At 35.9% G+C, this 54,178-nt stretch carries 64 protein-coding genes; 20 read left to right on the top strand and 44 right to left on the bottom strand.

The genetic code is table 11. The features are described from left to right. The first annotated feature begins 77 nt into the window (after positions 1–77). From KI356_RS16300 to KI356_RS16310, 3 genes are all read left to right on the top strand, one after another. A complete protein-coding gene (locus KI356_RS16300; RefSeq protein ID WP_128281074.1) occupies positions 78–695 on the top strand; it encodes a nitroreductase family protein in 618 nt (205 codons plus the stop codon). Between the two features lie 234 nt (positions 696–929). After that, positions 930–1,148 (top strand): hypothetical protein, encoded by a 219-nt coding sequence (locus KI356_RS16305; RefSeq protein ID WP_000100490.1) that lies wholly within the window; start codon positions 930–932, stop codon positions 1,146–1,148. Positions 1,149–1,343: 195 nt separating this feature from the next. After that, positions 1,344–1,709: a DUF3915 domain-containing protein gene (locus KI356_RS16310; RefSeq protein ID WP_212935911.1), complete on the top strand. Its 366-nt coding sequence runs from the start codon at positions 1,344–1,346 to the stop codon at positions 1,707–1,709. A 96-nt stretch (positions 1,710–1,805) separates the two neighbouring features. Here the strand turns inward: KI356_RS16310 and ptsP are convergent, their stop codons facing one another. The 4 genes from ptsP to glcT all read right to left on the bottom strand — a co-directional run bounded on the left by ptsP (position 1,806) and on the right by glcT (position 7,168). Further along, positions 1,806–3,518, bottom strand: a complete 1,713-nt coding sequence (gene ptsP, locus KI356_RS16315; protein ID WP_212935912.1) for a phosphoenolpyruvate--protein phosphotransferase — start codon at positions 3,516–3,518, stop codon at positions 1,806–1,808. Then, complete coding sequence (gene ptsH, locus KI356_RS16320) at positions 3,518–3,781, bottom strand: phosphocarrier protein HPr (RefSeq protein WP_002033915.1); 264 nt, start codon at positions 3,779–3,781, stop codon at positions 3,518–3,520. The genes ptsP and ptsH overlap by 1 nt, the downstream gene beginning before the upstream one ends. A gap of 135 nt (positions 3,782–3,916) precedes the next feature. Then, positions 3,917–5,980, bottom strand: coding sequence for a PTS glucose transporter subunit IIABC (gene ptsG / locus KI356_RS16325; RefSeq protein ID WP_212935913.1), 2,064 nt, complete (start codon positions 5,978–5,980; stop codon positions 3,917–3,919). A gap of 339 nt (positions 5,981–6,319) precedes the next feature. Next, positions 6,320–7,168, bottom strand: coding sequence for a glucose PTS transporter transcription antiterminator GlcT (gene glcT, locus KI356_RS16330; RefSeq protein WP_212935914.1), 849 nt, complete (start codon positions 7,166–7,168; stop codon positions 6,320–6,322). A 165-nt stretch (positions 7,169–7,333) separates the two neighbouring features. On the opposite strand from glcT, the gene KI356_RS16335 reads away from it, so the two are divergent. Continuing rightward, complete coding sequence (locus tag KI356_RS16335) at positions 7,334–8,152, top strand: HAD family hydrolase (protein ID WP_128281069.1); 819 nt, start codon at positions 7,334–7,336, stop codon at positions 8,150–8,152. A 73-nt stretch (positions 8,153–8,225) separates the two neighbouring features. On the opposite strand, the gene phnF is transcribed toward KI356_RS16335, so the two are convergent. From phnF to KI356_RS16365, 6 genes are all read right to left on the bottom strand, one after another. Beyond that, positions 8,226–8,957: a phosphonate metabolism transcriptional regulator PhnF gene (phnF, locus tag KI356_RS16340; protein ID WP_078172874.1), complete on the bottom strand. Its 732-nt coding sequence runs from the start codon at positions 8,955–8,957 to the stop codon at positions 8,226–8,228. Next, on the bottom strand, positions 8,887–9,675 hold the full coding sequence (nagB, locus tag KI356_RS16345; RefSeq protein ID WP_128281068.1) for a glucosamine-6-phosphate deaminase: 789 nt from the start codon (positions 9,673–9,675) through the stop codon (positions 8,887–8,889). Before nagB ends, phnF begins: the two co-directional genes overlap by 71 nt. Positions 9,676–9,679: 4 nt before the next feature. Next, on the bottom strand, positions 9,680–10,822 hold the full coding sequence (nagA, locus tag KI356_RS16350; protein WP_002122181.1) for an N-acetylglucosamine-6-phosphate deacetylase: 1,143 nt from the start codon (positions 10,820–10,822) through the stop codon (positions 9,680–9,682). A 206-nt stretch (positions 10,823–11,028) separates the two neighbouring features. Continuing rightward, entirely contained in the window at positions 11,029–11,931 is a 903-nt protein-coding gene (locus KI356_RS16355) for a ComEC/Rec2 family competence protein (protein ID WP_128281067.1), read from the bottom strand. A 78-nt stretch (positions 11,932–12,009) separates the two neighbouring features. Beyond that, positions 12,010–12,582, bottom strand: coding sequence for an SMC-Scp complex subunit ScpB (scpB, locus tag KI356_RS16360; RefSeq protein WP_128281066.1), 573 nt, complete (start codon positions 12,580–12,582; stop codon positions 12,010–12,012). Between the two features lie 157 nt (positions 12,583–12,739). Further along, positions 12,740–13,483: a segregation/condensation protein A gene (locus KI356_RS16365; RefSeq protein WP_212935915.1), complete on the bottom strand. Its 744-nt coding sequence runs from the start codon at positions 13,481–13,483 to the stop codon at positions 12,740–12,742. A gap of 169 nt (positions 13,484–13,652) precedes the next feature. On the opposite strand from KI356_RS16365, the gene KI356_RS16370 reads away from it, so the two are divergent. Then, the gene (locus KI356_RS16370) at positions 13,653–13,748 is read left to right on the top strand and encodes a YjcZ family sporulation protein (protein ID WP_000510194.1); all 96 of its coding nucleotides are present in this window, start codon (positions 13,653–13,655) and stop codon (positions 13,746–13,748) included. Positions 13,749–13,847: 99 nt separating this feature from the next. Further along, entirely contained in the window at positions 13,848–14,366 is a 519-nt protein-coding gene (locus KI356_RS16375; protein ID WP_212935916.1) for a DUF309 domain-containing protein, read from the top strand. A gap of 20 nt (positions 14,367–14,386) precedes the next feature. Here KI356_RS16375 and ribT read toward each other — a convergent pair whose 3' ends face one another. Beyond that, positions 14,387–14,755 (bottom strand): GNAT family N-acetyltransferase RibT, encoded by a 369-nt coding sequence (gene ribT / locus KI356_RS16380; protein ID WP_000908403.1) that lies wholly within the window; start codon positions 14,753–14,755, stop codon positions 14,387–14,389. A 483-nt stretch (positions 14,756–15,238) separates the two neighbouring features. Then, positions 15,239–15,676 (bottom strand): peptidylprolyl isomerase, encoded by a 438-nt coding sequence (locus tag KI356_RS16385; RefSeq protein ID WP_000853785.1) that lies wholly within the window; start codon positions 15,674–15,676, stop codon positions 15,239–15,241. Between the two features lie 187 nt (positions 15,677–15,863). Here KI356_RS16385 and KI356_RS16390 point away from each other — a divergent pair, with 187 nt between their 5' ends. Further along, positions 15,864–16,730, top strand: a complete 867-nt coding sequence (locus KI356_RS16390) for a DUF1002 domain-containing protein (RefSeq protein ID WP_212935917.1) — start codon at positions 15,864–15,866, stop codon at positions 16,728–16,730. Between the two features lie 31 nt (positions 16,731–16,761). On the opposite strand, the gene KI356_RS16395 is transcribed toward KI356_RS16390, so the two are convergent. From KI356_RS16395 to dacF, 14 genes are all read right to left on the bottom strand, one after another. Continuing rightward, on the bottom strand, positions 16,762–17,565 hold the full coding sequence (locus tag KI356_RS16395) for a Cof-type HAD-IIB family hydrolase (RefSeq protein ID WP_128281062.1): 804 nt from the start codon (positions 17,563–17,565) through the stop codon (positions 16,762–16,764). Positions 17,566–17,660: 95 nt separating this feature from the next. Beyond that, complete coding sequence (spoVAF, locus tag KI356_RS16400) at positions 17,661–19,133, bottom strand: spore germination protein SpoVAF (protein ID WP_212935918.1); 1,473 nt, start codon at positions 19,131–19,133, stop codon at positions 17,661–17,663. Beyond that, on the bottom strand, positions 19,120–19,689 hold the full coding sequence (gene spoVAEA, locus KI356_RS16405) for a stage V sporulation protein SpoVABEA (protein ID WP_002122197.1): 570 nt from the start codon (positions 19,687–19,689) through the stop codon (positions 19,120–19,122). Before spoVAEA ends, spoVAF begins: the two co-directional genes overlap by 14 nt. Before the next feature lie 5 nt (positions 19,690–19,694). Then, positions 19,695–20,045: a stage V sporulation protein AE gene (gene spoVAE, locus KI356_RS16410; RefSeq protein WP_002122198.1), complete on the bottom strand. Its 351-nt coding sequence runs from the start codon at positions 20,043–20,045 to the stop codon at positions 19,695–19,697. Between the two features lie 3 nt (positions 20,046–20,048). Then, complete coding sequence (spoVAD, locus tag KI356_RS16415) at positions 20,049–21,065, bottom strand: stage V sporulation protein AD (protein ID WP_128281059.1); 1,017 nt, start codon at positions 21,063–21,065, stop codon at positions 20,049–20,051. 13 nt (positions 21,066–21,078) lie between these two features. Then, positions 21,079–21,537, bottom strand: coding sequence for a stage V sporulation protein AC (gene spoVAC, locus KI356_RS16420; RefSeq protein WP_128281058.1), 459 nt, complete (start codon positions 21,535–21,537; stop codon positions 21,079–21,081). 12 nt (positions 21,538–21,549) lie between these two features. Continuing rightward, the gene (gene spoVAB, locus KI356_RS16425) at positions 21,550–21,966 is read right to left on the bottom strand and encodes a stage V sporulation protein SpoVAB (protein WP_033711986.1); all 417 of its coding nucleotides are present in this window, start codon (positions 21,964–21,966) and stop codon (positions 21,550–21,552) included. Then, a complete protein-coding gene (locus tag KI356_RS16430) occupies positions 21,959–22,579 on the bottom strand; it encodes a stage V sporulation protein AA (protein ID WP_088059954.1) in 621 nt (206 codons plus the stop codon). The genes spoVAB and KI356_RS16430 overlap by 8 nt, the downstream gene beginning before the upstream one ends. Before the next feature lie 117 nt (positions 22,580–22,696). Next, entirely contained in the window at positions 22,697–22,795 is a 99-nt protein-coding gene (locus KI356_RS16435; RefSeq protein WP_000016829.1) for a methionine/alanine import family NSS transporter small subunit, read from the bottom strand. Next, the gene (locus tag KI356_RS16440) at positions 22,795–24,321 is read right to left on the bottom strand and encodes a sodium-dependent transporter (protein ID WP_212935919.1); all 1,527 of its coding nucleotides are present in this window, start codon (positions 24,319–24,321) and stop codon (positions 22,795–22,797) included. The genes KI356_RS16435 and KI356_RS16440 overlap by 1 nt, the downstream gene beginning before the upstream one ends. 138 nt (positions 24,322–24,459) lie before the next feature. After that, positions 24,460–25,218, bottom strand: a complete 759-nt coding sequence (sigF, locus tag KI356_RS16445; protein ID WP_002122210.1) for an RNA polymerase sporulation sigma factor SigF — start codon at positions 25,216–25,218, stop codon at positions 24,460–24,462. A gap of 12 nt (positions 25,219–25,230) precedes the next feature. After that, positions 25,231–25,671, bottom strand: coding sequence for an anti-sigma F factor (gene spoIIAB, locus KI356_RS16450; RefSeq protein ID WP_001243400.1), 441 nt, complete (start codon positions 25,669–25,671; stop codon positions 25,231–25,233). After that, a complete protein-coding gene (spoIIAA, locus tag KI356_RS16455) occupies positions 25,672–26,022 on the bottom strand; it encodes an anti-sigma F factor antagonist (RefSeq protein WP_002088460.1) in 351 nt (116 codons plus the stop codon). It abuts the gene before it with no gap. 165 nt (positions 26,023–26,187) lie between these two features. Continuing rightward, positions 26,188–27,378 (bottom strand): serine-type D-Ala-D-Ala carboxypeptidase DacF, encoded by a 1,191-nt coding sequence (gene dacF / locus KI356_RS16460; protein ID WP_078180755.1) that lies wholly within the window; start codon positions 27,376–27,378, stop codon positions 26,188–26,190. A 166-nt stretch (positions 27,379–27,544) separates the two neighbouring features. On the opposite strand from dacF, the gene KI356_RS16465 reads away from it, so the two are divergent. From KI356_RS16465 to KI356_RS16480, 4 genes are read left to right on the top strand one after another with little or no spacing between them, the layout of a single operon-like run. Beyond that, positions 27,545–27,964, top strand: a complete 420-nt coding sequence (locus KI356_RS16465) for a GntR family transcriptional regulator (protein WP_128281055.1) — start codon at positions 27,545–27,547, stop codon at positions 27,962–27,964. Then, positions 27,930–28,811 (top strand): ABC transporter ATP-binding protein, encoded by an 882-nt coding sequence (locus KI356_RS16470; protein WP_212935920.1) that lies wholly within the window; start codon positions 27,930–27,932, stop codon positions 28,809–28,811. The genes KI356_RS16465 and KI356_RS16470 overlap by 35 nt, the downstream gene beginning before the upstream one ends. Continuing rightward, positions 28,801–29,868, top strand: a complete 1,068-nt coding sequence (locus KI356_RS16475) for an ABC transporter permease (RefSeq protein ID WP_212935921.1) — start codon at positions 28,801–28,803, stop codon at positions 29,866–29,868. The genes KI356_RS16470 and KI356_RS16475 overlap by 11 nt, the downstream gene beginning before the upstream one ends. A 12-nt stretch (positions 29,869–29,880) precedes the next feature. Continuing rightward, on the top strand, positions 29,881–30,966 hold the full coding sequence (locus tag KI356_RS16480; RefSeq protein WP_212935922.1) for an ABC transporter permease: 1,086 nt from the start codon (positions 29,881–29,883) through the stop codon (positions 30,964–30,966). Between the two features lie 17 nt (positions 30,967–30,983). On the opposite strand, the gene KI356_RS16485 is transcribed toward KI356_RS16480, so the two are convergent. After that, positions 30,984–31,529, bottom strand: coding sequence for a hypothetical protein (locus KI356_RS16485; protein WP_128281051.1), 546 nt, complete (start codon positions 31,527–31,529; stop codon positions 30,984–30,986). 100 nt (positions 31,530–31,629) lie between these two features. Continuing rightward, positions 31,630–32,049, bottom strand: coding sequence for a MarR family winged helix-turn-helix transcriptional regulator (locus KI356_RS16490; RefSeq protein WP_002088468.1), 420 nt, complete (start codon positions 32,047–32,049; stop codon positions 31,630–31,632). A gap of 185 nt (positions 32,050–32,234) precedes the next feature. Between KI356_RS16490 and KI356_RS16495 the strand changes: the two genes are divergently transcribed. Next, positions 32,235–32,906: an SIMPL domain-containing protein gene (locus tag KI356_RS16495; RefSeq protein WP_212935923.1), complete on the top strand. Its 672-nt coding sequence runs from the start codon at positions 32,235–32,237 to the stop codon at positions 32,904–32,906. Between the two features lie 134 nt (positions 32,907–33,040). Continuing rightward, complete coding sequence (locus tag KI356_RS16500; protein WP_199659734.1) at positions 33,041–34,330, top strand: NCS2 family permease; 1,290 nt, start codon at positions 33,041–33,043, stop codon at positions 34,328–34,330. Between the two features lie 32 nt (positions 34,331–34,362). Here KI356_RS16500 and corA read toward each other — a convergent pair whose 3' ends face one another. The 9 genes from corA to spoIIM form a co-directional block, all read right to left on the bottom strand. Beyond that, on the bottom strand, positions 34,363–35,325 hold the full coding sequence (gene corA, locus KI356_RS16505) for a magnesium/cobalt transporter CorA (protein ID WP_212935924.1): 963 nt from the start codon (positions 35,323–35,325) through the stop codon (positions 34,363–34,365). Between the two features lie 61 nt (positions 35,326–35,386). Further along, positions 35,387–36,691, bottom strand: coding sequence for a pyrimidine-nucleoside phosphorylase (locus KI356_RS16510; protein WP_212935925.1), 1,305 nt, complete (start codon positions 36,689–36,691; stop codon positions 35,387–35,389). A gap of 7 nt (positions 36,692–36,698) precedes the next feature. Next, positions 36,699–37,520: a purine-nucleoside phosphorylase gene (locus KI356_RS16515; protein WP_128281046.1), complete on the bottom strand. Its 822-nt coding sequence runs from the start codon at positions 37,518–37,520 to the stop codon at positions 36,699–36,701. Between the two features lie 12 nt (positions 37,521–37,532). Next, positions 37,533–38,717, bottom strand: coding sequence for a phosphopentomutase (deoB, locus tag KI356_RS16520; RefSeq protein ID WP_212935926.1), 1,185 nt, complete (start codon positions 38,715–38,717; stop codon positions 37,533–37,535). 364 nt (positions 38,718–39,081) lie between these two features. Beyond that, positions 39,082–39,822: a FixH family protein gene (locus KI356_RS16525; protein WP_212935927.1), complete on the bottom strand. Its 741-nt coding sequence runs from the start codon at positions 39,820–39,822 to the stop codon at positions 39,082–39,084. Between the two features lie 143 nt (positions 39,823–39,965). After that, positions 39,966–40,856 carry a site-specific tyrosine recombinase XerD gene (gene xerD / locus KI356_RS16530; protein ID WP_002122242.1) on the bottom strand — a complete coding sequence of 297 codons (891 nt, stop codon included), beginning with the start codon at positions 40,854–40,856 and terminating at the stop codon, positions 39,966–39,968. A 6-nt stretch (positions 40,857–40,862) separates the two neighbouring features. Then, positions 40,863–41,093: a YqzK family protein gene (locus tag KI356_RS16535; RefSeq protein WP_002088473.1), complete on the bottom strand. Its 231-nt coding sequence runs from the start codon at positions 41,091–41,093 to the stop codon at positions 40,863–40,865. A 103-nt stretch (positions 41,094–41,196) separates the two neighbouring features. Continuing rightward, positions 41,197–41,652 carry a ferric iron uptake transcriptional regulator gene (gene fur, locus KI356_RS16540; RefSeq protein WP_000392654.1) on the bottom strand — a complete coding sequence of 152 codons (456 nt, stop codon included), beginning with the start codon at positions 41,650–41,652 and terminating at the stop codon, positions 41,197–41,199. 106 nt (positions 41,653–41,758) lie between these two features. Continuing rightward, the gene (gene spoIIM / locus KI356_RS16545; protein ID WP_002111637.1) at positions 41,759–42,406 is read right to left on the bottom strand and encodes a stage II sporulation protein M; all 648 of its coding nucleotides are present in this window, start codon (positions 42,404–42,406) and stop codon (positions 41,759–41,761) included. A 126-nt stretch (positions 42,407–42,532) separates the two neighbouring features. Here spoIIM and KI356_RS16550 point away from each other — a divergent pair, with 126 nt between their 5' ends. After that, a complete protein-coding gene (locus tag KI356_RS16550; RefSeq protein ID WP_002122245.1) occupies positions 42,533–43,084 on the top strand; it encodes a GNAT family N-acetyltransferase in 552 nt (183 codons plus the stop codon). Positions 43,085–43,107: 23 nt separating this feature from the next. Here KI356_RS16550 and KI356_RS16555 read toward each other — a convergent pair whose 3' ends face one another. Beyond that, on the bottom strand, positions 43,108–43,647 hold the full coding sequence (locus tag KI356_RS16555) for an NUDIX hydrolase (RefSeq protein ID WP_128281043.1): 540 nt from the start codon (positions 43,645–43,647) through the stop codon (positions 43,108–43,110). 74 nt (positions 43,648–43,721) lie between these two features. Here KI356_RS16555 and mciZ point away from each other — a divergent pair, with 74 nt between their 5' ends. Continuing rightward, positions 43,722–43,850: a Z-ring formation inhibitor MciZ gene (gene mciZ / locus KI356_RS16560; protein WP_000870295.1), complete on the top strand. Its 129-nt coding sequence runs from the start codon at positions 43,722–43,724 to the stop codon at positions 43,848–43,850. A 53-nt stretch (positions 43,851–43,903) separates the two neighbouring features. Further along, positions 43,904–44,818, top strand: a complete 915-nt coding sequence (locus tag KI356_RS16565) for an aldo/keto reductase (RefSeq protein ID WP_128281042.1) — start codon at positions 43,904–43,906, stop codon at positions 44,816–44,818. A gap of 30 nt (positions 44,819–44,848) precedes the next feature. On the opposite strand, the gene KI356_RS16570 is transcribed toward KI356_RS16565, so the two are convergent. From KI356_RS16570 to KI356_RS16580, 3 genes are all read right to left on the bottom strand, one after another. Further along, on the bottom strand, positions 44,849–45,676 hold the full coding sequence (locus KI356_RS16570; RefSeq protein WP_128281041.1) for an aldo/keto reductase: 828 nt from the start codon (positions 45,674–45,676) through the stop codon (positions 44,849–44,851). Positions 45,677–45,804: 128 nt separating this feature from the next. Continuing rightward, complete coding sequence (locus tag KI356_RS16575; RefSeq protein WP_088059958.1) at positions 45,805–46,329, bottom strand: GrpB family protein; 525 nt, start codon at positions 46,327–46,329, stop codon at positions 45,805–45,807. A 69-nt stretch (positions 46,330–46,398) separates the two neighbouring features. After that, positions 46,399–46,662 (bottom strand): YqkE family protein, encoded by a 264-nt coding sequence (locus tag KI356_RS16580; protein ID WP_128281040.1) that lies wholly within the window; start codon positions 46,660–46,662, stop codon positions 46,399–46,401. A 200-nt stretch (positions 46,663–46,862) separates the two neighbouring features. On the opposite strand from KI356_RS16580, the gene KI356_RS16585 reads away from it, so the two are divergent. Beyond that, positions 46,863–48,452 (top strand): bifunctional metallophosphatase/5'-nucleotidase, encoded by a 1,590-nt coding sequence (locus KI356_RS16585; RefSeq protein WP_128281039.1) that lies wholly within the window; start codon positions 46,863–46,865, stop codon positions 48,450–48,452. Positions 48,453–48,784: 332 nt separating this feature from the next. Here KI356_RS16585 and KI356_RS16590 read toward each other — a convergent pair whose 3' ends face one another. Further along, on the bottom strand, positions 48,785–49,261 hold the full coding sequence (locus KI356_RS16590; RefSeq protein ID WP_128281038.1) for a ribbon-helix-helix domain-containing protein: 477 nt from the start codon (positions 49,259–49,261) through the stop codon (positions 48,785–48,787). A gap of 131 nt (positions 49,262–49,392) precedes the next feature. Here KI356_RS16590 and KI356_RS16595 point away from each other — a divergent pair, with 131 nt between their 5' ends. Together KI356_RS16595 and KI356_RS16600 are read left to right on the top strand one after the other, a co-directional pair. Then, positions 49,393–50,394 (top strand): alpha/beta fold hydrolase, encoded by a 1,002-nt coding sequence (locus tag KI356_RS16595; protein WP_128281037.1) that lies wholly within the window; start codon positions 49,393–49,395, stop codon positions 50,392–50,394. 116 nt (positions 50,395–50,510) lie between these two features. After that, positions 50,511–51,830, top strand: a complete 1,320-nt coding sequence (locus KI356_RS16600; RefSeq protein ID WP_212935928.1) for a Na+/H+ antiporter family protein — start codon at positions 50,511–50,513, stop codon at positions 51,828–51,830. 25 nt (positions 51,831–51,855) lie between these two features. On the opposite strand, the gene KI356_RS16605 is transcribed toward KI356_RS16600, so the two are convergent. Further along, positions 51,856–52,782, bottom strand: a complete 927-nt coding sequence (locus KI356_RS16605) for a LacI family DNA-binding transcriptional regulator (protein WP_128281035.1) — start codon at positions 52,780–52,782, stop codon at positions 51,856–51,858. Positions 52,783–52,896: 114 nt separating this feature from the next. Further along, complete coding sequence (locus KI356_RS16610) at positions 52,897–53,373, bottom strand: GNAT family N-acetyltransferase (protein WP_128281034.1); 477 nt, start codon at positions 53,371–53,373, stop codon at positions 52,897–52,899. Between the two features lie 82 nt (positions 53,374–53,455). Between KI356_RS16610 and KI356_RS16615 the strand changes: the two genes are divergently transcribed. After that, positions 53,456–54,178, top strand: a 723-nt coding sequence (locus KI356_RS16615) for an alpha/beta hydrolase (protein ID WP_212935929.1), incomplete at its 3' end; no start/stop codon positions are given.

Consider the following 54,178-nt stretch of genomic DNA (forward strand, 5'->3'; position numbering starts at 1 on the left):
CGACAACTTACAAAATGTAAGTAGAATATATTAAATGTATTTTAAATTAAGTTGATATGTAATTTGGAGGATATATAATGACAAACAGTGACTTTTTTAACGTTTTATATGAACGCACATCTACACGTGCATTCAACCCTGAAAAAGAAATTTCATCTACAGAATTACACGGAATTTTAAAAGCAGCTGCTCAAGCACCTTCTGCTTGGAACTTGCAACACTGGAAATTCCTTGTTTTCCAAGGCGAAGACGTACAAAAACGATTACACCCAATTGCTTATAACCAACAACAAATTCTTGATGCTTCTGCCGTAGTCGCTATTTTAGGTGATTTAGAAGCATATAAAAATGTTGAACCTGTTTACGGTCCAATTGTAGAACAAGGATTTATGAAAGAAGAAGCGAAAGAACGCTTAGCTAAAAATATTGAATCTGCATATACTCGTGAGCAATACCCACGAGATGCTGCCTTTTCAAATGCTGCTTTAGCAGCAATGCAACTTATGCTTGCTGCTAAAGCAACTGGTTGGGATACTTGCGCAATTGGTGGTTTCAACCCACAAGCACTAATGGAAGAATTTAATGTTTCATCTCGTTACGTACCAATTATGCTTATTACAATTGGTGAATCAACTTTAAAAGGCCACCCTGCACCACGAATGAGCGTAGAGCAAGTGAGTGAATGGGCAAAATAATAAAAAACGAAGGTAATTTCATTACCTTCGTTTTTTATATTCTGTCACACATCCGTAATATTGCAATGTATTATTCGACATCTATACATAGAAAAATCGTAACTTTCATGCTATCCCTATAAATAAATATGGCGTTTCGTGTCGAAAATTGTTAGAGCATCGAAATATAACCGTGTATTTTTGTTACAATTGTGATACAATGATAACAAATAGATAACAAGAGAGGGATTTTCATTGAGTTCATACGGAAGCTTTATCGCACTTTTAAGTTACATAGTAACTGTACTACTGCTATATTTTATTGGCGATGCTGCAAACATATCAGTGTTACAATTCCCAAAAGAAGAAGCGTTCCAATTAGAAGCAGAAAAACATACTGCACGATCCATTGCACCACTACTCTTAGCTCTTCCTGTATATATCATCGTTTTATATAAAAGCAAAAAAGTGTAAAGGCTACCTATTTCATTCATTTTGGTGGTCTTTACATTTTTTTGTGATATTTCCCCTATTTTAAACATCATTCCATACTAAATACCCATCTAGTCATTTAAAATGAGAAAATACCCTAGAAAATTTTCATTATCTGTCCAGTCACCGACTGCCAAACTTACATAGATTATAAGTGTGAAGGGGGTGATGAGGATTATGTTTGGATCATTTGGATGCTGTGATAACTTTAGAGAATGCCATCATCGTGAAAGAGAGTGTGACCATCGCGAGAAAGAGAGAGAAAGAGAAGAAGTTAGACCACAACAACATGCTGTATGTAACGTCCTTAGAAACATTTCAGTTGGAACAGAGCTTTCTCTTTTAAGCATTAGAGGTAACGGAACATTCAACAATGTAATTTTTGAAGGTTTCGCTAACGGCGTTGCTCTTTTCTCTGCTTTAGCTAATAACAACAACAAAGATAACAATAACAATAACAATAAAGACGGTAAGAACAATCAAAATACTTTTACTGGTATTTTACGTGTATGCCCAACTGATATCGTTGCAATCGCTATCTAATTCTGCTCTTTATCCTCAATAGCCGCAAAATAAGACTTACTTTTCTCATAGAAAAAACCTGAGACCGATTTCAAATCGACTCAGGTTTTTTTATTATTATATGCTTTTAACTAGTTCAACAACTTCTTCAGCAGTTGACATTGTTAACGCTTTTTCTGCCAATGTTTCCATTTCTGCTTTTGACAACTTGCTTAGTTGTGTTCTTGCAGGAAGAATTGATGTTGCACTCATACTGAACTCATCTAAACCTAATCCTAATAATAATGGGATAGCAAGTGAATCTCCTGCCATCTCACCACACATACCAGCCCATTTGCCTTCTTTATGAGCAGCATCGATAACCATTTTTACAAGACGTAAAATAGATGGGTTATACGGTTGGTATAAGTAAGCTACTTGTTCGTTCATACGGTCTGCAGCCATTGTGTATTGGATTAAGTCATTTGTTCCGATAGAGAAGAAATCAACTTCTTTTGCGAATTGATCTGCTAATACTGCTGAAGCTGGAATTTCAACCATCATCCCCACTTCAATAGAATCAGAAACAGTTGTATCCGCTTGAACAAGTCTTTCTTTCTCTTCTAATAAGATCGCTTTCGCTTGACGGAACTCATCAAGAGTTGCAATCATCGGGAACATAATTTTTAAGTTACCGTATACGCTAGCACGAAGTAATGCACGAAGTTGTGTACGGAACACATCTTGCTCATCAAGACATAAGCGAATTGCACGGTATCCTAAGAATGGGTTCATTTCTTTTGGTAAATGTAAGTATGGAAGCTCTTTATCTCCACCGATGTCAAGTGTACGAACCACGACAGGTTGACCTTCTTTTACACCTTCAAGAACTGCTTTATACGCTTCGAACTGCTCTTCTTCTGTTGGAAGATTGTCACGGCCCATGTATAAGAATTCTGTACGGTATAAACCAACGCCTTCTCCGCCATTATCGATAATACCTTGTACATCATTTGGTGTTCCGATATTAGCAACAAGCTCAACATGATGTCCATCACTTGTTACAGTAGCTTGATCTTTTAATTTTGCCCATACAGCTTTTTGCTCTTCAAATTTCGCTTTCTTTTCCTCAAAAGCACGAAGAGTTTCTTCAGATGGGTTTACAATTACTTCTCCATCTAAACCGTCAATGATTACGATATCGCCGTTTTGGATTTTTTCCATAACAACCTTCGTACCAACGACAGCTGGAATTTCCATAGAACGAGCCATAATTGCAGAGTGAGATGTACGTCCACCGATATCAGTTGTGAAACCTTTTGCGTACTTACGGTTTAACTGAGCTGTATCAGATGGTGTTAAATCTTCAGCAATAATGATTACTTCTTCAGAAATTGTACCAGGGTTTGAGAAGTTAATTCCTAGTAAATGTGCAAGAACACGTTTTGTTACGTCGCGAATATCTGCAGCGCGTTCTTTCATATATTCGTTATCCATGTTTTCAAACATAGAAATAAACATTGATGCAACTTCATCCATTGCAAATTCAGCATTTACTTTTTCGCTATTTACTTTATCTTTTACTGGATTTACTAGTTCCGGATCATTTAATACTAATAAATGTGCTTCAAAGATAGCAGCTTTATCAGCACCTAGCTCAGCAAAAGCGTGGTCCTTAATAGCTTCTAGTTCAGATTTTGCTTTCTCAAGCGCAGCGTCTAAGCGTGCAATTTCAGCAGCTTCGTTTGTAATCGATTTCTTTTCAATGTTAAATTCAGGATTTTCAAGTCGGAAAGCCTTCGCAATAGCAATCCCACTTGATGCAGCGATCCCTTGAATGTTAAGAGTCATTATTCTCCTAATCCTTCGTTTTTCATAGTTTCTTCGATAGCTGCTAGTGCTTGAGCTGCATCATCACCATTTGCAGTGACCTTAATTTCCGCGCCTTGTTGAATTCCTAAAGACATAACACCCATGATTGATTTTAAGTTAACGTTTTTTCCGTTATACTCTAAGTTAATGTCAGAACCGAATTTGCTTGCAGTGTTTACAAGTAGAGTTGCTGGACGAGCATGAATTCCTGAGTCGCTAGTTACTTTAAAGATTTTTTCCATGATAATTTATCTCCTTTAAATTACGTATTTTTTTAGTTGTATAGACGTGAGTACTACATCATCTATTGTATATAATAGGCGATGTTCGGTCAACCACATCGCCTATTATAATTATAAACATTTTGCGTCAAATTCCTACTGAATGTCAATAATAGCGTTTTCGCCCTTCTTAACATTTCCATCTTTTTTCAATTCGACTTGTTGCCCTTGTTGTAAATTCGTAAAGACGATTGGTGTAATAATAGATGGTGCATTTTCTTTTACAAATGCAAGATCTACTTTTAATAATGGTTGCCCTTGCTTCACTTTATCACCTTGTGCTACAAGTGCTTCAAAGCCTTCACCATTTAATTTTACAGTATCAATACCGAAGTGGATTAAAATTTCTTTTCCACCTTCAGACTGAATACCAATCGCATGTTTTGTAGGGAATACATTTACAATCTCACCATTAACCGGAGAAACTACTGTTCCTTCTGTTGGCTCAATCGCAAATCCATCTCCCATCATTTTCCCTGAGAATACTTGGTCAGGTACTTCTGTAATCGGTAAGATTTTCCCTTCAATTGGTGAAATGATTGTTTCATTTTCATCAACCTGTTGAGGAGCTTCTTCTACTTTTACAGGCTCTTCTTTTTCGACATGAGGTGTACGGCCTGACATAATATCATGAATTTGTGATTTTAATGTGTCAGATTTCGGTCCGAAAATCGCTTGAATGTTATTTCCAACTTCAAGTACACCAGCTGCTCCAAGCTCTTTTAAGCGGTCTTTATTTACATTTTTTTGTTCGTTAACTTGAACACGTAAACGAGTAATACAAGCATCTAAAGAAGCAATGTTTTCTTTACCACCAAGTGCTACTAATACTTCACGAGGAAGCTCGCCTGCTTCTGTTTTTCCTGCGCCGTCATTAGCATTTGCCACTTCACGACCAGGTGTTTTTAAATCCCATTTGCGAATCGCAAAACGGAATCCGAAGTAGTAAATAACTGCTAGTACAAGACCAACAATAATTACCCACCACCATGCCGTACGGCCTGGTAGTACACCGAATAAGATAAAGTCAATTAAACCACCAGAGAATGTCATACCAATTTTAACACCTAAAATTTGCATTGTCATAAATGATAGACCAGCGAATACAGCGTGAATTCCGAATAATACTGGTGCTACGAATAAGAATGAAAATTCAAGTGGTTCTGTAATACCTGTTAAGAATGATGTTAATGCAGCAGATCCTAAAATACCAGCTGCTAATTTTTTATTTTCTGGACGTGCTTCATGGTACATCGCTAAAGCTGCTGCTGGAAGACCGAACATCATGAACGGATACTTACCAGTTGTAAATGTACCAGCTGTTAATTCTACGCCGTCTTTTAACTGTGCCATAAAGATTTTTTGGTCACCACGGATTAATTCGCCAGCTGAATTTGTATACTGACCAAATTCGAACCAGAACGGTGAATAGAAAATGTGATGTAATCCAAATGGAATTAATGAACGCTCGATTAAACCGAATATAAATGCTGCTAACGTTCTATTTGCATCAATCATTTGATGTGAGAACGTATTTAAGCCACCTTGAATGTATGGCCAAACGAAGCACATGATAATACCTACTACTAAAGAAAATGTTGCAGTTGCGATCGGTACGAAACGCTTACCTGCAAAGAAACCTAAGTATGATGGTAATTCAATATTGAAGTATTTATTATAGCAATATGCCGCTACTATCCCGACGATAATACCACCAAATACTCCGGTTTGCAGTGTTGGAATTCCTAATACGTTTGCATATGCTGGATCTGAAAATCCAATTTTCACTGGATCTGTTCCAGTGCTTGTTACTTTCACTAACTTATCTACTTCTAAGAACACACTCATCGTCTTGTTCATAATTAAGTAGCCGACGAACGCTGCTAAACCAGCTACTCCGTCTCCACCAGCTAAACCGATTGCTACCCCAACTGCGAATAATAGCGCAAGGTTAGCGAAAATAATATCACCCGATTGTTCCATAATTTTTGCAACCATTACGAACCAATCTGCTTTTAAAGCAGGAATAACATTTGTTAGTTGTGGATTTTGAAATGCATTACCAAATCCAAGTAAAATACCTGCTGCCGGTAAAATCGCTACTGGAAGCATAAGCGCTTTTCCGACTTTTTGAAGAACACCAAAGATCTTCTTAAACATGGAAACCCTTCCTCTCTTATCTATATTGATACTTTTCGACAAACGCCAAAAAGGCATGAGGAAAAAAAGATAGAACGATAGCTATACAAAGGGTAGTATGTCCCTTTCTTTAGCTTACATTCCCAACTTTTCTCCACTCATGCCTGATCGAATCAGTAACACGTGTCAAAAATAGGATTACGTATAAATTCACTATAATTAAGGCAAACGTTTTCGTTATTTACCTTACTGTGTTTGTCGAATTTTGTATAACTTTGCAATAGTTATTATACATAACTATTGTAAGCGATTCAATCATTTTTTTTAACGTTTTCATTTTAGACAAAAATATATGTCTTTTTACACATGTTCTGCTTTCACTAATCGTTGTAAATGCATCGTTAAATAAATACTCTCCGCTTCATAAACAGGCAGTTGTAATTCGTTCTGCATTACTTTGACTAACTTCCACGCCAAATTGTAACAAACTGGATATTCCAACTTTAATAAATCAGCAAAACTTTGTGCTTCTTCTACTTTTTCTCCTTTTTTCACCCGTTCAATGGCATATTGCAAATGACGAATAAGGCGTAAATAATGAATGCTTTCTTGGTCTAATGTAATTTGTAGGCTTGTCTCAATTAAAGAAACAAGTTGTGCAATAAGACGGGAATTTTGATTAACAGAAGATAAATCAGAGTTTGTAAGCGAGCTGTAAATATGGAGTGCGATAAAGCCAACTTCTCCTTCTGGCAATGTAATTTGCAAACGAGAATTTAAAAGTTGCACAACTCCTTCAGCAATTTCATATTCCTCTGGATATAGCATTTTCGTTTCAACTAAAAAAGGATTATCTATTGTAAGTCCTTGTTTCAGCCTTTTAATTGCAAAAGAAATATGATCTGTTAAAGCGATATGAATATGTTCATTTAATGGAGACTTCGCTTTTTCTTGAATGTATAACATAATATCATTCATCAATTCAATTAGCTTTTCACTCACATGTGGCACTAAAAGTTTGTATTGTTCTCGATCACGTTCATTTTTTAAAACAAACATTTTCTCAATTTGTTCTTGCTCCAACACATCTTCAGCCTTTTTTCCAAATCCAATTCCTTTACCGATCACTACTACTTCCTCGTGTTCAGGATGGCTAGCAATGATGACATTATTATTTAAAACTTTTTTAATTTCTAGATAATTACTCATATAACACCACCCTCGTACTTAAATAGCCTGCTTTTATGTTACAGAATATTCTTCTTTGTCGTCAATGTAAAACATCTACCATTTAATAAAAATTCATTTTTTAGACATGTTTATATATGATGCGTATAATGTAAGAGCAACTGTACATAGAAAGGAGATAGCAACATGATTAAAATGTTTGTAAGTGATATCGATGGTACAATGATGCAACACGGAGGTCTTATCGACGAACAGGATGTTATGGCTCTACGCAGTTTAGCTGAACAAAATGTAATTCTTTGTTTCGCTTCAGGAAGACTTGATAATGAAATTGCAGATTTGATGAAAGCAGTTAATACAAATTTCCATCGCATTAGTGTGAATGGTGTATTTGTGTATACAAACGATAATAAACAACTACTATCCGCTACATTTGACTCTAGTATTTTACCTGATTTATTAGCGATGACAAAAGAAGATCCTTACTTCCGTTATGTAAGCGATGAACATAATTACTACATTGAAGAGAAGACACCTTTTATACATGAATTAGAAAAACAAATAACAATGACTTCTATTGAAGAACCAAATTTATTACAAAAAATTGATGATACCATTTATCCAAATAAAATTTCTGTCGGTGGAACGAAAGAGGATTTACAAGTTCTTCAGGAAAAGATTGACGAAAAATTCACTGGAAAAGTTAGTACTTTCATTTCAGCAGAACAATGTTTAGATGTGATGCCACCAAATATTAGTAAAGGTTCTGCTATTTCTATTTTATTAAAAGAATTTCAAATACAACCAGATGAAGTTGCGTGCATAGGGGATTCTTACAATGATATTCCAATGTTTTCTTTAACTCCTCATAGTTTTGCTATGTCTCAAGCTGATGATGCGGTAAAAGAGCACGCTCACTATGTAGTAGATGCTGTCAAAGATGCCGTTAACCAAGTACTTGTTTATAATGAAGAAGCAAATAAAAATACGACTCGATCCTTATAAGGATGAGTCGTATTTTTATTTCTTTACATGTTGAAAACATCAAAGTTCACTGTACTTCACAAACTGAAATGTATTACTTGTTACGTGCGATGTTCGTAATAAACTTGTAACGATCACCACGATAAATACATTTCACATACTCTAACGGTAACTCACCTTCTGAATATGACCATTGACGCATTACAAGTACAGGCGCCTTTTTAGGAATATGCAGATGTTCAGCCTCATTATCCGTTGCAATTGAAGCTTCAATTGATTGAGTAGCGCGAACAAGCTTAAAGCCCAGTTTTTTCTCTAAATGTTCATATAAAGATTGTTGCAATATTTCTTCGTTAATATCTTTCACAAGAGTTGGCGACAAATATGTCGTCTCAAACGCAATCGGTTCGTCATCAGCTAAGCGAGTACGCCTCACTTCATAAACCGACTCCCCCTCTTGTATTCTCAGCCGGTCTGCTATTTTAGCAGTAGCTGGAACTAGGCGGAAACTTAATAACTGGCTGCTCGGTTTCATACCACGAGAAATCATATCTTCTGTGAATCCCGTCATTCCTTGCAACTTTTGCTCCACTTTCGGAAGTTGGACGAACGTTCCAATCCCACGTTTCCGGTATAAATAACCTTGTTCCACTAAGTTATTAATCGCCTGTCTGATTGTCATACGACTCACTTCGAACTTATCACAAAGTTCATTCTCAGATGGAATTTTATCTCCCGGCTTCCATTCACCTTCCTCAATTAGCTGTTTCACCCACTCTTGAATCTGATAATAGATCGGAAATGGTGAATACTTGTCGATGTTCATCAGCAATCGCCTCACTGCATAAAGATAGAGCTTCTGGATCTGCGATTACGGTTACATTCGGATGACGTTGTAAAACTGTAGCAGGACACGCCTCACTATATTCACCTTGCAATAATTCTTTAATAGCTTCTGCCTTTTTAGATCCCATAGCAACAAGTAGAATTTGTTTCGCTTTCATAATACTTCCAATTCCCATTGTAATCGCATGAGTCGGCACATCTTCTTCATTTTCAAAGAAGCGAAGATTTGCTTGGCGTGTAGATTCTGTTAATTCCACAATGTTAGTTGGAGAATTAAATGGTGTTCCTGGCTCATTAAATCCGATGTGACCGTTTTCACCGATTCCAAGAATCTGTAAGTCAACTGGGTTAGCTACTAGAATGCCTTCATAACGCTTGCACTCTTCCTCTAAATCACTTGCCATCCCGTTTGGTACATAAGTTTGTTTAAATGGAAGATAATCAAACAACTGTTCTTGCATGAAATAGTGATAGCTGTTTTTATCTTCGTGTGGTAAATTTACGTACTCATCTAAGTTTACAGTGGTTGCATGACTTGTATCAAGTTTATTTTTTCGCATTTCTGCATAAATACCTAATGGAGAGCTCCCTGTAGCCATTCCTAATGTTGGATTTTCTTTTGATTTTACAACCTCTTCAATTAACTTATAACCTGCTTCTGCTAATTCTTCTGGAGTTTTTACAACAAGAATATTCATTTAATTACTTCCCTTCCTTCATATGAATTCCTAAACGAACCGTATCATATACATGTAATTCTTCAGTCATAACAACAAAGTCTGCATCTTTGCCTACCGCTAACGCGCCTTTATTATTTAATCCAAACTCTTCTGCTTGGTTAACTGATGTCATCAACACTGCATCCTCGATTGAACATCCTGTAAATTCAATTACATTTCGGAAAGCTTGATCCATTTTTAAAATACTACCAGCTAACGTTCCATCTTCTAATCGGGCACTGCCATCCTTTACATGTACCGGCTGTCCGCCAAGCTCATATAATCCTTCCTCAAGACCTTTTGCACGCATTGCATCTGTAATGACACTTACTTTTTTCGGTCCTTTTAATTTATATGCTAATTTCACCATATCAGGATGAATGTGAATACCATCTGTAATTACTTCAACCATTACATCTGGATTTAATAACACATGACCAACGACTCCTGGTTCACGATGATGTAATCCACGCATTTGATTGTATAAATGTGTTGCATGTGTAATTTTTCTATTTTTCAGTTGTGCATCAATCGCATCTGTATGCCCCATTGTGCCAACAACACCTGTTTCAGCGAGATACTGTTCAAACTCTAACGCACCTTCTTCTTCCGGTGCATATGTTACTAATTTAATTAGATTACCGCTTGCTTCCTGCCATTGTTTAAATTGCTCGATACTCGCAGGAACAATATGTTCAAGTGGCTGTGCACCCGCACGTTTTTTTGAAACATATGGTCCTTCTAAGTGAATATATTCAAAATGTGCTCCTTTATCTTTCGCTTCCTTCGCAGCACTTAGCGCCGCTTCAATCGCTTCTGGAGCTTGTGTCATTGTTGTTGGGAAGTAAGTTGTAACTCCTTCTTTTAACATTTCTTTACCAAGAGTTACTAATCCATCGCTATTTGCATCCATCGCATCAATATCGTATCCACCATGAATATGAACATCAATCATACCTGGAATCACAATCTTTCCTGCCACATCTAACACAGTTTCATTTTCTTGTGATACATATTGAGCCATCAAACCAATTTCTTTAACTGTTTCTGCGTAACGAATAAATCCGTTTTCCACTACTTCTTTACCTGTATAAATTTTGGCATTGATGACAACTTGCGTTTTCATTTTCATCGATCCTTTCCCATGAAATACCTACTTATTATTATTACCTTATTCGCCTAATTCCATCTTAATATACACACAAGTAGTTGTCTATACATTCTAATGAAATTTCCTCTTCGTTCAGCGAAAAAAGGAAATTGATTTCTTTTTCATTATAATATATATTATTCATTTTTTCCAAAATGGAAAATACCCTCTTATATAATTAGTTACTTAAGTAATGGCATAAGCCCACTCGTCCCCATAGTAATATGTTCACCATCTGTTTCGATTTCTACAGTACGCTTGTTTGTTCCGTATATCATTATACCACGCTGTTTTAATCGTTTTACTACACTTTGATGAGGATGCCCATACGGATTTCTACTCCCGTACGAAAGAATAGCGAATTGTGGATCTACCTTTTTTAAGAATGTTTCACTCGTTGAAGTATACGAGCCATGATGCCCAACTTTTAATACATCTGCATGTACATCAAATTGCTTTAATATTTCATTTTCCGTCCGTATATCAGCATCACCCATTAATAAAAAGTCCGCTTTACCATATCGAATCTTTAACACAATTGAGGACTCATTATTCTCGTCTTTCGATTTACCATTGTTCAATACTTGTATAGAAACATGTGGATCTAGCGGTATGTATTGTCCTTCCTTCACTGAAATGAAAGGTATGCCCCTTTTTTTAATATTATTCCGATATGTATGATAAGTAAGTGAACTATATGTTTTCCCACTATCTAATACGAGTGAAACCGGCATTTGTTCTACAATTGGAATAAGCCCCCCTATATGGTCCATATCAGGATGAGTACTTACAATCACATCTAAGTGATTAATTCCTTTTTCAATTAATTTTTGAATAATAACCTCTCCTGCTTCATAAGGGCCCCCATCTATTAACATCGTTTGACCATTTGGCAATGTAATAAGTGTCGCATCACCTTGTCCAACTTTTAAAAAACTCACTTTCATTTTACCAAAATGTTGCCGATGCATATGTATAGAAGACGTAGTATGAATAGACATCATATATCTTTTAGCCGATGCGCTGTTTAACGAAAAACATAATAAAACAGAAACCAACAATAGAATACTCCGTACACCTTTCATAACTCGTCTCCTTTTTTCATTTAGTATGGCACGCTCTGTAATTGATATACAAAAAAAGCTTAGCAAAATGCTAAGCTTTTATTTTGATAATTCCTGTAAAGAACCAAAGAATAAATCTGCTTCATTCATTTGTTCATTTTCTTCTGAAAGAGGTGGTAAATCATCTAATGTTTTCAATCCAAACGTATCTAAAAATTCTTTCGTCGTTCCATATAAAATAGGACGCCCTGGCCCTTCCGCTCTTCCCGTTTCTTTTATAAGTAAGTGTGAAACTAACGTTTGTAATGCTTTGTCTGTTTTCACTCCTCGAATCTCTTCCATTTCTGTCCTTGTAATCGGTTGACGGTACGCAACGATTGCCAATGTTTCAAGAGCTGCTTGAGACAGTGAAGCCGTTGTTGGGGTATTTATTAATTTTTGATAGTATGTAGCATGTTCTTTCTTTGTTGCAAAACGATACACTTTTGCATATTGTACAATTTGCAGACCTCGATTCGATCCTTCACATTCTTTTTGCATTTCCTCTATACTGTTTATTACTTCTTCCACTTCAACTTCCAGAACTTTAGCTATCTGTTCCGGATAAATCCCTTCGTCACCTGCAACAAATAAAAGCCCTTCAATAATCGCTTTTTGTTCTTTTCTATCCATTTCACGAACTCCTTCCTTCTATTTTCCACAAAAATACACATAAAAAAACCGAATCACAGTAAATGCGTTCGGTTCAATATTTCTTCTCTCGTTCCAAACGATACATTAAAACCTAACTTAAGATAAAATATTTCTATCCCATCTTCACATGCTGGCTCTATACGGATTTAGTAGAGCTTAACACGAAAATTTCATCAAAATTATGTTCTTGTTCAATTATGATTTGTTGATTTTTCATTAGCTCAAGAACCGCTAAAAATGTTACAACCATTATTTCACGTTCTTCATCAGCAAACAAATCATAAAAGCTTTGACGACCGCCTTTTATTTCTAACTGTTGTAGAATATCAGTCATTCGCTGTTCAATTGGTATTTCTTGGCGCGTAATTCGCGTTGTTACGGGGGTCTTTGCTTTTTTACGACGCATTAGCTTTTGAAATGCCGCTAACATATCATATAACGTAACATCAAGAGGTAAGCTTGTCTCCTCTTCTTGTTGAAATGATGTAAAATCAATTGGCGGACGTGTATATAGCTGTGCTCTTTCTTGTTCTCTTTCTTTTAACTCAGTAGCAACTTGCTTATATTTCTTATATTCAATTAACCTCTCCATCAATTCTTGACGAGGGTCATCTATAAAGTCTTCACCGTTATCAGGTACATCTTCTTCTTGTTTCGGTAACAACATTTTACTTTTAATTTGTAATAATGTTGCAGCCATTACTAAATACTCACTGGCAACATCTAATTGTAATTCTTTCATCGTATGGACATAAGATAGATATTGCTCTGTAATTTCCGCTACAGGAATATTATATATATCAATTTCGTAACGATGTATTAAGTGTAACAATAGATCTAAAGGCCCTTCAAAAGCCTCTACTTTAAAATTATACTGCACAAAGCATCCCACCACATTTTTTCTATAACAACATAAGTATAGAGCATACTCATGTTCTATCCAACCTTTTTAAGAAATTTAATTAAAAATAGACCTATGCCCATGTCATAATGCCCACCGCTTCATATGATAACAATGTAGTAAGAACAATGTAGGAGGTCAAAAAACTATGGGTCACGTTGATTGCGGTTTTAGCGGTGGGTTCGCATTACTTGTTGTACTGTTCATTTTACTAATCATCGTAGGAGCAGCTTGCTTCTGCTAATATGAAGCAAGAAAGCGACTAGGGATATTTCCCTAGTCGCTTATTGTTAATATTTCTATGATACACTGTACATATAACCGTTAGACAGGAGCGAAAAAAATGTATCCTACCGAGTACATACAATTTTTAATTCATTTTCACGGAGACTATGATTATTTTGAATGTCATGAAATATTAGAAGAGTATTGGAAATTAAAACCTAGAGGAGAACGCGACAATTACTTAGTCGGTCTCATTCAAATTGCTGTTTCCTTATACCATCACAGACGATCCAACTGGAATGGTGCAGAGAAGATGATAAAAAGCGCAATAGCACTTTTAGAAAAGAACAGTGCGCCCTTACATCAATTAGGAATAGATCATAAACAACTTATATTCTTATTAAATAAAAGGTTACAATCTATCCACAAAAAAGAAATTTTCGCGCCGTTATTTTTACCCTTACTAGACGCATCGTTAGAAAAACAATGCATACAGTTATGTAAGAAACAAAACCTCTCTTGGAAAGATGTGAACGTCATTCCTGGTGAATACATCATAAATAAGCACACATTGCGTGATCGAACAGAAGTCATTTCTGAACGAAACGAACAACTACAAAAAAGAAAGCAGAGATAATAAACTACTTATCTCTGCTTTCATGAATGTATATTTTGTTCAAGCTCTTTACACTTTTTGCAAAAACTTGCTGTTTGCTCATTTCCGCAAATTGTAAACTCAAGAAATTTACTCTTAAGCTCTTGAACCATCTTCGTCCCAATCCCCATATGACGGTGAGACGGATTCACGCTCAAATGCTGAATTTCCAATACCTGATCTTCTTTTTTTATAATCCCCATTATCCCAACAAAATCTTCATTTTGTTTCCACAAATACAATTGCCAATCCTCTTTCGCTTCATACTCTTTCATTGTCAATTGTAATGTTTTTACATCTTTTTCAGTTGGCATAAATGAAAGAAGCCCCATTGCAATTTTTTCATAACTTTTTTTAAAACGAATTAACATAACCCTTATCCCTTCTTACAAAAGTTACAAACTATTTATCCCATCAATCACTCTTTTCATATCACATTCATTCTACAATATTTTTACCAGAGTGAGAAGGGGCTGAAACAACTTGATAATCATACAAAGCGTTAAGAAGAAAGTCAAATATATGTTTCCACGCTATTTCTTTCTATTACACTGCTCAAAAAAGAGACAATATTGTAGGAACTAAAAGGAGAGTCCCTTTCTCATCACATTTCATTTATTAACCACTTTTGAACAAAATAGTTCTACCAAAAGCAATATGTTAAGAGAAATCCATTTATTGAAGCATATAATTTGTACTCCATCCTATGTATTTTGTTAAAAGTATGTTCTCATGAACAATATAATTTAACGTTAGTAGCCGTCCTATTTGTGTCATATACTTTAAAATATATACCAATTCCTGTTTATAGGAAATAAAAAAAGAGAGCAAAATCGCTCTCTTTTTCCCATAACTTATTCTTCCCAAACTTTAACTTCTTTCATTACATCACCTTGACGCATGTTTAATACCGTTTCAATACCGCTTGTTGCTTTACCGAATACAGTATGTACGCCATCTAAATGCGGTTGTGGCTCATGAACAACAAAGAATTGGCTACCACCTGTATTACGACCAGCATGTGCCATAGAAAGTGATCCAACAAGGTGTCTATGAGGATTTCCATCAGTCTCACATGGAATAGAGTAACCTGGGCCACCTGCACCTGTACCTGTTGGGTCTCCACCTTGGCTTACGAAGCCAGGAATAACGCGGTGGAATGTCACGCCATCATAAAATCCTTGCTCTGCTAATTTTTTAAAGTTTTCTACTGTTTTTGGTGCCTCTTCTGGGAAAAATTCTAAATCGATTTTTTCGCCATTTTCCATTAATATGTATCCTAAAGTTTTCATATGTATATGTCTCCTTTCAACTATCTCAGCACTATATTACCATATTCATGACGAGAAACAAAAAGAATCCGACAATCTGCATACTTCTTTTTTGAAATGTGGAAAAAGCTAGGTGACAAATTTTTAAAATATACTATAATAACTGTGTTGCCCGAAAATTTTAGAAAGAGAAAGGGAGCGATTTTTCGTGAAAGCGAAATTACTAGCTCTGCTATTAGCTGTAGCCGTATTTATTATGCCAACAGCTTCATTTGCAGACATCATTGAGGGAGAGTCAATTGTTACACTAGGAGAAAACTTATCTGAACAACAAAAACAAGAGCTGTTAAAAGAAATGAAAGCACCAAAAGATGCTACAATCATCACTGTGTCTAATGCGGAAGAACATAAATTTCTAGAAGGAATTGTTCCAAAAGCACAAATTGGTACAAGAGCAATTTCCTCTTCTATGATTACATACACAAAACCAGGGTCAGGTCTCATTGTACGCTCAAAAAACATTAATTCGATAACAGATGCAATGTACACAAATGCACTTATTACAGCAGGTGTAAAAGATGCAGAAATTCAAATTACTGCACCATTTAAAGTTTCCGGAACTGCTGCTTTAACAGGTTTAATGAAGGCCTATGAAACAACATCAAACAAAGAAATTCCAGAAGATGTTAAAAAAGTAGCCAATGAAGAAATGGTACAAACGGCAAAACTTGGTGATAAAATCGGCGAAGAAAAAGCAGTTCAACTTGTTGCAAAAATTAAAGAAGAAATTGCAAAAGAACAGCCAAAAACAACTGAAGATTTACGTTCATTAATTAAAAAAATTGCTGATCAACTTGGCATTACATTAACAGATGAACAGTTGGATAACTTAGTATCGTTATTTGATAAAATGAAAAATCTTAATATCGATTGGAACCAAGTTGGTAGCCAATTAGATAAAGCAAAAGACCATGTGTCTGCCTTCTTAGGATCTGATGAAGGACAAAGTTTCCTAGATAAAGTAAAAGATTTCTTCTCTAGTATCATTGATTTCGTTAAATCTTTATTCAAGTAAAAAAGAAGCTCGCCGCTGGCGAGCTTCTTTTTTATACAAGTAACGGTAATTTCATAACAGCTTCTTCAACCGAACGAACAACATGATTTGCTTTCTCCTTCACATACGGATGAGCATGATGGAGGGTGAAGGAGTGCGGGGTTACTTCAAACATAGAAATATCATTGAAAGAATCTCCAATACATGCAACTTCATTTGCTTCAATTTGTAAATGTTCCATTAATCGCTTCAGAGCGCTTCCTTTACTTACACCTCTTGGCATAATGTCAACATAGCGCTTACCCGATATAAAAACTTCCGCTTCGCTATGAAATGTATCTCGCAACTCTTGATCTAATGCTACAATTTTTTCTTCTTCTCCAAAAACAAACAATTTCGCAGGATGTACAGTCTTCCCAAATTCCTCTTCTAATTCTTCGATTTCAGCGATATGCACTCCCATATACTCTTCAAAAGTATGATGATGTTCATTCTTCCTTTTTGTATATCGCTGCTCATTTGCACAAACAATATCTGCTAGTCCCTTTTTATGTATATATCGATATATTTCCTGGGCAACCCCATCTTCAAAACTAGATTCATGAAATACTTTTCCATCCGGTAGTATCATTGTCGCTCCATTTAAACTAGTTGTGTAATACGGGAACGAAAACCTTTTTACCGCCTCATCAATTCGGTGAGTAAAACGGCCAGAGGCAAAACAAATATTTGTCCCTTTTTCAGCTAGCCAACAAAGCGCTCGTTCATCTTCTTTTTGCATATCATTCACATTGTAAACGAGCGTGTCATCTAAATCACTTACAAATAATTTAATCATGTCCTCTTCCCCTTTCATACACAATATCTACTCTAAGTGTACACAAAAAATGTTTGGTTTTTGTTAAAAAAAAATAAATTTTCAATAAAAAATAAACGGGAGCATAATCCCGTTTATTTTTGTCTTCTTACATTTTGAGGTCGTACAATACTAGGACGCACTTTTAAACTAGACATAGTTGGACGGAGTAAAATTTTCGTTAACGCGCCCCAATCAAACGGTAAAAACGGCCATAAATACGGTGTTTGTAAGCTTTTTATAGATGTTAAGAATAGAATCAGTATCGTCATTCCGATTACAAATCCCATCTCATGAAATATGCCTGTTAAAATAATTACAAACAATTTCCCTATCTTATTCCCAAGCCCTAGTTCATAACTCGGCGTAGCAAATGATCCAATCATAGAAACCGCTACGTATAAAATAACTTCTGGCACAAATAAACCTACATCAATTGCAATTTGACCAATTAATATAGCTGAAATTAATCCTGCTGCCGACGACAATGATGTCGGCGTATGAATGGCTGCCATCCTTAAAAACTCAAGTCCGATTTCGGCCATCAACACTTGTAATAAAATCGGTAAATGCGTCATCTTATTCGGCCCAATGAAAGCAAGATTTTCTGGTAAAAGAGTTGGATCAAATACAAATACTAACCAAAATGGTAGTAAAAACAAGGAGAATAAGACACCTAAAAAGCGTACCCAGCGTAAAAATGTACCGACAGCCGGATTTTGTCTAAACTCTTCTGCATGCTGTAAATGGTGGAAATATGTTGTTGGAGTAATCATAACACTTGGTGATGTATCAACTAGTACTAACACATGTCCTTCTAATATATGATTCGCCGCCACATCCGGTCTTTCTGTATACCGAATAAGTGGGAATGGATTATAGCTTTGCTTTACAACAAATTCTTCCACTGTTTTATCCGCCATCGTAATTCCATCGACATCGATGTTATTTAATTCTTGTTTTATAATCTTAACTAAATCTGGATTTGCAACATCTTGTACATATGTAATACAAATATCCGTTTGTGATCTATCTCCTACTCGAATCATTTCATTTCGGAGACGTGGGTCACGTATTCTTCTACGAATTAACGCTGTATTTACAACGATATTTTCAACAAATCCATCCCTTGCACCACGTACTACCTTTTCTGTATCTGGTTCTGTCGGCGTCCGGCCCGGATAACTACGAACATCTATTGCGAACGCTTCTGTTTCACCTTCCACAAATATAATGATGAGTCCTGATAATACTTGGAGCATTACCTCATCCATCGTTTTTACTTTACTTACTTGTTGATGAATTAGACGATTCTCTAAAAGCTTTACTGTATCTTCTTCTACATCCCTTATTTCATTTGTATCCACTGCTTCTTCTAAAATAGGGATAATATAATTCGTATCACAAAGTCCATTTACAAATAACACACCAATTTCTTTATTTAAAATTTGAAATTTACGAATACCAACATCGTATGTAACACCCAGCCCAACTGTTTGCTTTAGGTAATTTTCATTATCACTTAAAAAAGATGAAATCGGGATATTCACTTTTTTAGGCTTCGTCATAAAACCCACTCCTTTCCAAAATTAATTGAATCGCTTTTCTAGTAATTGGTGATCCTCTCTCCCATTCATCGTTTCCGCACATCTTGCCAATATCACCGACTCCCACAATGACAGGAACATTCAGATCATCTAAACAATAAATCGTATCCCCACTAATCCTGCCAATTTCACCATCTGGGAGTCCAAATTTATCAACGCCGTATTCTGTCAAATTCCCATTCCGATCTACACTTACATCTACACGCGCCCATTCCCAATGATGTGTATTAGATGCTACTGCTAAAATACCCAGTACATCAACTTGTTTATGTGTTGCGACATACTTTAACGCCTTTTCACCAGATCCTTCTCCTATAAATCCGCTGTCATCAAACATGACAAATACAGGGTCATATGGCGTTTGCATAATAAGCTCAACAACTTTCTTCCCTGTCAATTTGGTCGGATTACTTTGCGATGTTGAAATACACCTTCCCCCAAATTCTTTTGTTAACAGCTCAATTGTCCGCTTTGCATATTCATCTCCATCTGTGACTAAAACAACCCTTCGTCTCATTTGTTTTATCCTTTCGGTTTACATATAAGTGCAACAAAAAATGAAAATAATATCGCTGCGGAAATCCCCGCAGACGTTAAACTAAACATGCCAATGCCAATTCCTATATATCCATGTTTTTCTGCCGCATGCATTGCTCCGTGCAATAGTGAATGTCCAAAACTTGTAATAGGGACTGTTGCCCCAGCACCTGCAAACTTTATAAGCTTATCGTACAATCCGAATCCATCTAAAATTGCTCCGATAACTACAAAAGTTGCCATTAAATGAGCTGGTGTTAACTTTGCGAAATCTAACAAGATTTGCCCAATTACACAAATAGCTCCGCCTACAAGAAATGCATATATAAAATCCACAATTCACTCTCCTTTAACTCTCTCAAATACGACACCATGCGCAATCGTCGGAATCGTTTCTTTCTGTTGCATCATCATCGGGCTTAATAATGCACCAGTAGCAACTACAAAAATTCGTTGTAAATTCCCTTTTTGCATCTCGCGTAATAAATGACCATATGTGACAACAGCTGAACAAGCACAACCGCTACCACCTGCAAACACTTCTTCTTGACCGGAATCGTAAATCATTAATCCACAATCATTATATATATGCCCAAGATCGTAACCTTCCTCAAGTAAAAGTTGTTTCGCGATTGGTGTCCCCACAGCTGATAAATCACCAGTAACAATCAAATCATAATCAGCTGCACTTCTTCTCAAATCTTCAAAATGCTGTTGAATTGTATGAGCAGCAGCTGGTGCCATCGCTGATCCCATATCTAAAGGATTAGCAATTCCTAAATCCTGTACTTTGCCGATTGTTGCTGCTGTTATTTTAATTGCACTCTCCTCATTGCTAATCAATATTGACCCTGCTCCAGTAACAGTTGAGTTTGCTGTCCCTGGCTTTTGACCTCCGTATTCTGTTGGATAACGAAATTGTCTTTCAGCCGTCGCATTATGACTACTTACTGTAGCTAAAATACGATTTGCAAATCCACCATCTATAAAAGCTGATCCAATCGCCAAAGTTTCCATTGACGTCGCACAAGCACTGAACATCCCTAAAAAAGGAATACCATACTCACGCGCAACGTAATTTGCTGTCACTGTTTGGTTTAATAAATCGCCAGCTAAAAAGAAATCAATTTGTGATTTTTTTATATTCCCTTTTTGCATCGCTTGTTGAATCGAGTCTGACATTAACCTTCGTTCAGCAAGTTCCCAGTTTTCCTCTCCGCAATGTAAGTCAGAATATGAAATATCAAAATCCTTTCCAAGAGGGCCTTCAGCTTCTTTCGGACCGACAGCAGTACCAGTTGCATTCACGAAGATATCATTTTGAAATACCCACGTTTGTTTTCCTGTCAATCTCATACCTATCCCTCCTTTAAGACATTAAAATTTGAAATGTATATCTTATTAAGCCGATAATGTATGCACCGACGACTCCAAATACAATGACACTTCCTGCAAGCTTAAACATGTTAGTAGCGATCCCTAGAACAACCCCTTCACTCCTATGTTCTAGCGCGGCACTCGCCATAGAATTCGCAAATCCAGTAACTGGTACTGCTGATCCCGCTCCAGAAAACTGCCCGATTTTATCATATACACCACACCCTGTTAAAATCGCTGATAGTAAAACGAGAGTTGCAACTGTAGGATTTCCTGCCTCTTTCTCACTAAAGTGAAAGTAATGTATATAAAATTTCATCAACACTTCTCCGATGGTACAAATGAATCCACCAACAAGAAATGCCTTCACACAATTTATGAAATAGTTCGGTTTTGGATGGTACTCCTTCACTTTATTTATGTAATCATCTTTCAATTTTCGCCCTACCATATATATCGCCTCCTACTTTACGAAATAAATCCAGTGAAACAATGATCCTATTACTTTTCCAAGTACAAGAGCAACGAGCAAAATAACAATTTTACCCTCTACCCCTACTCGTTTCGCTAAAATAGGTAAAACGTTTAACACTTCCGTTAACGCCGCAGCTAGCATTCCGATGAATGTGCCACAAAATAATCCTAATATTACGAGCCAATATTGTGACGTTTGAAACGTAATATTTTTCAAACTACACCAAGCCCCTGTTAAAGTACCTGCAATGACTGCCCACTCAAAATATTGAATATGCTTTCCACTTCTCGTTAATTGAGCTAAACGTGGAATTATACCGAGAACAGCTAAAAATGCAACATATCCACTCCCTACAGCAATCCCTCCAGCTAAACCAATTAATACAACAAATGCACACTCAATCATCAGCAATCTGTTTCGTATTATCCTTATTTTCATGAACGATTACGTATTGATCGAGTGACTGCTGATATTGAAACATCTCAACTTCTAATGGGCTTGGCTCTTCATTAATGCGTTTTTGAAATACATGATTAAAAAATAAGATCATGCCTAACCCAAGACCTAGTGAATATGGAATTTGAAATAAAAGCGGTTGCTCCTTAAACTCTCCAGTAATCATGTAATATAACCGTTGATGTACTTGTTGCATACTTACATCCTCATGGAAATAAATGATCGCAAGGGCCGCTCCAATGAAAAGTAACAACCATACAAGTCCGAAGAAAATCGGGTGCACTTTCTTTTTTTCATATATAATTTCAACAAGAGTTTGTCCAGAACCAAGTAAATTAATTTGTATGTGAGCTGCTTTTTGTTGAATAATCTCAATTATTTTCATAACATCAATTACAACATGTGTCTTATCATGCGCTGTTATTTTGTAAACTATCTCATCCTGTAACGACTCAACTACCACAGAATCTCCGGCAAGTTGAGCAACATCACTCAGCTTTACTTCATATGTAGGAGAAACTTTTAATCGATTACGCATTTTAATATAAATTGTTCGTTCCAATTTTCATTCACCTCTTCACTCTTCCTCGTAGTTGTAGTATGGTTATTGAATTTTTTTCTAATACAATTTTTTCATAAAAAAAACATCTGTACCGTTTCGGTACAGATGTTTTTCAGCTTATGCCTTTTTCTTAAATAAATTTGCGATGCTTAATGCAAGTCCTCCCCAAATGACTACCATTCCAATCACCATCATCATAATCGCTGATCCACTCATCATGAAACACCTCGATCTTTCCATTCTTTTTCAAGCTTAGCAGAATCTGAATGTATTTGTGCATCCCATCTTTTCAAACTAATGATTATTGCAACTATTAGGAATGCTGCTGCAATTGACCAACCATACGTTACAACAAACTCGGTTGGGTAATCTCCGTAGTTCTTTTTAATGTTTTGGATTGTACCATCAATTAACATATACCCTAACATAAGCGGAGTAATAACGATTAAACTCACTCTCCAAAACGTCCCTAACTTTATATCAGATACAAAATTTGCGTGATTTTGATAAACTGGTAAACGGCGCAAGATAAGTCCTATTGTCACTACTTCGACAAGTGCTATTGAAATTAATCCAAAATTGTTAGCGAAATAATCAACAACATCTAGGAACATAAGTCCACCACGTGTTGCAAATACAAGTGAAACTAACACGAGAAGCGTTCCCATAATTCCAATCGTCTTTTGGCGACTTAAGCTGAATTTTTCAGATACAGCGGCAAAGCATACTTCCGCAAGTGAAATAAGTGATGTAATTCCAGCAACCGTTAACGATAAGAAGAATAATACACCAAACAACTGTGACATCGGCAGTTCATTAATAATTTGTGGGAATACTACAAACGCAAGTCCCACACCAGCACTAGCTACTTTATCAACCGGTACCCCCATGTTATTCGCCATAAATCCAAGAGCTGCAAAGACCCCAATACCTGCTAATAATTCAAATCCTGAATTTGCAAATCCAGTAATAAAAGCATTATTTGTTGTGTCTGAGTTTTTCGGTAAATAACTAGAATACGTAATCATAATTCCGAATGCTAACGATAAACTAAAGAAAATTTGACCGTAAGCAGCAAGCCATACCTTTCCATCAAAAATACGACTCCAATCTGGTTTGAAGAATGCATCTAATCCTTGCATCGCACCTTCCATTGTCACTGCACGAACAACGATAATAAGGAACATAACAACTAATAACGGAATAAAAATGCGGTTAACAACTTCGATTCCTTTCTTAACGCCTTTAAATGCAACACCCAGTACAATAATCCAAACGAGCGCTAATGGAATTAATACTTCTGGCACAAGCCCTCCAAACTGCCCTGGCTTATCTGCAACATGTAAATATTCTTTAAATAAAAATGATTGCGTGTCTTTCCCCCATGCTCCAGTAATTGCGAAGTACGTATACGAAATAGACCAAGCAATAATTACTGCATAATATGTTGAAACGATAAACGTTACACACATTTGCCACCATCCAATAAACTCAGCACGTGGATGAATACGGAAGAACGTAAGTGGTGCCGAACCACGATGACGATGCCCAAGAGCAAACTCGAAAGCTAACAATGAAATACCAGTCGTTAATAATGCGAATAAGTACGGTAAAAAGAATGCGCCTCCTCCATTTTCATACGCTGTATAAGGAAAACGCCATATATTCCCTAATCCAACTGCAGAGCCGACCGCTGCGAAAATAAATCCGGCCCTCGTTCCCCATTGTTGCCTCGTTTCCATGTTTCCTTCCCCCTTTGTGACAAGTTCATACTTGGATTATATTTTAAATTTACTAAATTTTCAATAAATTCTGTAAAATTATTAGAAATAGTTGGAATCTTCTCCTTTTCATTACAATAAAAAAAATCGAATAGATAGCTATTCATCTATTCGATCTTTCATCTGCTTTAATATTTTCTTTTCAAGTCTTGAAACTTGTACTTGCGAAATACCTATGCGCTCCGCTACTTCTGATTGGGTTTGGTCTTTATAATAGCGCAAATATACAATTAGCCGTTCTCGTTCATCCAGTTCTCTAATTGCTTCTTTTAAAGCAATTTTATCAAACCATTTCGTTTCCGATTGATCTGCAATTTGATCTAAAATAGTAATTGGATCTCCATCATTTTCATACACAGTTTCATGTATCGACGAAGGAGCACGACTCGCTTCTTGCGCCAGAACAACTTCTTCCGGCGTTAGTTCAAGAGCCTCTGCTACCTCATTAATCGTTGGAGCCCTTCCAAATTCTTTCGAAAGCTCGTCTCTCATCTTTCTGACTTTGTTTCCTGTTTCTTTTAAAGATCTACTTACTTTAATTGATCCATCGTCACGTAAAAATCGTTGTATTTCACCGATAATCATTGGAACTGCATATGTTGAAAATTTCACGTCGAAAGATAAATCAAATTTATCTACCGATTTTAAGAGCCCAATACATCCAATTTGAAATAAATCGTCTGGCTCGTATCCTCGATTAAGAAATCGCTGCACAACCGACCAGACGAGACGCATATTACTTTGAACGATTGTATCTCTCGCTTGTTGATCTCCATCTTGACTTTTTTGAATTAACGCTTTTAGCTCGTGGTCCTTTAACTGAGGTTTCTTCTTCTCATTTCTGACCTCTATGTCCATTGGCTATTCTCCTTAATTGCATAGAGCGTTACTATTTGATAAGTATTTTGTCAAATGGATTGTTGTCCCGAAAGATTCGTTTGAAATAACTTCTACTTCATCCATAAAATTTTCCATGATAGTAAATCCCATTCCGGAACGCTCTAATTCAGGTTTAGTTGTAAAAAGGGGTTGTCTTGCTTCATCTAAGTTAAAGATACCAATCCCTTCATCTCGAATCGTGAGTTTCACCATAGCTTCTTCCAAAATCACTGAAATATAAACAACACCTTCTGCATTTCCTTCATATCCATGAATAATTGCATTTGTAACCGCTTCTGACACAACTGTTTTAATCTCTGTTAGCTCTTCCATCGTCGGGTCTAATTGCGCAATAAAAGCAGCCACCGTAACACGAGCGAATGATTCATTCTGACTTAACGCTGAAAATTGAAGGTTCATTTCATTTCTCATTTATGCCACCCCCAACGTCGCGAGCGCATGCGCTTCACTTTCTTCTAAACGAACAATTTTGAATAGACCTGACATTTCAAATAAACGTTTAACAGGCGGTGAAATTGCACAGACAACCATTTCTCCACCTAATCCCTTTACATGTTTATATCGGCCTAATATAACGCCTAAACCAGAACTATCCATAAATGTTAAGTTCTCTAGGCTCAAAACAATATGATGAACACCATGTGTCTCAATCATATCTGTTACTTTCGTTCGCAACTCTTCAGCAGTATGATGATCTAATTCACCCTCTAGCCTCACACATAAGACGTCACGTTTTACTTCTAAATGCATGGAAAGACTCACACGATTTCCTCCTTATGCTCAAACTTTACTCATTAACATAAGATTTTCGTGATATAAAACAAGAATCCTTCCTACTGACAAAAGAAGAACTATTTCGTCATAAAGTGAAACTTTTCAGCAATTATCCCAGTAAATACGAACAGAAAAGCGGCAAAATTCTCACCGCTATTTTGATGTTGAAAACATCCCAAAGCTTCGTTTAAATAACTCCCACCAGCTAGCTGCCTCAACATCTTCTTTTGCTACAATTGTTTGTTTTAATAAAACATCTTTATCTCTTTTAATAACAAGTGTACCGAGTGCATCACCTTTTTTAATCGGTGCCTTCACTTTCTTTTCTGCAATTACTTCTTGTTTTACTTTGTCCATATTTTCGCCCTTCTTCATAAGAAGAGACACATTGTCTGACGCAACTAAATCTACTTTTTCTTCCTTACCTTTTCCTACTTGTACAGTCTTAATTTTTTCGCCACGTGTATACAATTTTTTTGTCATATATTGACCAAATGCATAATCAAGCAGCTTCGTTACTTGATTGTTCCGTTCTTTTGAAGTAGGTGCTCCCATAACAACTGAAATGACACGCATTCCATTTTTTTCAGCTGATGCTGTTAAACAATATTTCGCTTCTGTCGTAAAGCCCGTTTTCACTCCATCTACTCCAGGATAAAAACGTACTAGCTTATTCGTATTAACGAGCCAAAATTTCTTATCCGTATTTTCACGTAAATAGTCTTCATATTTACCTGTATATTTTCGAATAAGTGGATACTTCATCAATTCTTTCGCCATAATAGCCATATCATTCGCTGTAGAATAATGATCTTTGGCCGGGAGACCTGTCGGATTTTGAAAATGTGTATTTTTCAGTCCTAAATCTTTCGCTTTTTTGTTCATCATATTTACGAACCCTTCTTCTGAACCGGCGATATGCTCGGCCACTGCAACAGATGCATCATTTCCAGATGCAATTGCAATGCCCTTTAACATTTCATTTACAGTCATCTCTTCCCCAGGTTCTAGAAAGATTTGTGATCCGCCCATTGAAGCTGCGTGTTCACTCGCTCTCACTTTATCTGTCAGTTTTAATTTTCCTTTTTCAACTTGTTCCATAATTAAAAGCATTGTCATAATCTTTGTCATACTAGCAGGTGGTAACTTTTCATTCGGATTTTTATCAAATAAAACTTTACCTGTATCTTGCTCAATTACGATCGCTGACGACGCTTGTTCCGCTAACTTCGGCGTGGCTTCTTCTGTTTTCTCCTGCTTCGTTTTCTCAGATTGCGCAAAACTAACTGAAGTACCAGAAAGCAATAACATGAAACAAACAAGTATTCCAAAAACTCGCTTCATGACTAACCCTCCATTCTATATCAAACCTATTTTTTCCAATTTATTCATTTTTAATACCATATTTTTCTATCATTTTCAGTTGACAAATAAATTCATTGCTTATATTGTATTAAGTGTATTACACATAGTAGTACACTTAATACTCATCAGGAAGGAGACATTGCTCTTGCATATTCAAATTAATCCAAGAAGCAACACTCCGATATGGGAACAAATTGTTCAAAATATAAAAGAGCTCGTACTAAAAAATATGTTAGCTCCAAGTGATAAGCTTCCTTCTGTACGCGAGCTCGCTTCTTTGCTCGTTATAAATCCAAATACAGTAAGTAAAGCTTATCAAGAATTAGAGCGACAAGGGATTATTGAAACATTACGAGGAAAAGGAACATTTGTAGCCCAATCGATTACCCCAACATTAGACGAAAGGAAAATCGCTATGGTTGAAAAGCAGTTTCATCAATTATTACTAGAAGCCTCTTATCTTGGGATTACGAAAGATAAAATTCACGATTGGATAGATTCATACTATAAAGAGATTGGAGGAAATACAGATGTTGAAAGTAACAAACCTGAAGAAAACAATTGATAATCAAACGATTTTAGACGATGTTTCTTTCACATTACAAAAAGGTAGTATCGTCGGATTGCTCGGAAGAAATGGCGCGGGGAAAACAACTTTATTACGAACGATGGTCGGCATTTTGGACCCCGATAAAGGAACTGTTACATATGAGGATACAGATGTTCATCAACATCCTGAAATTAAACAAAAGGTTGCTTATGTTCCGGATTCTACTAACATACTGAACGGATATACAGTAAATGAAATTGTGAAGTTTTATAAAGCCGTTTATACAGCATTTGATGAACAATATTTTTATGAAATATTAGAACGTTTTAATTTACCAAACAAACGTATTCGTAGTTACTCAAAAGGAATGAAAGCACTGCTTGCGATCATTTTAGCTTTCGCTGCAAAAGCAGAATATATCATTTTAGATGAACCGACAAACGGACTTGATCCTATCGTTAAAAGACAGATTCTACAATTTCTCGTTGAAGAAGTAGCAGAAAAAGAAATTACAATTTTCATCTCAACTCACCATTTAGATGAAGTTGAACAAATTGCCGATACAATCATTATTTTAAAAGGGCATACAGTAGATTCTATTACATCACTAGACGATGCAAAATCACAATTTGCTAAAATCCAAGTTGCTTATGAGCGATCATTACCTCAAAAACTAGAAAACTTAAGCAATATTAAAATATTAAATCAAACGGGAAAAGTATATACGATTTTAATCGAAGGAAATGTTGCTGCAACACTTGAAAAGTTTTATAAAGAGCAACCAATACTCATTGAAGAATTAGCAATGTCACTTGAAGATGTCTTCGTTACGACACTTGAGGAGGATGGGTATGTTTCATAAGGCGTTGTGGATGTGGAATTGGAAGCGCGGGAAGTATGCTGCGTTGCTTTTTCTCTTCAGTTCACTTTATTTTTTATCTTTCGAATACTATCAAGCAGCAGAAACGCAACAGTCTCTCTTTCTCCACCCAGAAAAACTAGGTGAAGAAAAGTTCTACTATTATTATTCTTTTTATTCCTCTAATAGCTTTTGGTTAGGTATTATTACAATTGTCCTAGCCTGTCTATTAATTGGCTGGGAGCGAAGTAATCAAAATGGAAATTCACTAATGACTTTTCCATTTAAAAGACGTGATATATTCTTATCAAAGTGGATTTTCGGTGTTTTTTTCATTGTAATATCACTTCTGATCAATTGGATTTTTATGTATTGTATTTATAAATCTACGATTCACTTTGAATATCAATCTTTCGAACCGTTTCATCGATATTTCTTGTATGCAATTTTCACATATATTGCTATCTATACTGTCTCTTTATGTATTGGTACATTTACTGGAAGTATTATTTCACAAAGCATCTTTAGCATTACTTTTTGCGTAATGGGAATGGGAATCTTTTCACTCTTACTCTTTTTATTTACAACTCATACTGAGGCAATACAGGGGAATAAAAGTTATACGAGTTTCGAAAACGTTTATGAATTCAATAGAAAAACCAACATTTCAAGCGCTATATTAGACTTTTCAATTAGTTATAATTACCACCCTACTGTCCAATCATATGAAGATCATGGAAAAGCAATACAAAGGGGACCTACTTTTCATAGTTATTACTCTGCAAAAATAATACTTGTTCCTATCTTCTATACAATTTTCAGTTTACTTATTGGGATGTTTCTTTATGCAAGGTCACCTAATGAACATAATAAGAAAATTTTCCTTTTTCCAAAATACAACTCACTCTGGATATGGGTTACTACCTTTTATTTTGCATTAATAGGTGGGCAAATGTTAAAACGTTTTGATTTATTATTTAGTTACTATGTTGGGTTCTTTTTATTTGGAATCGCCACTTATTTTATATTATCACGTCTTACAAACTATAAAGTTTTTTAAAGGAGAGATCCTATGTTTCAAAAAGCATTATGGGTGCATACCTACAAGCAAAGTAAATATATTGTTTGGCTATTTTGGTTAGTAAGTTTTTATGTACTATCATATAAATACTATTTAGCAGCTGCCGAGCAACTAAAATATTTACATGAACATAATGAATGGAAATATATATACCGGTACAATTATCACCTTTCACTTCCCGATGCTATCATGGTTCAAGGAGCACTCCTTATTGCATTAGCCTGCATCCTTATTGGATGGGAGCGTCAAAATCAATCAAGTGACATTCTATGGTCCATGCCATTTAAACGGGAACATCTCTTCATGACGAAATGGCTTTTTGGTGTGTGTAATATTGTAGCTATCGTTATATTGAATTGGGGACTTTTTGCTATTATGAAAAAGACAACCTTTCATAATAAGTATCAAATATTTTCACCATTTCATACTTACTTCTTATACATGGTTATCATCTTAATTGCTATCTATACACTTGCATTATGCATAGGAACAATTGCTGGTAATATGATTTCACAAGGACTCTTCAGTGTTGCTATACTTGGATTCCCTTTTATTTTGCCGACTCTAATTGCCGGAGCTATTTCTATTCATACGGTTGGACTTATTTCCAATCATACCGTCTATACGGAGGAGAATGTAGATCGTTACGGCTCAGTAATAGAAAAAGTGAGTATTTTAGCGCCCGTTCGCGGATTCAATATTGATTTTAATTACGATCCTCAACGTGCTTATACTGATCAACAAGGCGTACGTCATGATGAACCTAATTTTACCTATATTCCTTCAGCAACGAAACTTATCGGTCCAATCGCAAATATACTTATTCTATTACCTTTAGGAATGTACTTATATACAAGATCACCTAATGAACAAAACGGAAACTTTCTATTATATCCGAAGCTCAAAACACTATGTATGATATGTTGTGTAATCTTTATTGGAATGTTTGGAGGAATGGCAGCGGGAGGAAGTCGTTCTATCTTAAATTATTATATTGGTTTTATAGGGACCAGTACGATAGTCTACCTACTATTATCTCGCTTATTAAAATTTAAATTTTCTTGGCGTGTGAAATAACCTCCTTTTAAAGGAGGTTATTTCACATTCTCTCTCCTATCCCCATACACCATCTCCTCTTTCATCCCAAACCCATCTCCATTTTTCACAATTTGTTCGGTCGGCGCGACTACACTTTCCGCAATTTTCCATTCCCCGTGCTCTTTTATAAATACTTGTAGAAAATAGTTCATTCCATTTAGCTGATATGCATTTTCTTTTTTCACGTTATAGCGCACCGCAATGTAATACACTTGAATATTTTCTTTTCCTGCTTTCGATACGTATTGGGATAATCTCGGAATGTACATTGATGATTTCTTAAGTGGTAAGGGTTTCGCTTTAACGAGTGATGAACTCGTTACATTACGCAATGTGTCTTGATTACGAATGTTATCGCTATGATGAAATAATACGGCATTTTGCATGGAGCGGACCCATAATTTCGAATATAAGACAGTATTATCGTTTTCAATATACTTCACTTCTTTTTGCACGACTTGGATAGGGGTATCGGCGTACATGAATGTATGAAAACAAAAAAAACTTCCAAGTAAAATGGTAAGTGCAGCAATATATTTCATAATCTTTCCTCCGATCTATTTAATTAAAGTATCGGAGTTTCAAAATGTTTTTATTCAAAAGAAAAAGGATAGGAAAGCTCTCGCTCCCTATCCTCATTTATTATAATACGCGGCCAAATAGTTCTAATACCATTTCTATCTCTTGGTCGCTCCAACCTTTAAATTTCTCTTTATAATATTCTTTACGCACAGCTTCAAGCTTTTCAGTTACTTCTCGTCCGTTTTCAGTAATTTCTAAGTATACGATACGACGGTCCGAATTTGAACGTTTTCTTTCAACAAACCCTTTTCGCACGAGACGATCTGTTACAGCTGTAATATGACTGGAGGTTACGTTTACTTCACTCGCAATTTGCGAAGCCATCTGTGGACTTTTTAAAAATAACGCACGTAATACAGAGAATTCATTATATGGCATATGCTCTGAAAAACGTGTATTAATATCATTTTGTAATAAACGTATCATCTTTCGAAATGATGCAGATAAATCTAAAATCAGTGTTTCTCTATTTTCGTTCACTAGCCTCGTCCCTTTTTTATCATATTTACACATATTATAATCTATAAATACCTATGTTGTATATGCTTTCTTCCCTCAACATTCTCATTTATGTAACTTTTTTCATACGATTTTCTTTTTTGTTCACACATATACATGTAAAGTGAAACTTTAATTAGTGGGATAAAAAAGGATGGTGAGCATAAATGCAAAGTGGAATGAATCCGTATTTACATAATATCCGTACGACAAATACTGGTAAAGAAGCTACTATTACTGTACAAGGAGAAGGCATTGTAAAGGCAAAACCAAATGTTGTCATATTAACACTTGGCATTCGAACAGATAGTAAAAATGTAAAACAAGCGCAAGAAGAAAATGCAGTGCAATCAAAACAATTGCTTGATGCACTCAAACAGCTAGGTATTGCCGATAAAGATATAGAAACTATTTCTTATACGATTACTCCTCAATACGAATATGTAAATGATAAAGCATTACTACAAGGTTACCGTGTAGAGCATTTGTATGAAATTACCGTTTTAAATGTTCAAAAAGCAGGGGAAGTATATGATATAGCCGTTACGAATGGTGCAAACGTAGCAAAAGGGTTACGCTTTCGAATATCTCATCCAAATAAGTATTATGAACAAGCGCTTATTCAGGCCCTGCAACAAGCAGTAGAAAAAGCTCGTGCTATTGCGAGTACCTACAATTTAAACATTAATCCTGTTCCCCTTTCATTCGTTGAAGAATCCGCCCAATTACCAAGAGAAATTACATCTTATGCTACATTACATGCGCAAGCAGCTCCGCCCATTCAATCGGGAGAATTAGAAATTATATCTTCTATCCGAGCTATTTTTACGTATTTATAAGTAATTTCACTTGTAAGAAACCGTTATCATTTTTATTGTTGTAAAAACATGATGTTCTGATATAATAAAGGTCGGTGAGCTCTTACAGAAGAGATATCACGGGTGGGAGAGGGATATGAAAAAGAAGGTTTAACATGAAAGGAATACTTGAAAGAACATTTAAATTAGGTTTACATGAAACATCACCAAAACAAGAAGTTTTAGCTGGCGTTACGTCATTTTTCACGATCGTATATATTATGATTGTAAATGCGTCAATCTTATCAGATGCTGGTATTCCTCTTGAAGCTGGAATTTTAGCAACTGTTTTTAGTTCATTTGTCGGATGTCTGCTCATGGCATTTTGGGCAAATGCACCTGTTATTCTTGTTCCTGGAATGGGTGTAAATGCATTCTTCACGTACACTGCTGTCCATACGCTCGGTTTAACTTGGCAAGAAGCATTAGCAGCTGTCTTTATCTCTGGTATTATTTTTGCAATTGCCGCTTTTACACCAATCGCTCGCGTGCTCTCGGTATCGATTCCAAAGTCATTAAAGGAAGCTATTACTGTCGGCATCGGATTATTTCTAGCATTTATCGGATTGCAAAAAGGTGGTTTAGTCGTTTCGAATCCAAATACTGCTGTTGCAATGGGGAAGTTAAGTAATCCTGTCGTTCTTGCGACATTACTGACCCTTATCGTTGCACTTGTATTATTTATTCGTAACGTACGTGGAAACTTTTTATGGACGATTGCAATAGGAACTGGTATCGCATGGCTATTCGGTCTTGTTGATACGAGTCAAATGGGAAATAGTTCATTCTCATTCGCTAATTATGGTGATGTGTTTGGAGCTATGTCATTTGGGAAACTTTCTTCCTTACCGTTTTGGATTGCAACATTCTCCTTAAGCATGGTGCTTATTTTCGAGAACATGGGACTATTGCACGGTTTATTAGAAGATGATCGTAAATTCCCACGTGCTTACCAAGCCAATGCTATTTCAGCAATGACATGTGGTCTATTTGGCACAAGCCCTACCGTTTCAACAGTAGAGAGTGCCGCAGGTATTACTGCAGGCGGAAAAACAGGTCTGACGTCCATCGTTACAGGGTTGTTATTCTTCGCATCACTGTTTGCGCTTCCGTTTGTCAAACTAATTCCTGATAGTGCCATTGCACCAATCTTAATTATTATTGGCGGCCTGATGATTACAAGCATTCAACAAATTCCTCTGAACGACTTTTCAGAAGGGTTTCCAGCGTTTTTAATTATCGTTATGATTCCGCTCACATATAGTATCGCTGATGGCATTGCGTTCGGATTTATTGCTTATCCTATCTTGAAAGTTGCTCTTGGAAAGCGTAAAGAAGTCGCACCGTCCATGTATATCATTACATGCTTATTCTTAGCCATGTTCGTATTACACGCTATTGGCTAGTAAAAAACACCGAGGAAATCCTCGGTGTTTTTTTACTTAAACCAACCTTTTTTATAAAACCAAGCCATCATTCCGCCGCCAATTAACGCCATAATTAATAGACAAATAAAGTAACTATACTTCCCGCCAAGCTCTGGCATATGCGCAAAGTTCATGCCGTATACCCCTGCAATAAATGTTAACGGCATGAAAATAGTCGAGAAAACAGTTAATGTTTTCATAATGTTATTCATATGGTGGGAATTCAATGAAAAGTAACTATCTCGAATATCTGCTGTTAATTCACGACTCGCTTCAATCATCTCTGTCAGTTTAAGCAAATGATCATGTATATCTTTAAAATAAATTTCATGATCGCTTATACCGTAAAAACGTGTTGAATTTAATATACGATATAATAAATCACGCATCGGAATAATCGTACGCCTTAGCTTAGATAAATCCGCACGAATATCAAATACCTCTTCTAGCACGCTTCCCGCTGTCTCACCTGTTAAATTATCATCAATTGCATTTAAATGGTCTTCAATGTAATAAACAGGTGCGAAATAATCATCTACAATTTGGTCAATGATGGTATGCGCTACATTTAAAGGGCTCTTCTTAATACGTTTCTTCTCACCGAGCGTTTTCCATACTCTTTCAATCGCATTGTTATGAGAGAAGTGGAAAGAGACTATATATCGATCACTAACAAATAAATCGATTTCATGCGGTTCTAATCCATCTTCTCCGAATGCATGGAGAACTAAAAAGTTATATCCATCATAAAAATCTACCTTTGGTCTCTGCACATACTCTACACAATCTTCAATTGCAAGGGGATGGAACTTGAAGTGATCTTGTAAAATATATGTATACTCTTCTTTCGTTGGCTTATATAAATCAAGCCAATACCATACGATGTTTTCTTTTTGCGTTTCTTCTAGCGAAACATCATATAAAACTTCATTTTTTTTCGTTATTGCACAAATTCTAATCATAATTTCACCCATTATTATTATAAACAAAAAATAGTAAAAAAAGCCAAGGAGAAATCTCCTCAGCTTTTTTTTATTACTTCGTTACGATACCGTGTACTAAAGTTGGTGCATCTACGTGGTCTTTAGCGATTTTCATGTTCTCATAAATTTTCGCTTTTACGTCTTCAACATTTTCGCGGTTTGCGTAAATTGTAACAAGAGAGTCGCCTTTTTTCACGCTATCGCCTACTTTTTTGCGAAGCATTAGACCAACTGCTAAATCAATTTCAGAATCTTTCGTTGCACGCCCTGCTCCTAAAAGCATTGCTGCTGTTCCGATTTCATCTGCAACGATTTCCGATACATAACCGTCTTCTTTTGCTTCCACTTCAATTTTATATTGTGCTTGTGGCAATTTAGAAGGATCATCAACAACAGATGCATCGCCGCCCTGCGCCGATAAGAACGTTTTAAATGATTCTAGCGCTTTACCGTTGTTCATTACTTCAATTAACTTTTCACGAGCATCTTCTAAAGATGAAGCTTGTCCAGCAAGGTATACCATTTGACTTCCAAGCGTTAAACATAACTCTTCTAAATCTTTTGGTCCTTTACCTTGTAATGTATCAATTGCTTCTTGTACTTCTAATGCGTTACCAATAGCCTCACCAAGCGGCTGGCTCATATCAGAAATAACTGCCATCGTATTACGACCAACGTTATTACCGATTCGTACCATTGCTTCTGCTAAACGTTTTGCATCTTCATCCGTTTTCATAAATGCTCCTGCTCCAGTTTTTACATCAAGAACAATTGCATCTGCACCAGCAGCAATTTTTTTACTCATAATCGAGCTTGCAATAAGCGGAATTGAGTTTACTGTTGCCGTTACATCACGAAGTGCATATAACTTTTTATCAGCAGGTGTTAAGTTTCCACTTTGACCGATAACAGCAATTTTATTTTCATTTACAAGACGCATGAATTCATCATTTTCAATTTCCACATGGAATCCTGGTACTGCTTCTAATTTATCAATTGTACCACCCGTATGTCCTAGACCACGTCCAGACATTTTCGCAACTGGTACACCTAAAGCAGCTACTAATGGACCTAATACAAGTGTCGTTGTATCACCAACTCCACCTGTTGAATGCTTATCTACTTTTACCCCTTCAATGGCTGATAAGTCAATTGTGTCACCGCTATTTACCATTGCCATCGTTAAATCTGCACGTTCTTGATCATTCATATCTTGGAAGAAAATTGCCATTGCAAGTGAACTTACTTGATAATCAGGAATATCACCATTTGTGTATCCTTCAACGATAAAGTTAATCTCTTCTGTCGTTAATGCATGTCCATCACGTTTTTTTGCAATTAGGTCCACCATTCTCATTGTGAAGTCACCCCTTCATTTGTTTTACGATTGCTTTTACTAATGCTAAGAAGTTAGCTTTAACACGTTCTGTCGTTTCAATTACTTCATCATGGTGAAGTGGCTGATCTAAAATACCAGCTGCCATATTTGAAATACAAGAAATACCAAGTACTTTCATACCAGCATGACGAGCTACAATTACTTCCGGTACTGTTGACATACCAACTGCATCTCCGCCAAGTGTACGAAGCATACGAATTTCAGCAGGTGTTTCATATACAGGACCTGTCATTCCAACGTACACACCTTCTTGTACTTTAATGTTTAAGTCTGCTGCAACTTGTTTCGCCATTTCGCGAAGTTCTGGCGTATATGATGTAGACATATCAGGGAAACGTACACCCATTTCAGAATCATTTGGTCCGATTAATGGATTCGTACCCATGAAGTTGATGTGGTCTGAAATTAACATAAGGTCACCTGGCTCGAATGATGTATTTACACCACCAGCTGCGTTCGTTACAACAACAGTTTCTACACCTAGTTCTTTCATAACACGAACTGGGAATGTTACTTTTTGCATGTCATATCCTTCGTAGAAATGGAAACGTCCTTGCATTGCTACTACAGATACACCTTGAAGTGTACCGAATACTAGTTGACCTGCATGTCCTTCTACAGTTGATACTGGGAATTCAGGAATTTCGCTGTAAGGCACTGTTACCGCATTTTCGATTTCATCTGCTAATACACCTAGTCCAGATCCAAGGATTAGTCCTACTTGTGGTGTTTCTTGAAATCTCTCTTTTAAGTATGAAGCTGATTTTGTAATTAGTTCACGATTCATCTGTTTATCCCCCTATTTCTTTAGCTCGTTTAAGAAGCTTGTTCCATGTTCTGGCATTTTAACATTAAAGTTTTCTGCTACAGTTGCACCAATATCAGCAAATGTTTGACGAAGTGATAACTCTTGTCCGCCTTCTTTCATGCTTGGGCTATATGCTAATAACGGTACATATTCACGTGTATGATCAGTACCAGGATGTACTGGATCATTACCGTGGTCTGCTGTAATTAATAATAAATCATCTTCTTTAAGTTTTTCGAATACTTCTGGAAGACGTGCATCATATTCTTGCAGAGCTTCTCCATATCCTTGTGGATCACGACGGTGACCGAATAATGCATCAAAGTCAACTAAGTTTAAGAAGCTAATACCTGTAAAGTCCATGTTTAATGTATCTACAAGCTTATCCATTCCATCCATATTTGACTTCGTACGAAGTGATTCCGTTACCCCTTCGCCATCATAAATATCAGAAATTTTACCGATAGCAATTACATCGTAGTCACTATCTTTTAATTCATTCATTACTGTGCGACCAAATGGTTTTAATGCATAGTCATGACGATTTGGTGTACGTGTGAATTTTCCTGGTTCTCCAACGAATGGACGAGCGATAACACGTCCTACCATGTACTTCTCATCTAACGTTAGTTCACGGGCAATTTTACAAATTTTATATAACTCATCAAGTGGTACTACTTCTTCGTGTGCTGCAATTTGTAATACACTATCAGCAGAAGTGTAAACAATTAAAGAACCTGTTTCCATTTGTTCTTGACCAAGCTCATCAAGAATTTCAGTTCCAGAGGCTGGCTTATTACCGATAATTTTACGGCCTGTTTTTTCTTCTAATTCATCAAGTAATTCTTTCGGGAATCCTTCAGGGAATACTTGGAATGGTGTATCAATATATAATCCCATGATTTCCCAGTGACCTGTCATTGTATCTTTACCGGTAGATTTCTCTTGCATTTTTGTATAATATCCAAGCGGTTTCTCTACTTTAGAGATCCCTTTCATTTCACGAATATTACCAAGACCTAATTTCACCATGTTTGGCATGTTTAATCCATTCATATGTTCAGCGATATGACCAATTGTATCAGAACCTAAATCACCAAACTGCTCAGCATCAGGTGCCTCACCGATTCCCACAGAGTCCATCACGACTAGGAAAATACGTTTATATTTATTCATAACTGCAACCTCCTATATGTTCAGTTCTACTTCTTGTAGTATGTTCAAAACGCTATAAAGTGAAACTGTTATCAATGGGAATTATCTTTCGTCCTCATTATTAAACAGTACTGCTTTAAATCATTCTCTAACTTTTTCGTTTTACTTTCAAACGAATCAAAAAAATTTCTAATTTTTTCTAAGTCAGATGTCAGACATCTGATATTGATATCATAACATGTTTACGCTTTCTTTTTAATACATTTTCGTAGAATTTCTTATTTTATTCACACTTCTATTGTAATCCATTCTGCGAAGAAGTGCTAATTATTTTATAACATATTTCCTAATATAAAAATAAAAAGCAGCTCTAAAGAGCTGCTTTTTATTTTACTTCTACTGTTTCTTCTTTGTGTTCATGTAGTTCGCCTTTTCTTACATGAACTTTCACTTTATAAGCACCATTCTCTTTGAAAGTATGCTTACTTTCATATTCGCCTTTATTCCCCTCTTTTGCTGGAATAAATTCATGCTTTTCAACGCCGTCTTTCCAAATTTCAAGTTGTACTTCAGCGCCAGTTAATGCTTCTTCTTTTTGTTTCAAATGAACTTTCATTTCTGATTCAGCATTGGCTTTCAAATCTCCAGCCATAAGGTGAATCATTGTATCACTCTTATGATCGCCGTGCCCTGCACCATGATCACTATTTTCTTTCTTTGCATCTTCTACTTTGGCATTTCCCACAGCCACTTTTTCTTCTGGCATAACATGCATTTCACGTGCATTTGTGTGAGGAATAATATGGTATACTCCATCAGTCTCAAATGTTTTCTCTACAGCATAAACACCTTTCCCTTTATGCTTACCATTTAACATTTCGTGCTTCTCGTCGCCATCTTTCCAAATTTCAAACTTCACATCAGCATCTGTTACCTTTTCTTTTCCTTGTGTAACAAGTGCTTGTACTTCTGTTTTTTCACCTGGTTTAATTTTTTTCGGATTCGTTTGAAAGGCTACTTTTACAGCTTCAAGTTTCTTTTCTTTTTTCGGTTCTTCTTTGTTTGTATTACAGCCAGCCAATGCTAGCATCGCGATAAATAACGTAATAATAAGTTTTTTCATCATTATTTCCTCCTTCATACTATATTTAGTATAGAGGAAATACATTGTAATATTCCAGTCTTCTGCTGAAAACAATGTACGAAATATTTGTGAAGTTTCTGTGAAACGGTTCACTCTTCTTAATCTATGAAAAAAGAGCATAGTGACTATGCTCTCGGGTGAAACTGTTTATATACATCTTTTAATCTAGTTTTTGAAACGTGCGTATAAATTTGTGTCGTTGAAATATCTGCATGTCCAAGCATTTCTTGTACAGCACGCAAGTCTGCCCCGTTTTCTAATAAATGCGTAGCAAAAGAATGGCGTAACGTATGCGGTGTAAGCTCTTTTTCAATATTTGCTTCTTTCGCTAATCGTTTTAAAATTTTCCAAAATCCTTGTCTCGATAATCGATTTCCATGATGGTTTAAAAAGAGTGCATCTACTGCTTTTTTACCCATCAATTCTCTTCTTCCTTTTTCAATATACTTTTGAATCGCTTCTGTCGCTAAGCTTCCTAGTGGAATAATTCTTTCTTTATTCCCTTTCCCAATGCAACGAACAAACCCCATCGTTAAATGTACATCTTCTAAATTTAATGCAATTAATTCTGAAACACGAAGTCCTGTTGCATACAACAACTCTAACATTGCCTTATCACGAATCCCAAAAGCACTTGCCGTTTTCGGTGTTTGAAGCAATGCTTCCACTTCGTCGATCGATAATACTTTTGGTAATTTCCGTTCCCCTTGTGGCGTTTCAATATGTACCGATGGGTCATGCTCCACTGCTCGTTCACGAAGTAAAAATTGGTGAAACGAACGAATCGATGCAATATGACGCGCCAATGTTTTTGAAGATTTCCCGTTTTCTTTTAAATACTGCAAAAAGTTAACAATATGCAAGCGTGTCACTTCATGAAACGTCTTCGTTTGTTCTACATTTTGCAAATACTTCACATAGCTTTTCAAATCACGTTCATAAGATACAACTGTATTTTTCGCTAAACCTTTTTCAACAATCATATAATGAATAAAATCTTTTAATTGATCTTCCAATCTACACTACTCCCCATTTTCATAGAAAAACATCATTCTATTTACGAAAGCATCCTTTTCCGGCTCCTCATTCCCTGATACTTTTTCTACAGTCTCTTCTTTTGGCTTTTCATAACGATGGTAACTTTCATATTCTTCATTTATCCATAGTATAGCGAAATAAAACAAAATCGTACAACTTGTAAACAATAAAAATACTTTCATCCCATCAAAAGTTAATTTTAAAGCTCGGCGCATTGTAAATTCCTCCAAAATATAAGTTATTACAACATATGCCAAGCTTTCACCAATTTATACCTTATTCAAATAAAAAACCTCTTCCTAGTTAAATAGGAAAAGGTTATTTTTCATCCGTTTCATTTTCTTGACAATTTTTACAAATCCCATGGAATGTTAAACGATGATCTTTCACCTTAAAGCTCCAGTCTCGTTCCACTTTATTCTCCACTTCACCAAGTAAATCTTCTTGTATTTCTTGTACAGCACCGCATTGTGTACAGATTAAATGATGATGGAAACGCTGTGCACCTTCTTGGCGTAAGTCATAACGCGAAACACCGTCTCCAAAGTTAATCTTATCGACAACTTTCAACTCAGACAATAACTCTAAAGTTCGATAGACGGTTGCTAATCCGATCTCTGGCGACTTTTCTTTTACAAGGAGGTATACATCTTCTGCGCTTAAATGATCTTCTTCATTTTCTAGCAGCACACGAACTGTTGCTTCACGTTGTGGTGTCAATTTATAGCTCGCTGCATGTAATTGCTTCTTAATTCGTTCAATTCTTTCTTCCATTCGGTACTACTCCCTCCTCGCCACTCTTACACCATTATATCAGAAGAAGGGCTCCTGTCAAAAGAAAAACAATAAAAACAAATTGATAATTATTCTCAAAAAGTATTTATTGTTTGTTAATAGCCTCCACAACTTCTTTCATTAAAACTGGTGATGCATACGCTTCGACACTAGAAGCAATAGCTAGTACCGCTCCAATCACGAGAAAAAAGCATGTATAGCGAATTAATAACGGTAATAGTGGTTCAGTTATTTTCCGTATAAATTGATGCCTAATCATGCGTAAGGAAAAGCTTGCAGCAATTGTTGTCATAACGAGAAATACAGGAATTATAATTAAATTTTGTGGCAATACAGATACAAATGCTAATAATAATCCATTCCATCCGTGCTGACTTACTAAAAAACCTACTGTAAATCCAACAACTACCCCTTTTAAAAATAGTAAAATAAAAATGAGCGGCAACCCAATAATTGAAATTCCCAAAATCCAAATAAAGCCGATATATTTTAATTGCGAAAAGTAACTTTCTCGAAACATTTCGCCTGCGACAGCAAATTCTCCTTTAGAAACTTGTCCAAAAAAACGCTGTAAATAAAATGATAAATCTTGCTTTTGGTTTATTTGTAAACTATTCACAAGAATCGCTCCAAATATTACTCCCATCAGTAATAAAACCGCATTAAATATATATAGTGAAGAATTTTCCTGTATGTGAGACATTACACGGTCTTGCCAAGTTTTTCGCCACATTTTCCTTCCCTCCGTTCACACTCTTACTAAAAATGTATGAAAGAAAGAAAAAAAGTATGACGAATTAACATTGAAATTCCGCTCTACTTTGCTAAACTAAAAAGTAGAGAATAGGAGGGATTTCTCTTGAAACCATTATTATTAGATTTTCCAACATTATTTCAAACTGAGCGCTTGCAAGTACGTAAGCCGTTTCCAGGTGACGGTACAGAAGTATATGAAGCAATCCAAACTTCTCTAGAAGACTTATTACCATGGATGCCAATTACAGCTGAAACAGAAGAACGTGCTGAAGAAATTGTTCGCGAAGCTCACGGACAGTTTTTACTTCGTGAAACACTTGATTTCCACTTATACGATAAAGTATCTGGTACATTCATCGGAGCTATTACTCTCAAGCCTGAAAACTGGGATATTCCAAAGTTTTCACTTCACTTCTGGCTACATAGCGCTTATACAAAGCAAGGCTATATGACAGAAGCCATTAAAGGTGCGATTCAATTTGCATTTGATAAACTAGGTGCTAGAAGAATTGAAATTCGTACTGATGCAACAAATATAAACGCATGTAACTTAGCAGAACGTCTAGAATTTATTTTAGAAGGTACAATGGAAAATGATTTCCTAGCACCAGATGGCAGCTTACGCGATGCACGTGTATATGCAAAAATCAACTAAAAACACTCGCCTTAGGCGAGTGTTTATTTTTGTAATTGTAAATATTGTACTGCAAACATCGTCTTAGCATCATGAATGCGAAGGTCTTTCATAAGATCAACCGCTTCTTCTAATGACACTTCCATTAATTCCACAAATTCATCTTCATCTAAAGCTGCTTTATTTTCTTTTTGTTTTAACCCTGTCGCTTTATATACATATAAAATCTCATCTGCAAAACCAGGTGATGTATAGAAAGATGTAATAAGTTCCATATTTTCACATACATATCCTGTTTCTTCTTCTAATTCACGAACTGCTGTCACCTCAGGTTTTTCACCAGGTTCTAACTTACCAGCCGGAATTTCTATAATCGCCTTTTCAAGCGCTTTACGATATTGCTCAACAAGTACAATTTTTCCTTCATCAGTAATAGCAATAATAGCAACTGCCCCAGGGTGATTTACGATTTCACGTTTACTCATTTCTCCATTTGGTAATACTACATCATCAACACGAACTTTTATAACTCTACCATCAAAAATCGGTTCAGTTTTTACTGTTCTTTCTGCAAGATTACTCATACTACTTCATCTCCCTGTTCTATTTCCTAATCGTTCTTCATACATTTTACCACATTGAAAGGAGCGTGATAGAAATGAAAGTTTACATTTTACCAAATCGCGTCACTTTAGTCGGAAAAGCATGGCAAATTCGTCATAAGCTAAAACAATATGGAAAAGAGTATACCACTGTGCAAGAGTGGATTACAGCAAACAAAAAGTAAACGTTTGTCAACCTCCTTTCCCTTTCGTACAATAAAGATAAGGAGGTTGACCTATGAAAAAACGTCAATTAGGAAACTCAGATTTATATGTTACGGAAATTGGATTTGGCTGTATGTCTCTTGGTACATCTGAAGTAGAAGCTATGCGTATTATCGATGAGGCAATCGATTTAGGAATTAACTTTTTTGATACAGCGGATTTATACGACTATGGATTAAATGAAGAATTTGTTGGAAAAGCTCTGAAAGGAAAACGTGACCAAATTGTTCTTACAACAAAGGTTGGAAATCGATGGACAGAAGAAAAAAACGGTTGGTCTTGGGATCCTTCTAAAGCTTATATAAAGGCTGAAGTAAAAGAAAGTTTACGTAGACTCCAAACAGATTATATTGATTTATATCAACTGCATGGCGGGACGACTGAAGATCCTATAGATGAAACAATTGAAGCCTTTGAAGAATTGAAAAAAGAAGGTATTATTCGTCATTATGGTATCTCTTCTATACGTCCAAATGTCATTCGTGAGTATGCAAAACGTTCAAATATCGTTAGTGTATTAATGGAATACAGCCTTTTAAATCGTCGTCCTGAAGAATGGTTCCAGATGCTTAATGAACATCAAATTAGTGTCATCGCACGTGGACCACTTGCGAAAGGCATTTTAACTAACAGCAATGCAAACAAGATAGAAAGAGTAAAGGAAAAAGATTACCTCTCCTATTCTTTTGATGAATTAAATACAACAATTGCGAGTGTAAAAGAACTTATAGGAGAAAGATCTTTAACTGGATCGGCCATTCAATACTGCTTACATAATGAAGCTGTTGCATCTGTTATACCTGGTGCAAGCTCTATTCAACAGTTGCAAGCAAATGTACATGCTGGGGAACAAACGTCGTTAACAAAAGAAGAATATACACAACTTCAGCAAATTGTTAAATTTGATACATATGCTTTACATCGTTAAAAAAACGCTACCGTTGCAGGTAGCGTTTTTTTATAACGTATCATATTTATCTGGATTTGTTCCTACATGTAAATTACGATTTAACGTATTAATTTGATCAATTTCTTCTTCAGTTAATGAGAAATCAAAAATAGTAAAGTTCTCTTTAATACGAGATGGCGTAACAGATTTAGGAATAGTCACAATCCCACTTTGAATATCCCATCGCAATATAACTTGTGCAGGTGACTTTTCATATTTTTTAGAAATAGCCTGAATAATTGGATGCTGGAATACTTCGCCGCCTCTCATTAAAGGACTCCATGCTTCCATTTGAATTTGCTCACCTTGACAGAAATCACGCAATTCAAATTGTGCTAACATTGGATGAAGTTCCACTTGGTTTACCATCGGCTTCACTTTGCAATTTGGTAATAACAGTTCTAAATGATGTTTATGAAAATTAGAAACACCAATGGCACGCACTTTACCTGCTTCATACAGCTTTTCTAGAGCACGATACGTATCAACATACTTCCCTCTAATTGGCCAGTGGATTAAATATAAATCTACATAGTCCATTTGTAATTTCTTTAAACTTTTTTCAAACGCCTCGAGCGTCTCCTCGTACCCTTGATCGTCGTTCCAAACTTTTGTTGTAATAAACAAGTCTTCTCGCGAGATTCCAGATTCACGAATTGCTTCTCCGACACCGCTTTCATTTTCATATACAGTTGCTGTATCAATTGAACGGTATCCAACTTCTAACGCTGTTTTTACTGCCTGTTTTACTTCGTCGCCTTCTTTCGCTTTATAAACACCTAGACCAATCATTGGCATTTTCACGCCATTATGAAGTGTAATTGTTGGAATATGCACAGTCGTCTCCCTTTCATTCTTACATTTTTATAAACCACAACTTTATTTCAACAATATTCATCCAAAAAGTCAAAACATACGTACAGTTTACATAATAATTTTATACCCTTTTAAAAAGTAACATGAACTCAGTCGTTCACGTTACTTTCTATCCATTCTTTCGCTTTTTCATCCACATTACGTACAAACTCATTTTTTCCTTCTGTATACAACGTGCCATCATATGTATATTTTTCAGCTAGTTCTTTCTTTAAAGTCGCATACGCCTCTGCTTCTTCACAATGAGCCATCATATAATCACGAAATGCTAAATGCCTTGTAATCTCAGGATTTCCTTTTTCAAATACATGCAAATGATACGAGCGTTTCTCCTCAGTTCCATGAATAAAAAAACGACGACCTGAAATACCATTTTCTCCTTTCACAATGTAACCAAGCTCATCAAATTTTTCATTCCAATGATCTACTCTTTCAATATTATCTACTTCCATTATCATATCAATGATAGGCTTTGCCGCAAGTCCTGGCACTGATGTACTACCAATATGATGGATTTTCACCGTTTCTGGCATCGCCAATTTTAATCTTTCGGCCTCCATTTGAAATTTTTCACCCCAATGATTTTCATGCGGAACGACTACAATTTTTCTCATTTAAACTCCCCTTTTCTTACAAGCTCGTTAAAAAAATGATCAGCGGTATTTCACTGATCATTTTCGTTATTATTTAAAGTCTTTCCAAGTAAGATTACTTTCACTTAACAGTTCTTCAAATGATTTATTCTTTTCACGCTCTTTTTGTTCCTGACGCTTTCTTTCCAGTTCTACTGCCTCTTTTTTCTCTTCTCTCACTTGCAACTCTTTCTTCTTATTCTTTAATTGCTGCATGAGTGAATCATTTAATTGATCACCTAATGTAAGCGATTCTTTCTTTGGTTGATTCACTTGCGATTGTCTTTGCATTTGTTTTTGTTTCTTTTTCTTCATGCTGTTCACCTTTTACTTTTTTCTCCATTATAGAGGATACACGATGAAATCGACAACAAAAAAGGTCATTACTCTATTATTCATCTTTTGTAAATATGTTAATTTTTCAAAAAAACTAAATTTTTATATAGATATAATCCTATGAATCTATTAAAATTATGTCGTATGATGTCAGATTATAAAAAAAGGAGAAATGAATCATGTGGAAAAAAATTATTCCTGCTGTTGCTATTTTAAGCACCATTACCTTTTCAAACGTATTCGCCGCTCCCCCATCTCAGACTCCAGCTGAACAAAACCGCTACATAGACGTACAAATGCTTGGTATTAATGATTTTCATGGACAACTAGATACTGTAAAAAAAATTAATAACAAAGAGGCTGGTGGCGCTGATTACTTAGCTACTTATTTAAAAGAACGCAAAAAACAAAATCCTAATACACTTCTCGTACATGCTGGAGATGTTGTCGGAGCTAGTCCACCAGTTTCAGCATTGTTACAAGATGAACCAACTATTGAATTTTTAAATGACTTAAAGTTTGATGTTGGTACAATCGGAAACCATGAATTTGATGAAGGAGTCGATGAAATGCGTCGCCTCATTTACGGTGGTTACCATGAGAAAACAGGAAATTTCAAGGGAGCAAACTTCCCTTATGTCGCTGCAAACTTCTATAATAAATCTACTGGCCGCTTATTTTTACCGCCATTTACTGTAAAAATGGTAAATGGTGTGCCTATAGGATTCATTGGTGTTGTTACAACTGATACACCAAATGTCGTGATGCCTACTATGCTTAAAAATGTAGAAATCACTGACGAAGTAGAAGCAATTAATAAATCAGCGCAACAATTAAAGCGTCTCGGTGTTAAATCTATCGTAGTCCTTGCTCATGTTGGCGGAACAACAGATGAGTCTGGTGTTACAAATGGAGACCTTACTCGAATTGCAAATGAAACTGATCCAGAAGTTGATGTTATTTTCGGCGGACATAGTCATACGTACGTAAATGGTACTGTAAATAATAAACTAATCGTCCAAGCGAACTCTTACGGAACAGCTTTCTCAGACGTAGATGTAACAATTGATCGTAAAACAAAAGATATTGTAAAGAAAAAAGCTGAAGTTGTTACAACATACCATGAAGGTGTCGAACCTGATAAACAAGTAAAGAAAAAACTAGATCAATATAAAGAAAAAATCGCACCACTTGTAAATGAAGTTGTCGGAAAATCTACAGCACCTATTGACCGTAAACAAAATGATGCTGGTGAGTCCACTCTTGGAAATTTAGTTGCCGATGCCCAGCGCCAAACGATGCAAACTCAAGTCGCACTTATGAATCCGGGTGGCATTCGTAATGACTTAGACGCTGGCGATATTACATGGGGCGAATTGTACGGCATTCAACCTTTTGGAAATCAATTGATTAAAGTAGATTTAACAGGTCAGGACATTCGCGATATTTTAAATCAACAATGGCAAAAAGGTACAACGAGAATGCTTCAAATTTCAGGTATTCAATATACTTGGGATGCGAGCAAACCAAACGGTGAGAAGGTTACGAATATACGCTTAACAAATGGAGAAGAATTATCTCCATCTACAACGTATAGCGTAGTTGCAAATGCTTTCTTAGCTTCTGGCGGTGATGGATTCGTATCATTTAAAAATGGTAAAAATGCAGAAACTGGTCCAAACGACTTTGAGGCATTAGTCGATTATGTAAAACAAGTGAAAGAACCAATTCAGCCGATTATTGATGGACGTATTCAAAAAATCAACTAAATACTATTCAAACTAGTGCGTGACACTCGAAAGAAGAAGCTCCTTTTATATGCAAGGAGCTTCTTCTTTTAGAGTCATACGTATTGTCATTCTTCTAGTGCAGTAAAGGATAAGCACATAGCCCCTTGTTTCCCCGTAGTATATAGAAAACTATAATGGGAGGGTTTGTATGTATTTCTATTCAAACAACGACGATACATTATCTCAACAAAACGACAAACTCATGCCGTTTTGGTTCCTATATTACTTTTCGAAACAAAACAAAACAAAAAATAAAATGAAATAAGACAAAAAGGATACACGCTCTTATATGGAACATAGTATCCTTTCTTTTATTTCTCTGGATACGTTTCATGATTAACATCATACCGTTGCAAAAATTCCTGTAGTGCTTCTTCTACAATTTTAGACTTTTGAATCCCTTTAACTTCAGATATAACATCTAATCTCGCTAATATTTCCATATTAATAGAAAATGTTCGTTTCTTTTTCTCTGCAATTTTACTAATAAGTGGAACACTTACTCCTTCCCTTTTTCTTAACAATTCATAAATGCTTTGTAATTGTTCATAAATTAGTAATTGATAGTCTGTTTTGGCATATTGAAGGGCAGTAGCTTCTTGGATTTGCAAATGACGCGGCTCTTCACCATCACCTATAAAGATACGTTTTTTCTGCTCTCCATCATATTCATATCCAATCACCCTTAATTTCTTTGATAATGTATATGGGCTCATTTCAAGCCGGTTCGCTATAATAGCAATTGATTCGCGCCTATTTAAAGAATCAATAATTTCCCCAATCGTCACATTCTCCCTCCTCTCTTAATCGCCTAAGCTTGAAATCTAACCAGTATGTTATGATACAATGATTTTCTAGTAGTATATGCAAAAGAAAGAGCCTGTGCGATTCATACCATTTAAGAAAAGGAGGGTTACATATGCTTTTTCGTAGTCATACCCCTCGGTTTTATAACGAAAAGAAGCAATTAATCCCTAACAGTATCGCTACAATAGAAAGCGTTATGATTAATGACCGGAAACAATCTCTCCTTATACGCGGACAAAACGTGGAACAGCCTATTTTATTATGCTGTCACGGTGGGCCTGGTATGGCACAAATTGGCTTTATTCGTCATTTTCAAAAAGAGTTAGAAAAGCACTTTATCGTTATTAATTGGGATCAACGCGGGGCAGGTAAATCCTTTTTATGGCAAGATATCCAAACAAATTTTACGATTGATCAATTTGTTTCAGATGCAAAAGAAGTCATTCACTATCTTCTTAGACGCTTTAAAAAACAAAAATTGTTTCTCGCTGGACATTCTTGGGGGAGTATTATCGGACTGCAAATCGCTAATCAATATCCCGAATATATAGAAGCATACATCGGCATCGGTCAAATCGTACATATGAAGCAAAACGAAGAATTACTATATCAACATTTAATTAGCTCTGCAAAAAAACATGACCATAAAAAAGCATTATCTTCTCTTTTAAAATTGGGGAAACCGCCCTTTTTAGATACAAGACGTCTCATCATTCAAAGAAAGTGGCTTGGTACATTTGGCGGAGCAATACAAAACGGATCTTCCTTTTCTTTCATACGAAAAGGTTTCTTTTCTCCTGAATATACGCTATTAGATTGGTTCAAATTTCTCGCAGGAAATTTAAAGTCAGGAGTTTTATGGGAAGAGATGCTAACAATCGATTTTTTTTCGTCTATTTCAAGTTTATCCGTTCCGGTTTATTTTTGTTCTGGTCGCTATGATTATCAAACTCCTTATGCACTCGTTCAACAATATTGCGATATCATTCAAGCTCCTATAAAAAAGATGATTTGGTTTCCAAACTCGGCACATTCTCCAGATTTAGAAGAACCTGAACTATTCGCCAAATCTTTACAATCAATTAAACAAGAACTATCTTTTCAACATAAATAACGAAAGGCTCTTTTACATTTCATAGAAAACATTTTATAATGATATGTCGCAAGTAGATGTCACTGCAAACACTTGCTTGCCTTAACAGAATAAAAATTAGGGAGATTACATTTATTATGAACGCTGTACTCATCGCAGTAGCAGTCATGCTATTGCTTAGTTTGTTACGTGTCCAAGTCATTGTCGCCATTATCATTGGAGCTTTAACAGGCGGACTTATTGGCGGACTCGGTATTTCAGAAACAATTAGTACTTTTACAACCGGTCTTGGGAACAGTGCTCCTATCGCATTAAGCTACGCAATGCTCGGTGGATTTGCTATTTCCCTTTCAAAAACAGGACTTCCTGATGCAATGATCCAATCAGCTTTAAAATGGATCGGCAACGAACAAGACACGAAAAAACAAGTCTATTCTAAAATACTTATATTATTTATCATTTTAACAATGGCTTGTTTCTCACAAAATGTTATCCCTGTTCATATCGCCTTCATCCCGATCTTAATTCCAGCACTTTTAAAAGTATTAAATGAGCTGAGGGTGGATCGTAGGCTTGTAACATGTCTTATTACATTTGGGTTAATTACCCCTTACATGTGGGTCCCAGCAGGATTCGGAAAAATTTATCATGACGTATTGCAAACAAACGCTGCGCAAAGCGGTCTTACATTTGATGTCGCACTTATTCCAAAAGCAATGACTATTCCAGCAATCGGTATGATTATCGGATTATGTGTAGCGGTTTTCATTACATACCGAAAACCACGTACATATGAAACAGAACAAATTCATGCTGCACAGAATGAAATCGTTCCCTATACGAAAAGAAGCATTACTTTTGGTTTATTATCAATAATCGCTACATTAACTGTGCAATTAGCAACAGAATCAATGATTTTTGGTGCTTTAGCAGGTATTATCGTCTTATCAGTTAGCGGTAGTCTCCCTCTTAAAGAAGCCGATGCTATTTTAACGAGTGGAATGCGTATGATGTCCTTTATCGGATTTGTTATGATTTCTGCCGCTGGATTTGGTGCTGTTCTTCGAAAAACTGGACATGTTGAATCTCTTGTGCAAACGAGTGCACATATAATTGGAAATAATAAACCGCTTGCCGCATTTCTTATGCTCGTTATTGGACTTCTCGTTACGATGGGAATTGGCTCTTCCTTTTCAACAATCCCAATCTTAACAACAATTTTCGTACCGTTATGCGTCCAACTCGGATTTAGTCCAATGGCAACAATCGCAATTATAGGTACAGCTGGTGCACTAGGTGATGCAGGTTCTCCAGCATCTGATAGTACACTTGGACCAACATCCGGTTTAAATGCTGATGGTCAGCACCACCATATATGGGATACATGTGTTCCAACTTTCCTGCACTATAATATACCGTTACTTATATTCGGCTTTATTGCCGCAATTACACTATAAAAGGTGCGTTTTATCAACGCACCTTTTATAGTGTTGTTTCTCTCTCAATACATCTAAATTCTGTTTCAACTTCTTCTTGTCGCACTTGTTTCTTATTTATTTTTCCTATTAACTGCTGAAATGCTATTCCCCCATTTTCTTCGATACAACTTCCAATCGTCGTTAATGATGGGCTTATCCATTCACCCTCTATACTTCCGTTAAATCCAATGATTTGCAACTTACCTGGTATATGAATATTAAGAGTTTTCGCCGCCCTGATTAGCTCAATAGCAACCTTATCACTTGAAGCTACAATCCCATCTATGTATGGATGTTTTTGTAACAATTCAAGAAACTGTTGATTCGTATACCCTTGTACAATTTCCTCTCGATAAGAAAGTCCTTCTTTCCAAGCAGTATCTAAAAACCCTGCCACATGCTCTTCCATTTCTTCACTCTCTACTCCCTCACCGATATAAGAAAGAAACTGGCAGCCTTTCTCTTTTAATAACGAAACAGCTTTCTGTCCACTTTCATAATAGCTCATAAGAGATTGCCGTCCCTCAAGCACAACGAAAGGAAGTGAAACTTCTCCTATACTTTGGAAAACAGATTTCGTCATTATAACGCCTGCAATGTCATTTTGTATGAACACCTCTATGTAGTTCTTCTTGTTTTCTATATTACAAACAACTACTTGATACCCTTCTTTATATGCAATTTCCTCAATGTAACGGAGCAAAGTGATGTATGATGGGTTATGCAAATTATCTACAAGTAATGCAATCATTGTTGCAGGCTGTTTAAATAAAGGTTTTGCTGTAGCATTCGGCCTATATTGTAACTCTTCAATTGCCTGTTTTACTTGTTTTACCGTATCTTCATGGACATATCCTTTTTCATTAATAACTCTTGAAACAGTTGCGACTGAAACCCCGGCCAATTTTGCAACATCACGTATAGTTGCCACATCGTCACCCCTTAATATGGTAATAGATTACAATTTTAAACTAAACCAAAATATAACATTCGTCAAGGTTATTATTTTATATTTCTGAAAATTGTTACATAATTTACGTTTTACTTACAATTTATATTCCAGCTGAATTTCATGTGAAATCGCGATATTATCATAACCAATAAACGGAATTTCTTTTTTTATTTTTCGTGCTTCTTCCACAGCACCTACATATAGATTTGTCATGCTAAATTTACGTTTTTGATAAAAACGAAGTGCATTCATATTATCATTCGTCGTAATGAGCCACACTTTTTTACATTCATTCTCTTTTGCCACTTGCAATGCACAATCCACCAGTTTTGTACCAATCCCCTTTCTTTCCTCAAAACTATTTAACGATACAATTTCACACATGTTTTTTATCACTTCATACATTAAAATTCCCACTATTCTGTCATTTTCAAGTGCAACAAAACCGGGTAATTCTTCTAAATGATGTACTCTGCCTCGTGAGACCATCATTGAGCTCCCCCAGTTTTCACACATAAAATCTTGAATTACTTCTTTCATTTCTGGTGTAATTTTTTGTATATGGACCATATACGATTTCTCCCCTTTTTACATCATTGTGATACAATGTTAGTGTATCATATGTAGAGGTATTTGGAGGATGAGGTAAAGTATGAAACGTTTTTTTACAGCATTGTTTACTATACTAGGTGCACTAACTGCGATTGGGATTTTCTTTACAAATAAAGTTATGTACTTGAAGAAAAAAACAGAGGAAGAAGTTTTAGAACGCGAAACGAAAAAGCATTTTCATTTAGACGATTTTAAGGCTATTCAAAAAGAAGAGGTTCACATCCCTTCTCAATTCGGATACGAACTTCACGGATATTACATGCCAGCTGGTCATTCCAATAAATTTATGATTTTTTGTCATGGTGTGACTGTCAATAAAATGAATTCCGTTAAATATGCAAACTTATTTTTAAATAGAGGATATAACGTATTTATTTATGATCATCGCCGTCATGGTAAAACAGGCGGTAAAACAACAAGCTATGGCTATTATGAAAAACATGATTTGAAGTCAGTAGTTGACTGGCTAAAAGATCGTTTCGGAACGAATATTACACTCGGAATTCATGGTGAATCTATGGGTGCTGCAACTCTTCTTCAATATGCAGGACTTGTAGAAGATGGTGCTGATTTTTATATTGCTGATTGTCCTTTCTCTGATTTTTATGGACAGTTACAACATCGTTTGAAAGTTGAGTTTCATTTACCAAAATGGCCTTTATTACCTTTAGCAAATGCCTTTTTAAAAGTTCGTGACGGCTATACAATTCGTGAAGTTTCACCAATTGATTGTATAAAAAATATTAACAATCCTGTTCTCTTT

The organism is Bacillus hominis, assembly GCF_018332515.1.
Lineage (GTDB): Bacteria > Bacillota > Bacilli > Bacillales > Bacillaceae_G > Bacillus_A > Bacillus_A hominis.

Excerpts from the sequence above, each read along its gene's own strand:
- KI356_RS16300 (WP_128281074.1), top strand. The coding sequence starts at position 78 with ATGACAAACAGTGACTTTTTTAACGTTTTATATGAACGCACATCTACA.
- KI356_RS16310 (WP_212935911.1), top strand. The coding sequence starts at position 1,344 with ATGTTTGGATCATTTGGATGCTGTGATAACTTTAGAGAATGCCATCAT.
- ptsP (WP_212935912.1), bottom strand. The coding sequence starts at position 3,518 with ATGACTCTTAACATTCAAGGGATCGCTGCATCAAGTGGGATTGCTATT.
- ptsH (WP_002033915.1), bottom strand. The coding sequence starts at position 3,781 with ATGGAAAAAATCTTTAAAGTAACTAGCGACTCAGGAATTCATGCTCGT.
- ptsG (WP_212935913.1), bottom strand. The coding sequence starts at position 5,980 with ATGTTTAAGAAGATCTTTGGTGTTCTTCAAAAAGTCGGAAAAGCGCTT.
- glcT (WP_212935914.1), bottom strand. The coding sequence starts at position 7,168 with ATGAGTAATTATCTAGAAATTAAAAAAGTTTTAAATAATAATGTCATC.
- KI356_RS16335 (WP_128281069.1), top strand. The coding sequence starts at position 7,334 with ATGATTAAAATGTTTGTAAGTGATATCGATGGTACAATGATGCAACAC.
- phnF (WP_078172874.1), bottom strand. The coding sequence starts at position 8,957 with ATGAACATCGACAAGTATTCACCATTTCCGATCTATTATCAGATTCAA.
- nagB (WP_128281068.1), bottom strand. The coding sequence starts at position 9,675 with ATGAATATTCTTGTTGTAAAAACTCCAGAAGAATTAGCAGAAGCAGGT.
- nagA (WP_002122181.1), bottom strand. The coding sequence starts at position 10,822 with ATGAAAACGCAAGTTGTCATCAATGCCAAAATTTATACAGGTAAAGAA.
- KI356_RS16355 (WP_128281067.1), bottom strand. The coding sequence starts at position 11,931 with ATGAAAGGTGTACGGAGTATTCTATTGTTGGTTTCTGTTTTATTATGT.
- scpB (WP_128281066.1), bottom strand. The coding sequence starts at position 12,582 with ATGGATAGAAAAGAACAAAAAGCGATTATTGAAGGGCTTTTATTTGTT.
- KI356_RS16370 (WP_000510194.1), top strand. The coding sequence starts at position 13,653 with ATGGGTCACGTTGATTGCGGTTTTAGCGGTGGGTTCGCATTACTTGTT.
- KI356_RS16375 (WP_212935916.1), top strand. The coding sequence starts at position 13,848 with ATGTATCCTACCGAGTACATACAATTTTTAATTCATTTTCACGGAGAC.
- ribT (WP_000908403.1), bottom strand. The coding sequence starts at position 14,755 with ATGTTAATTCGTTTTAAAAAAAGTTATGAAAAAATTGCAATGGGGCTT.
- KI356_RS16385 (WP_000853785.1), bottom strand. The coding sequence starts at position 15,676 with ATGAAAACTTTAGGATACATATTAATGGAAAATGGCGAAAAAATCGAT.
- KI356_RS16395 (WP_128281062.1), bottom strand. The coding sequence starts at position 17,565 with ATGAAAGGGGAAGAGGACATGATTAAATTATTTGTAAGTGATTTAGAT.
- spoVAF (WP_212935918.1), bottom strand. The coding sequence starts at position 19,133 with ATGACGAAGCCTAAAAAAGTGAATATCCCGATTTCATCTTTTTTAAGT.
- spoVAEA (WP_002122197.1), bottom strand. The coding sequence starts at position 19,689 with ATGAGACGAAGGGTTGTTTTAGTCACAGATGGAGATGAATATGCAAAG.
- spoVAD (WP_128281059.1), bottom strand. The coding sequence starts at position 21,065 with ATGAGATTGACAGGAAAACAAACGTGGGTATTTCAAAATGATATCTTC.
- spoVAC (WP_128281058.1), bottom strand. The coding sequence starts at position 21,537 with ATGGTAGGGCGAAAATTGAAAGATGATTACATAAATAAAGTGAAGGAG.
- spoVAB (WP_033711986.1), bottom strand. The coding sequence starts at position 21,966 with ATGATTGAGTGTGCATTTGTTGTATTAATTGGTTTAGCTGGAGGGATT.
- KI356_RS16435 (WP_000016829.1), bottom strand. The coding sequence starts at position 22,795 with ATGAGTGGATCAGCGATTATGATGATGGTGATTGGAATGGTAGTCATT.
- KI356_RS16440 (WP_212935919.1), bottom strand. The coding sequence starts at position 24,321 with ATGGAAACGAGGCAACAATGGGGAACGAGGGCCGGATTTATTTTCGCA.
- sigF (WP_002122210.1), bottom strand. The coding sequence starts at position 25,218 with ATGGACATAGAGGTCAGAAATGAGAAGAAGAAACCTCAGTTAAAGGAC.
- spoIIAB (WP_001243400.1), bottom strand. The coding sequence starts at position 25,671 with ATGAGAAATGAAATGAACCTTCAATTTTCAGCGTTAAGTCAGAATGAA.
- dacF (WP_078180755.1), bottom strand. The coding sequence starts at position 27,378 with ATGAAGCGAGTTTTTGGAATACTTGTTTGTTTCATGTTATTGCTTTCT.
- KI356_RS16470 (WP_212935920.1), top strand. The coding sequence starts at position 27,930 with ATGTTGAAAGTAACAAACCTGAAGAAAACAATTGATAATCAAACGATT.
- KI356_RS16475 (WP_212935921.1), top strand. The coding sequence starts at position 28,801 with ATGTTTCATAAGGCGTTGTGGATGTGGAATTGGAAGCGCGGGAAGTAT.
- KI356_RS16480 (WP_212935922.1), top strand. The coding sequence starts at position 29,881 with ATGTTTCAAAAAGCATTATGGGTGCATACCTACAAGCAAAGTAAATAT.
- KI356_RS16485 (WP_128281051.1), bottom strand. The coding sequence starts at position 31,529 with ATGAAATATATTGCTGCACTTACCATTTTACTTGGAAGTTTTTTTTGT.
- KI356_RS16495 (WP_212935923.1), top strand. The coding sequence starts at position 32,235 with ATGCAAAGTGGAATGAATCCGTATTTACATAATATCCGTACGACAAAT.
- KI356_RS16500 (WP_199659734.1), top strand. The coding sequence starts at position 33,041 with ATGAAAGGAATACTTGAAAGAACATTTAAATTAGGTTTACATGAAACA.
- corA (WP_212935924.1), bottom strand. The coding sequence starts at position 35,325 with ATGGGTGAAATTATGATTAGAATTTGTGCAATAACGAAAAAAAATGAA.
- KI356_RS16510 (WP_212935925.1), bottom strand. The coding sequence starts at position 36,691 with ATGAGAATGGTGGACCTAATTGCAAAAAAACGTGATGGACATGCATTA.
- KI356_RS16515 (WP_128281046.1), bottom strand. The coding sequence starts at position 37,520 with ATGAATCGTGAACTAATTACAAAATCAGCTTCATACTTAAAAGAGAGA.
- deoB (WP_212935926.1), bottom strand. The coding sequence starts at position 38,717 with ATGAATAAATATAAACGTATTTTCCTAGTCGTGATGGACTCTGTGGGA.
- KI356_RS16525 (WP_212935927.1), bottom strand. The coding sequence starts at position 39,822 with ATGATGAAAAAACTTATTATTACGTTATTTATCGCGATGCTAGCATTG.
- KI356_RS16535 (WP_002088473.1), bottom strand. The coding sequence starts at position 41,093 with ATGCGCCGAGCTTTAAAATTAACTTTTGATGGGATGAAAGTATTTTTA.
- fur (WP_000392654.1), bottom strand. The coding sequence starts at position 41,652 with ATGGAAGAAAGAATTGAACGAATTAAGAAGCAATTACATGCAGCGAGC.
- spoIIM (WP_002111637.1), bottom strand. The coding sequence starts at position 42,406 with ATGTGGCGAAAAACTTGGCAAGACCGTGTAATGTCTCACATACAGGAA.
- KI356_RS16555 (WP_128281043.1), bottom strand. The coding sequence starts at position 43,647 with ATGAGTAATCTTGCAGAAAGAACAGTAAAAACTGAACCGATTTTTGAT.
- mciZ (WP_000870295.1), top strand. The coding sequence starts at position 43,722 with ATGAAAGTTTACATTTTACCAAATCGCGTCACTTTAGTCGGAAAAGCA.
- KI356_RS16565 (WP_128281042.1), top strand. The coding sequence starts at position 43,904 with ATGAAAAAACGTCAATTAGGAAACTCAGATTTATATGTTACGGAAATT.
- KI356_RS16575 (WP_088059958.1), bottom strand. The coding sequence starts at position 46,329 with ATGAGAAAAATTGTAGTCGTTCCGCATGAAAATCATTGGGGTGAAAAA.
- KI356_RS16580 (WP_128281040.1), bottom strand. The coding sequence starts at position 46,662 with ATGAAGAAAAAGAAACAAAAACAAATGCAAAGACAATCGCAAGTGAAT.
- KI356_RS16585 (WP_128281039.1), top strand. The coding sequence starts at position 46,863 with ATGTGGAAAAAAATTATTCCTGCTGTTGCTATTTTAAGCACCATTACC.
- KI356_RS16595 (WP_128281037.1), top strand. The coding sequence starts at position 49,393 with ATGCTTTTTCGTAGTCATACCCCTCGGTTTTATAACGAAAAGAAGCAA.
- KI356_RS16600 (WP_212935928.1), top strand. The coding sequence starts at position 50,511 with ATGAACGCTGTACTCATCGCAGTAGCAGTCATGCTATTGCTTAGTTTG.
- KI356_RS16610 (WP_128281034.1), bottom strand. The coding sequence starts at position 53,373 with ATGGTCCATATACAAAAAATTACACCAGAAATGAAAGAAGTAATTCAA.